Source organism: Pseudomonas sp. S3E12 (assembly GCF_001702295.1).
Taxonomy (GTDB): domain Bacteria; phylum Pseudomonadota; class Gammaproteobacteria; order Pseudomonadales; family Pseudomonadaceae; genus Aquipseudomonas; species Aquipseudomonas marginalis.
This window is the reverse complement of sequence record NZ_MBDT01000022.1, coordinates 1-57,671: the sequence shown is the minus strand read 5'-3', so window position 1 is coordinate 57,671 and position 57,671 is coordinate 1. Positions and strand designations below refer to the sequence as shown.

The 57,671-nt window shown below is 59.0% G+C and carries 51 protein-coding genes, 1 tRNA gene and 1 pseudogene (1 of these 53 running past the window's edge); 26 read left to right on the top strand and 27 right to left on the bottom strand.

Going from position 1 to position 57,671, the window contains the following annotated elements; genetic code table 11:
- The 9 genes from BB029_RS33535 to BB029_RS19680 form a co-directional block, all read left to right on the top strand.
- Nucleotides 1-9,630, top strand: the 3' portion of a protein-coding gene (locus tag BB029_RS33535; protein ID WP_065940477.1) for a hemagglutinin repeat-containing protein. Its footprint begins 5,628 nt before the window's first position; only the last 9,630 of its 15,258 coding nucleotides appear in the window; its start codon lies beyond the left edge, outside the window; the stop codon is at nt 9,628-9,630.
- Nucleotides 9,627-9,917 (top strand): hypothetical protein, encoded by a 291-nt coding sequence (locus BB029_RS19705; protein ID WP_256558405.1) that lies wholly within the window; start codon nt 9,627-9,629, stop codon nt 9,915-9,917. The genes BB029_RS33535 and BB029_RS19705 overlap by 4 nt, the downstream gene beginning before the upstream one ends.
- A 74-nt stretch (nt 9,918-9,991) precedes the next feature.
- The gene (locus BB029_RS19700; RefSeq protein WP_065940476.1) at nt 9,992-10,279 is read left to right on the top strand and encodes a hypothetical protein; all 288 of its coding nucleotides are present in this window, start codon (nt 9,992-9,994) and stop codon (nt 10,277-10,279) included.
- A complete protein-coding gene (locus tag BB029_RS32365; protein WP_083236459.1) occupies nt 10,280-10,738 on the top strand; it encodes a hypothetical protein in 459 nt (152 codons plus the stop codon).
- A 274-nt stretch (nt 10,739-11,012) separates the two neighbouring features.
- The gene (locus BB029_RS19695; RefSeq protein ID WP_065940475.1) at nt 11,013-11,564 is read left to right on the top strand and encodes a hypothetical protein; all 552 of its coding nucleotides are present in this window, start codon (nt 11,013-11,015) and stop codon (nt 11,562-11,564) included.
- Between the two features lie 249 nt (nt 11,565-11,813).
- Nucleotides 11,814-12,026, top strand: coding sequence for a hypothetical protein (locus BB029_RS33850; protein WP_065940474.1), 213 nt, complete (start codon nt 11,814-11,816; stop codon nt 12,024-12,026).
- A gap of 30 nt (nt 12,027-12,056) precedes the next feature.
- On the top strand, nt 12,057-12,194 hold the full coding sequence (locus tag BB029_RS33845; RefSeq protein ID WP_256558404.1) for a hypothetical protein: 138 nt from the start codon (nt 12,057-12,059) through the stop codon (nt 12,192-12,194).
- 332 nt (nt 12,195-12,526) lie between these two features.
- Nucleotides 12,527-12,880, top strand: coding sequence for a hypothetical protein (locus BB029_RS19685; protein ID WP_256558403.1), 354 nt, complete (start codon nt 12,527-12,529; stop codon nt 12,878-12,880).
- 310 nt (nt 12,881-13,190) lie between these two features.
- Nucleotides 13,191-13,284, top strand: a tRNA-Asn gene (locus BB029_RS19680).
- Nucleotides 13,285-13,356: 72 nt separating this feature from the next.
- Here the strand turns inward: BB029_RS19680 and BB029_RS19675 are convergent.
- The gene (locus BB029_RS19675) at nt 13,357-14,292 is read right to left on the bottom strand and encodes an AraC family transcriptional regulator (RefSeq protein WP_065940473.1); all 936 of its coding nucleotides are present in this window, start codon (nt 14,290-14,292) and stop codon (nt 13,357-13,359) included.
- A 124-nt stretch (nt 14,293-14,416) separates the two neighbouring features.
- Between BB029_RS19675 and BB029_RS19670 the strand changes: the two genes are divergently transcribed.
- Nucleotides 14,417-15,379, top strand: coding sequence for an SDR family NAD(P)-dependent oxidoreductase (locus tag BB029_RS19670; RefSeq protein WP_065940472.1), 963 nt, complete (start codon nt 14,417-14,419; stop codon nt 15,377-15,379).
- Nucleotides 15,380-15,617: 238 nt separating this feature from the next.
- Here the strand turns inward: BB029_RS19670 and BB029_RS19665 are convergent.
- Both BB029_RS19665 and BB029_RS19660 read right to left on the bottom strand, forming a co-directional pair.
- Nucleotides 15,618-15,779, bottom strand: a pseudogene (locus BB029_RS19665) (transposase); the annotation flags it as partial.
- A gap of 130 nt (nt 15,780-15,909) precedes the next feature.
- On the bottom strand, nt 15,910-17,160 hold the full coding sequence (locus tag BB029_RS19660) for an MFS transporter (protein ID WP_065940471.1): 1,251 nt from the start codon (nt 17,158-17,160) through the stop codon (nt 15,910-15,912).
- A gap of 70 nt (nt 17,161-17,230) precedes the next feature.
- Here BB029_RS19660 and BB029_RS19655 point away from each other — a divergent pair, with 70 nt between their 5' ends.
- Together BB029_RS19655 and BB029_RS32355 are read left to right on the top strand one after the other, a co-directional pair.
- A complete protein-coding gene (locus BB029_RS19655; protein WP_065940470.1) occupies nt 17,231-17,926 on the top strand; it encodes a helix-turn-helix transcriptional regulator in 696 nt (231 codons plus the stop codon).
- A gap of 211 nt (nt 17,927-18,137) precedes the next feature.
- A complete protein-coding gene (locus BB029_RS32355) occupies nt 18,138-18,413 on the top strand; it encodes a ParA family protein (protein WP_371914627.1) in 276 nt (91 codons plus the stop codon).
- Nucleotides 18,414-18,452: 39 nt separating this feature from the next.
- On the opposite strand, the gene BB029_RS19650 is transcribed toward BB029_RS32355, so the two are convergent.
- The gene (locus tag BB029_RS19650; RefSeq protein WP_065940469.1) at nt 18,453-19,346 is read right to left on the bottom strand and encodes a LysR family transcriptional regulator; all 894 of its coding nucleotides are present in this window, start codon (nt 19,344-19,346) and stop codon (nt 18,453-18,455) included.
- Between the two features lie 94 nt (nt 19,347-19,440).
- Between BB029_RS19650 and BB029_RS19645 the strand changes: the two genes are divergently transcribed.
- Nucleotides 19,441-20,607, top strand: coding sequence for an MFS transporter (locus tag BB029_RS19645; RefSeq protein WP_065940468.1), 1,167 nt, complete (start codon nt 19,441-19,443; stop codon nt 20,605-20,607).
- Between the two features lie 297 nt (nt 20,608-20,904).
- On the opposite strand, the gene BB029_RS19640 is transcribed toward BB029_RS19645, so the two are convergent.
- The gene (locus tag BB029_RS19640) at nt 20,905-21,837 is read right to left on the bottom strand and encodes a LysR family transcriptional regulator (RefSeq protein WP_027603980.1); all 933 of its coding nucleotides are present in this window, start codon (nt 21,835-21,837) and stop codon (nt 20,905-20,907) included.
- A gap of 190 nt (nt 21,838-22,027) precedes the next feature.
- Here BB029_RS19640 and BB029_RS19635 point away from each other — a divergent pair, with 190 nt between their 5' ends.
- The 7 genes from BB029_RS19635 to BB029_RS19605 all read left to right on the top strand — a co-directional run bounded on the left by BB029_RS19635 (nt 22,028) and on the right by BB029_RS19605 (nt 27,923).
- A complete protein-coding gene (locus tag BB029_RS19635; RefSeq protein ID WP_256558402.1) occupies nt 22,028-23,032 on the top strand; it encodes a TauD/TfdA family dioxygenase in 1,005 nt (334 codons plus the stop codon).
- Between the two features lie 4 nt (nt 23,033-23,036).
- Nucleotides 23,037-23,792: a TSUP family transporter gene (locus tag BB029_RS19630; RefSeq protein WP_065940466.1), complete on the top strand. Its 756-nt coding sequence runs from the start codon at nt 23,037-23,039 to the stop codon at nt 23,790-23,792.
- A 16-nt stretch (nt 23,793-23,808) separates the two neighbouring features.
- Entirely contained in the window at nt 23,809-24,288 is a 480-nt protein-coding gene (locus tag BB029_RS19625; RefSeq protein WP_027603983.1) for a YbaK/prolyl-tRNA synthetase associated domain-containing protein, read from the top strand.
- Between the two features lie 409 nt (nt 24,289-24,697).
- Nucleotides 24,698-25,801, top strand: a complete 1,104-nt coding sequence (gene wecB, locus BB029_RS19620; protein WP_256558401.1) for a non-hydrolyzing UDP-N-acetylglucosamine 2-epimerase — start codon at nt 24,698-24,700, stop codon at nt 25,799-25,801.
- Entirely contained in the window at nt 25,798-26,904 is a 1,107-nt protein-coding gene (locus BB029_RS19615; RefSeq protein WP_065940464.1) for a glycosyl transferase, read from the top strand. The genes wecB and BB029_RS19615 overlap by 4 nt, the downstream gene beginning before the upstream one ends.
- Nucleotides 26,882-27,061, top strand: a complete 180-nt coding sequence (locus BB029_RS19610) for a glycosyltransferase (RefSeq protein WP_065940463.1) — start codon at nt 26,882-26,884, stop codon at nt 27,059-27,061. The genes BB029_RS19615 and BB029_RS19610 overlap by 23 nt, the downstream gene beginning before the upstream one ends.
- Complete coding sequence (locus BB029_RS19605) at nt 27,054-27,923, top strand: NAD(P)-dependent oxidoreductase (protein ID WP_065940462.1); 870 nt, start codon at nt 27,054-27,056, stop codon at nt 27,921-27,923. Before BB029_RS19610 ends, BB029_RS19605 begins: the two co-directional genes overlap by 8 nt.
- Here the strand turns inward: BB029_RS19605 and BB029_RS19600 are convergent, their stop codons facing one another.
- From BB029_RS19600 to BB029_RS19570, 7 genes are read right to left on the bottom strand one after another with little or no spacing between them, the layout of a single operon-like run.
- Nucleotides 27,924-29,981, bottom strand: coding sequence for a glycosyltransferase (locus BB029_RS19600; RefSeq protein ID WP_065940461.1), 2,058 nt, complete (start codon nt 29,979-29,981; stop codon nt 27,924-27,926).
- A gap of 13 nt (nt 29,982-29,994) precedes the next feature.
- Nucleotides 29,995-30,972, bottom strand: a complete 978-nt coding sequence (locus tag BB029_RS19595; protein ID WP_256558400.1) for a class I SAM-dependent methyltransferase — start codon at nt 30,970-30,972, stop codon at nt 29,995-29,997.
- 19 nt (nt 30,973-30,991) lie between these two features.
- The gene (locus BB029_RS19590; protein WP_065940459.1) at nt 30,992-33,127 is read right to left on the bottom strand and encodes a glycosyltransferase; all 2,136 of its coding nucleotides are present in this window, start codon (nt 33,125-33,127) and stop codon (nt 30,992-30,994) included.
- Between the two features lie 11 nt (nt 33,128-33,138).
- Nucleotides 33,139-33,843: a 2OG-Fe(II) oxygenase family protein gene (locus BB029_RS19585; protein WP_065940458.1), complete on the bottom strand. Its 705-nt coding sequence runs from the start codon at nt 33,841-33,843 to the stop codon at nt 33,139-33,141.
- Nucleotides 33,836-35,158, bottom strand: coding sequence for a polysaccharide pyruvyl transferase family protein (locus tag BB029_RS19580; RefSeq protein ID WP_065940457.1), 1,323 nt, complete (start codon nt 35,156-35,158; stop codon nt 33,836-33,838). The genes BB029_RS19585 and BB029_RS19580 overlap by 8 nt, the downstream gene beginning before the upstream one ends.
- Nucleotides 35,155-36,423: an ABC transporter ATP-binding protein gene (locus tag BB029_RS19575; protein WP_065940456.1), complete on the bottom strand. Its 1,269-nt coding sequence runs from the start codon at nt 36,421-36,423 to the stop codon at nt 35,155-35,157. Before BB029_RS19575 ends, BB029_RS19580 begins: the two co-directional genes overlap by 4 nt.
- Nucleotides 36,413-37,228 (bottom strand): ABC transporter permease, encoded by an 816-nt coding sequence (locus BB029_RS19570; RefSeq protein WP_065940455.1) that lies wholly within the window; start codon nt 37,226-37,228, stop codon nt 36,413-36,415. Before BB029_RS19570 ends, BB029_RS19575 begins: the two co-directional genes overlap by 11 nt.
- Before the next feature lie 259 nt (nt 37,229-37,487).
- Here BB029_RS19570 and BB029_RS19565 point away from each other — a divergent pair, with 259 nt between their 5' ends.
- On the top strand, nt 37,488-37,946 hold the full coding sequence (locus BB029_RS19565) for an Hsp20 family protein (RefSeq protein WP_027603994.1): 459 nt from the start codon (nt 37,488-37,490) through the stop codon (nt 37,944-37,946).
- Nucleotides 37,947-37,999: 53 nt separating this feature from the next.
- Here the strand turns inward: BB029_RS19565 and BB029_RS19560 are convergent, their stop codons facing one another.
- The 3 genes from BB029_RS19560 to BB029_RS19550 all read right to left on the bottom strand — a co-directional run bounded on the left by BB029_RS19560 (nt 38,000) and on the right by BB029_RS19550 (nt 41,255).
- The gene (locus tag BB029_RS19560) at nt 38,000-39,277 is read right to left on the bottom strand and encodes a cation:dicarboxylate symporter family transporter (RefSeq protein ID WP_065940454.1); all 1,278 of its coding nucleotides are present in this window, start codon (nt 39,275-39,277) and stop codon (nt 38,000-38,002) included.
- A gap of 95 nt (nt 39,278-39,372) precedes the next feature.
- On the bottom strand, nt 39,373-40,581 hold the full coding sequence (locus BB029_RS19555) for a pyridoxal phosphate-dependent aminotransferase (RefSeq protein WP_065940453.1): 1,209 nt from the start codon (nt 40,579-40,581) through the stop codon (nt 39,373-39,375).
- Nucleotides 40,582-40,592: 11 nt separating this feature from the next.
- Nucleotides 40,593-41,255 (bottom strand): RraA family protein, encoded by a 663-nt coding sequence (locus BB029_RS19550; RefSeq protein ID WP_065940452.1) that lies wholly within the window; start codon nt 41,253-41,255, stop codon nt 40,593-40,595.
- 122 nt (nt 41,256-41,377) lie between these two features.
- On the opposite strand from BB029_RS19550, the gene BB029_RS19545 reads away from it, so the two are divergent.
- Entirely contained in the window at nt 41,378-42,274 is an 897-nt protein-coding gene (locus tag BB029_RS19545) for a LysR family transcriptional regulator (protein WP_065940451.1), read from the top strand.
- A gap of 12 nt (nt 42,275-42,286) precedes the next feature.
- Here BB029_RS19545 and BB029_RS19540 read toward each other — a convergent pair whose 3' ends face one another.
- Nucleotides 42,287-42,940, bottom strand: a complete 654-nt coding sequence (locus BB029_RS19540; RefSeq protein WP_065940450.1) for a TetR/AcrR family transcriptional regulator — start codon at nt 42,938-42,940, stop codon at nt 42,287-42,289.
- Nucleotides 42,941-43,061: 121 nt separating this feature from the next.
- Here BB029_RS19540 and BB029_RS19535 point away from each other — a divergent pair, with 121 nt between their 5' ends.
- Together BB029_RS19535 and BB029_RS19530 are read left to right on the top strand one after the other, a co-directional pair.
- Nucleotides 43,062-44,279 (top strand): MFS transporter, encoded by a 1,218-nt coding sequence (locus tag BB029_RS19535; RefSeq protein WP_065940449.1) that lies wholly within the window; start codon nt 43,062-43,064, stop codon nt 44,277-44,279.
- 93 nt (nt 44,280-44,372) lie between these two features.
- Nucleotides 44,373-45,170, top strand: a complete 798-nt coding sequence (locus tag BB029_RS19530) for a DNA/RNA non-specific endonuclease (RefSeq protein ID WP_065940448.1) — start codon at nt 44,373-44,375, stop codon at nt 45,168-45,170.
- A gap of 9 nt (nt 45,171-45,179) precedes the next feature.
- On the opposite strand, the gene BB029_RS19525 is transcribed toward BB029_RS19530, so the two are convergent.
- Genes BB029_RS19525 through BB029_RS19515 form a run of 3 tightly spaced genes read right to left on the bottom strand, consistent with a single transcriptional unit; the run spans nt 45,180 to nt 46,570 of the window.
- Nucleotides 45,180-45,359 carry a DUF1289 domain-containing protein gene (locus BB029_RS19525; RefSeq protein WP_065940447.1) on the bottom strand — a complete coding sequence of 60 codons (180 nt, stop codon included), beginning with the start codon at nt 45,357-45,359 and terminating at the stop codon, nt 45,180-45,182.
- A 33-nt stretch (nt 45,360-45,392) separates the two neighbouring features.
- Complete coding sequence (gene dmeF / locus BB029_RS19520) at nt 45,393-46,298, bottom strand: CDF family Co(II)/Ni(II) efflux transporter DmeF (protein ID WP_065940446.1); 906 nt, start codon at nt 46,296-46,298, stop codon at nt 45,393-45,395.
- Nucleotides 46,295-46,570, bottom strand: coding sequence for a metal/formaldehyde-sensitive transcriptional repressor (locus BB029_RS19515; RefSeq protein ID WP_032885919.1), 276 nt, complete (start codon nt 46,568-46,570; stop codon nt 46,295-46,297). Before BB029_RS19515 ends, dmeF begins: the two co-directional genes overlap by 4 nt.
- Before the next feature lie 506 nt (nt 46,571-47,076).
- On the opposite strand from BB029_RS19515, the gene BB029_RS19510 reads away from it, so the two are divergent.
- The gene (locus BB029_RS19510) at nt 47,077-48,288 is read left to right on the top strand and encodes a YeeE/YedE family protein (protein WP_065940445.1); all 1,212 of its coding nucleotides are present in this window, start codon (nt 47,077-47,079) and stop codon (nt 48,286-48,288) included.
- 1 nt (nt 48,289) lies between these two features.
- Here BB029_RS19510 and BB029_RS19505 read toward each other — a convergent pair whose 3' ends face one another.
- Nucleotides 48,290-48,451 (bottom strand): DUF2986 domain-containing protein, encoded by a 162-nt coding sequence (locus BB029_RS19505; RefSeq protein ID WP_065940444.1) that lies wholly within the window; start codon nt 48,449-48,451, stop codon nt 48,290-48,292.
- Between the two features lie 164 nt (nt 48,452-48,615).
- On the opposite strand from BB029_RS19505, the gene panB reads away from it, so the two are divergent.
- Complete coding sequence (gene panB, locus BB029_RS19500) at nt 48,616-49,431, top strand: 3-methyl-2-oxobutanoate hydroxymethyltransferase (protein WP_065940443.1); 816 nt, start codon at nt 48,616-48,618, stop codon at nt 49,429-49,431.
- Here panB and BB029_RS19495 read toward each other — a convergent pair.
- From BB029_RS19495 to BB029_RS19460, 7 genes are all read right to left on the bottom strand, one after another.
- Nucleotides 49,419-50,807 carry a PLP-dependent aminotransferase family protein gene (locus BB029_RS19495; protein WP_065940442.1) on the bottom strand — a complete coding sequence of 463 codons (1,389 nt, stop codon included), beginning with the start codon at nt 50,805-50,807 and terminating at the stop codon, nt 49,419-49,421. The two genes, panB and BB029_RS19495, sit on opposite strands and share 13 nt — an antisense overlap.
- Nucleotides 50,808-50,818: 11 nt before the next feature.
- Nucleotides 50,819-52,045: an MFS transporter gene (locus BB029_RS19490; RefSeq protein WP_065940441.1), complete on the bottom strand. Its 1,227-nt coding sequence runs from the start codon at nt 52,043-52,045 to the stop codon at nt 50,819-50,821.
- Between the two features lie 206 nt (nt 52,046-52,251).
- A complete protein-coding gene (locus tag BB029_RS19480; protein ID WP_065940439.1) occupies nt 52,252-52,770 on the bottom strand; it encodes a DUF2569 domain-containing protein in 519 nt (172 codons plus the stop codon).
- A gap of 114 nt (nt 52,771-52,884) precedes the next feature.
- Nucleotides 52,885-54,120 (bottom strand): type II toxin-antitoxin system HipA family toxin, encoded by a 1,236-nt coding sequence (locus BB029_RS19475; protein ID WP_065940438.1) that lies wholly within the window; start codon nt 54,118-54,120, stop codon nt 52,885-52,887.
- On the bottom strand, nt 54,113-54,358 hold the full coding sequence (locus BB029_RS19470) for a helix-turn-helix domain-containing protein (RefSeq protein WP_027604011.1): 246 nt from the start codon (nt 54,356-54,358) through the stop codon (nt 54,113-54,115). Before BB029_RS19470 ends, BB029_RS19475 begins: the two co-directional genes overlap by 8 nt.
- Before the next feature lie 87 nt (nt 54,359-54,445).
- On the bottom strand, nt 54,446-55,486 hold the full coding sequence (locus BB029_RS19465; protein ID WP_065940437.1) for an alpha/beta fold hydrolase: 1,041 nt from the start codon (nt 55,484-55,486) through the stop codon (nt 54,446-54,448).
- A 95-nt stretch (nt 55,487-55,581) separates the two neighbouring features.
- Entirely contained in the window at nt 55,582-57,603 is a 2,022-nt protein-coding gene (locus BB029_RS19460) for a methyl-accepting chemotaxis protein (RefSeq protein ID WP_065940436.1), read from the bottom strand.
- Nucleotides 57,604-57,671 lie beyond the last annotated feature (68 nt).

The window sequence follows — 57,671 nt, the reverse complement described above, 5'->3', positions numbered from 1 at the left end:
GTTACTTCTGGCGAGGTAAACAACCAAGGCGGTCGTCTCAACAGCGGCGATACTTTGTCTTTGACCACCGCGCAGTTGAACAACGGTGGCAGCATCGGCAGCACCAGCGCCATGACCGCCAGCGTAACCGGGCTGGAGCAGCAAGGCGGCAAACTGTTCAGCAATGCCGGCCTGTCCTTGGATATGAACAATGGTCAACTTAACAACCAAGGCGGTCTGATTAATGCCGTCGGCCCATTGCTTCTTAATAACCTCACCAACGTCACCAACAACGGTGGCGAAATCTCCAGCGGCCAAGCCTTCAGCCTGACCGCCCAAAACCTCGATAACAGCAACGGCAAGCTGCTGAGCAATCAGGGCCTGACCCTACGCATCGACCAGGCTCTGACCAACATCAAGGGGCTGATCGGCGGGGCGAGTCTCAATGCGCAAGCCACTGCCATGGACAACCGTGGCGGCAGCCTGACCAGTCGCGGCGACCTGCAACTGACCAGCGCCGGTCTGCTGAACAACAGCGACCAGGGCCTTATCAGCGCAGCGCAAGCGGTCACTGTGCACAGCGCTGACTTGAACAATCAGAACGGTACCCTGCTGGGTGCTGCCGTAACGCTCAACGCCATGGCCCTGAACAATACAGCCAGCGGCCTGATCAATAGCCGGAGCACCTTGAACCTCAAGGCCGCCAGCCTCAATTCCGGTAGCGGCGGTGAAGTCTCTGCCAAAGGTGCCATCGCTATTGACCTCGACGGATTGGTGCTGGCGGGGGGGAGGATCGTCGGTGAGCAGGGCGTAACTGTCGACTTCAACAACAGTGACCTGGACAACCGTAACGGCCTGATCCTCGCCAATGGACCGTTGACGCTGAAAAACCTGCGCGAACTCAGTAACCAGGGCGGTGAAATCTCCAGCCAGCGAAGCTTTACCCTAGCGGCGCGCGTGCTGGATAACAGTGCCGGCAAGCTGATCAGCAGTCAGGTACTGACCCTCAACGCGGATAGCCTGAATAACAGCGCGAATGGCTTGATGTCCGGTTGGCAAGGCCTGAACGTCAGCGGTGGAAGCCTCGATAATCGCAACCACGGCACTCTGTCGAGCCGCAATGGTGCGATCGATGTTCGCCTCAGCGGTGCCCTGCAGAACAACAACGAAGGTGCGCTGGTCAGCCAAGGGCGGCTGGACGTCAGCGCTGCCAGCCTGGATAACCGTGGCAAGGCCGTGCTTTCCAGCGGCGCCGGGCAACACCTGTCGGTGACTGGCGCATTGGTTAATGGTGACGGCAGCTTGATCGAGAGCGGCACCACGCTGGATGTACAAGCGGCCACCCTGGCCAACCAGGCCACCATCAACGCGCAACAAGCCTTCACCTTCACCGGTACCGACCTGACCAACAACGGTGGCACCCTGGCGAGCAACGGACAGTTGACCCTCGACTTGCTCGGCAACCTCAACAACAGCGGCGGCAAGCTGGTGAGCGCTGGGCCGTTGCTTCTGCAACGTGCCAGCCAGGTCTACAACGACGCCGACGGCCAGATTGCCAGCCAGGGCCTGTTGACCCTGTTTACCGGAGGCCTGAACAACAGTGAGCGCGGCACCATTGCAGGCAAGGAACGGGTAGCAATCACGGCATCGGACGTCGTACAGAACCACACCAATGGTCTGATCTACAGCCAGGACGCCGATGTGCAACTGAACGCCGCGGGCCTGAACAACGCCAAGGGGGTCGTGCAGGGCCAAACCGGCCTCGGCCTGAACATCCGCGGTGATGTCGATAACCAAGGCGGTACGTTGGCCAGCCTCAAGGGCCTGCTGGATGCCCAGTTGGCCGCAGGCCTGAATAACCAAGGTGGCATTATCCAGGCACAGCGCCTGAACCTGCTCGCCAGCAGCATCAACAACCAGGGTGGACGCATCGCCGCGCAAGCGGGCGATGCTGTGGTCAACGCCAACTATTTTGCCAATACCAATGGTGGCGTGTACGCCAAGGGCTTGGTACGGGTGGGTGGCCAGCAAGTGGATAACAGTGCCGGGCAAATTGCCGGTGGCGCGGTTGAGCTGGCGGCAAATGGGCTACTCACCAACCGTGGTGGGGTGATTGAAAGCGATGGCAGCCTGAATGTGGCGGCCAATAGCGTTGATAATCAGGGTGGGCAAATTCGGGCGCTGGGTAGCGGTGGAAAAACCAACTTCCAGATTGGCGGCGTGTTTGATAACCGCAATGGCCGATTGGAAACCGCCAACGCCGATCTGACCCTGAATGTGGGTGGCTTTCAGAACCAGGGTGGCAGCTTGTTGCATGCAGGTTTTGGCACCTTTGATATCTCCACTGCCAACCTCACTCAGGCCGGTGGTGACGTGGTTACCAGAGGCGGTCTGACCCTCACTGCGGACAATTGGACCAACAGCAGCGTGATCCAGGCCGGGCGCTTGAGGATCAACGTCAACACCTTGAATCAAACCGCCGGTGGGCAGTTGCTGGCGTCCGACAGCCTGATCGGTACGGGGGGCAACTGGAACAATGATGGGGTGATCACCAGTGATGGCTCCGCGGATCTGACCCTGACAGGCAACTACGGTGGTAATGGTCGTTACAGCAGCGTCGGGACATTGGGCTTGAGTGCGGCGCAGTTGAACGTGAGCAGCGCTGCGAGCATTGCAGGAGGCGGCGATACAACCCTCAATATCGCGGGAGCATTCAACAACTACGGTCGGGTTACATCTGCGGCGAAGCTGAGTGTCGGTGCCGGCGCGATTAATAACTATGCAACGTTGGGCAGTACACAGGCGCTGTTGCTGCAGACACCGACGTTGTTGAATGAAGGTGGACTGATTTTTAGCGGTTCGAACATTGACATTAAAGTCGGTGATCTGCTGAACAATAATAATGCGGCCATTTACAGTATAGGTCACTTGAGTATTGGTGGACAGCAGGGGGGTAAGGCTAATAACGTTGTAAATTTCTCATCCTCTATACAGTCGGACGCAGATTTCACGCTTGCTTCTACTGTCTTTGAAAATAAGAGGCTGGGTGTTGCAGGTAAAGAGCGTTTGTTATCGGGTGATATAACTTTTGATTGTGATGGCAATAAGTGTTATTACATGAATTATTTTGTGGAGGAGAGGTATATATCTGAGGCTACTTTCTCCGGGCAATCGGCGACGGTATCAGTGGGAGGTGATTTTAATGCTGATGTGGGGAATTTTAATAACTTTGCATCAACTATCGTCTCAGGTGGAAATATAAGTTTTAAAGCAGATGTCTTTGAGAATACTTCTGTAAGTACAGGCGAATTCACACGTTCGAGAGTTTACAAGTCTACGCCTGGTCGAAGTTTTTCTGCACCAATTTTTGCATATGTAAATGGCGATGGTCCAGTAGACTACTATGTAAATCGTAATTCCAGATATGCGATGGAATATTATGCCGGCGAATCATGTGTCGGTGACGGCGGTGGATGCACCCCCAATCTGGTTACCGGAGCAGGCCAAAGAACTGGTTATCTAAACCCCTATTTTGGGCAGGGCCCTGAGGTTTCTGTTCCAGCCGCTATTTTGGCGCTCAATTTAATGAGTGATGTCAGGAACTATCAGTCCAGTAGCTCGGCGGCTGCCGTTATTCAGGCAGGTAAAACTGTTTCGATAAACGCAACAAAATCTATCCAGAACGGCGATATCAAAAACCTGGCCCCTTTTATAAACCAAGGCCAGCAAAACGGCGTGGCAAAACCCACGGTCATCACCAAAGATATCTCCGTCAATGCCCAATTGCCTCCGGATCTGGCGCAGCGGCAAGTCAATCCGGTAACGCTGCCCAACTTCGCCTTGCCAACGGGCCAGAATGGTTTGTTCCGTCTCAGTGGCAGTGGAGTAAGCGATACCCAGATGGCGCAACGCAGCAATGAGCCAAAAAGTTGGACCCTGAGCGGGGCAAGCATCGACCTGGCTCAACGACAGCAGGCGTTGCCTCAAAATCAAGGTCGGACGATCAAGTTGAACGGCGTCGCCCAGGTTGCGGCGGACTCTCGCCCCGTCTCCGTTGTGGCTCGTGAGGCTGGAGGCATCAATACCAATGCCCGTGTTGTCGATGCGTCCGGTGGGGGTAGCGTGGGAGCGGGGTCCATGCTGCCAGGTCGAACAGATATCACACGAGTTGACGGCATCAACTTCGGAAACACCGGGGGGGCTCCCGCCGTCGGCAGCCTGAATCCTTCAGACCGCGATCCACGTACCGGCATGATCGCCCCAGGAAGCTCGCTGAATGTTCCGGGTATCACTCCACTCGCCACCGCGACACCTGGAAGCGGTCAACCCCTCAGCCGTGTGCAAGGCTTGCCTGACCGTACAGCCGTCTCTCAGCCGCACAAATACCTGATCGAAACCAACCCGGTTCTGACTGACCTCAAACAGTTCATGAGCTCAGATTATCTCCTCGCTGGTCTGGGCTACAACCCGGATGAAAGCGCCAAGCGTTTGGGTGATGGTCTGTATGAACAACGCTTGATCCAGCAAGCGATTGTCGAGCGTACCGGACAGCGCTTTATCGATGGCCAGACCTCGGACGAGGCGGTGTTCCGTCATCTGATGGATAACGCCATTCGCAGCAAGCAGGCCCTCGACCTGTCGGTGGGCGTATCGCTGACCGGTCAGCAAGTGGCCGCACTAACCCACGATATCGTCTGGCTTGAAGAGAATGTGATCAACGGCGAAAGGGTGTTGGTGCCGGTGTTGTACCTGGCCCAAGCGGATAATCGCCTGGCCCCCAACGGCGCCCTGATTGCTGGCCAGGACATCAGCCTTATGGCGGGTGAGAACCTGGAGAACGCAGGAACCCTGCGCGCCACTCATAACCTGTCGGCCAAGGCCGGAAACGACCTGACCAACAGCGGGTTGATTGAAGCCGGCAACCGTCTGGACCTGCTGGCGGGTAACAACATCGTCAACAAGGCTGGCGGGATCATTGCCGGCCGCGATGTAACGCTCACAGCCGTTGGTGGCGATGTGATCAACGAGCGTAGCGTGACCACCACCGGTTACAGCTCCGGTACTTCAATACGCCGCGATTACCTCGATAGCGCAGCCAGGATTGAAGCCGCCAACGACCTTAGCCTCAACGCCGGTCGCGACGTTTCCAACAAAGGCAGTGTCCTGACCAGCGGACGCGACACCACAATCACCGCTGGGCGTGATGTTCACATTGACGCGGTAGAGCAACGCGACTCAGTTGATATGGGTAGCAGGTACCGCACGCAAACCGTGACGCAAACCGGCGCCAGTGTGGAAACGGGACGTGATGTGAAGGTCACGGCAGGCCGCGACTTCACCGCTATTGCCAGTCGAATTGATGCCAAGCGTGATCTGGATATTGCCGCCAATGAAGACCTGAGTATCTCGTCGGCAGCCGATGAACAGCATTCATCCAGCAAGTCCAAAAAAGTCAGCCGCTCGGAAGACCACATCAACCAGGTTTCCAGTGTGCTGACGGCGGGCGGTGACGTGTCACTCAATGCCGGAAAGGATCTTGAACTGACCGCAAGTCGAGTAAGCGGCGGCGGTAACGTGGCCCTGGAGGCGCAGCGTGACCTGAGTATTCTTTCGGCACTGGACGAAGACGCTTCGTTCTATTCGAAGAAGAGCAAAGGCTCGTTCGGACGCAGCAAAAGCGAGCAGCGTGAAAGCTACGACAGTACCAACGTGGCGTCCGTCGTAGAGGCGGGTAAAGACCTGACAGTCAATGCCAGCAAGAAAGTTGACGGAGGCATGAACATCGAAGGTGGTCGTGATGTCACCGTGATCGGCAGCCAGTTGAAAGCCGGTGGCGACATGCTGCTGGGCGCTACGGGCGACATCGCGGTGTTGTCGGGTGTTGAAGAACACGGCTCCTACAGCAAGAAGACCAAGTCCGGGTTCCTGGGGCTTTCCAAGAGTGGCAAGAGTCAGCTGAAAACCACGGCCAGTCAGGTCAGTAGTGAGCTTGAGGCGGGTAATGACGTAGTCGTGGCGGCGGGTAATGACATTCGCTTGCGGGCGAGTGAGATCAATGCCGAGAACGATGCAGAGTTGCGGGCAGGTCTGGTGACGGATACCGGTGACATCAACCTGGTGTCCGCCAATGACACGGCCTATAGCCGTAGTGAGAAGTACGAGAAAAAAACCGGTTCGATCTCAGGCGGGTTCATCGCGATTTCTTCGGCCAAGAAAGCGGGTCAGGAAGCGCAAAGCTCCACCAGTGTGGGGAGCCAGGTATCTGCAGATCGCGATGCGACGTTGCAGGCTGAGCGAGATATCAATTTGGTGGGCAGCGGCATCAGTGCCGGGCGTGACGTCAATCTCAATGCAGGGCGCGACGTCAACGTAGTCGCTGCGCAAAACTCGAAAAGCGAGCGTGATTGGGCCAAGTCCAAACAGACGGGGATTGGTGTATCCAGTGATGCTAACGGCGTCACGTTCTTTGCCGGTACCGATCGTAGTGCCGAGAAGAACCGGCTAGAGCAACAGACTGCGGCCGCGAGCCAAATCAAGGCAGGTGAAAACCTGGCAATCACTGCCAAGCGGGATATCAATCAACGTGGCTCTGATTTGGCGGCTGACAACGATATTGATCTGAAGGCCGGACGCGATATCAATATTGATGCGGCTCGTGAGCGGTTGTTGGTAGAGCAACAACGAGAGAAAGAACGCAATGGATTGAGTGTCGCTATTAATCATAACTTTGGAAGTACAAAGGACGCGGTTAACGGTGCGGGGAAAGGTGAGGATGGCGTCAGCAAGGGTTCAAGCACACTGAAAGCGGTTGATTCAGTAAGCCATTTCTTTGCGGGGGCCACGCCTGACATCAAGTTTGGAAATAGCACACAGAGTGTCACCGAACAAACTGTTGAACTGACAAATCGATCCTCGACCTTGAACGCCGGCAATGACGTCAATCTGTCTGCCGGAAATGACGTTACGGTTATCGGAAGCCAGTTGGGAGCAGGGCGTGACATTAACGTTAAAGGACGTGACGTTACATTTGATGTTGCCAAAGGTGGTGTCTCAAACGACAACCAGGAAAATCAGAGCTGGAGTGGTTTTCATGGCAGTGTCAGCAACGGATTCAGGATCGGCGCGGGGGGGAGTCACGGAGTGGCCGACGAAGACCGTAAAGCAGAATCTTCTACGGCGACTGAGTTGGATGCTGGGCGAGACATAAACCTGAAAGCCACCAATGATCTCAATTTAATCGGGACTCAGGCAAAGGCTGGGCGTGATATCGATCTTAGTGCAGGAAAAGATCTGAATATCGTGGCTGCTCAGAACAACTCTACACGAGAGAGCACCAGAAGCAGTGGCGGCGGCGAGGCAGGGATTGCAGTACAGGATGGTGCGATTGGCTTTTACGCTAGTGTGAACCTTGGTAAAGGGAATCTGGACCGTGAGGGCGTAAGCCAGCAAGAAGCCTATCTTTATGCGGGTGAGCGTTTAGGGTTTGAGAGCGGCAGAGATACGAACGTTGCCGGTGCCCAAATGCGTGGTGACAGTGTGGTAGGGCGCGTGGGAAGAGATTTTAATGTTTCTTCCGTGGCGGATACTGGAAAGGTTACGGGTAAAGAATTTGATATCAGTGCAACACTAACTGTTGGCTTTGGTTTCAGCATGAGTGGCTCCTTGGGCTACGGACAAACCAGTGGGAAGTCGAAATGGATCGAGGACCAGACGCGCATTACCGGCGCGAATGTAGTCGATATCCGTACGGAGAAGCACACCCAGCTTGATGGCGCTCTCGTCGCCTCCGATACCGGAAAGCTGAAGCTCGACACTGGAACGCTTGGCTATTCCGATATTGCTGGAGAAGACAAGGAGCATGGTTACTACCTCAATGTGGGCGGCTCATACAAAGACGGTGGGGGAGCCTCTCAGGACCCAAGTCAGGTCGGCAAAGGCAACGGTGAAGAGAATAGCTGGAGTGTTAACGGTTGGAAGTATGACAAGGAGCGAGAGCAAACCGTTCGTGCAACAGTTGGAGCGGGTGAAATTGTTGTACGAGCAGACGAGAAGAACGGGGCTGACTCATCCGCAGGCCTGAACCGTGATGTCACCAAAGCCTCTGAGATTACTCGTGATAAAGAGTCGCGTACTGATCTCTATGTTACGAGCTCATCAATTGATGACGTCCTGCACCCGATTGATACTGGCAAAGATTGGGCTAATGGTGCTGCTGAGTGGGGCGAGAGAAGCCTAGCTAACTGGAACGCTGCGATGACGGGCATGAACGTCGTCATCAATAAGGTGGAAGCGGCACTGGGACGCCCAATCGATCCTGGGGCGCAGGCAATAACAGGGAAAGAGTTGGCCGAGAGTGTCTTGAACTCGTTGATCGCTGCCGGGAAAAGCCGTTCTCAGGCAATGGCAATGATGAGTGATCCTGCTTTCCAAGAAGGTGTTCTCAAGCAGCTTGCTGGAATTATGCATGTTAATGATTCATACCTTAAAGACGCTCAAAAAAGTATTACGCCGGGGCTTGACCGCTATATCAAGCAGTCTCGTGAACTCGATTTGACAACCGTCGAAGGAAAAAGAACTGCTCTGCAGGAAACGCTGACGTTCGCAACTAACCTGAATGAATATATCAAGGCTAATCCTGAAAAAGCTGAAGCGGTTGGATATGTTCTTGCGCTTTCCCAAGGGCCGAAGGGGGTTTTGACTCTACTGGTAGGTGGTGTCGTCAGTAATACGACGGGAGGCCAGAAATTTTCTGAGATGATGGAGTCGCTTCAAACCAAAGCCGCCACAGAGCTGGCGCAGTTTATGCTGAGCACTAAAGAGGGGACGGTTGAGCTGAATCCGGCCGACAAAGACGATGATTCTCTCATCGGCGGTGGGAGGCTGATCACTAGTATTTTGACTGGAGGCCTGCCTGGGCGAGCGAAGAAAGATAGCCACATCACTGTAGGTGGCAGTTCGGCGAATGATCACCCTCGTGGAGAGAAGGCTGGCAAGGGCGAGAAGGAGAAAGCCGAGAAGGAGAAAGCCGAGAAGGAGAAGGCTGAGAAGGAGAAAGCTGAGAAGGAGAAAGCTGAGAAGGAGAAAGCTGAGAAGGAGAAAGCTGAGAAGGAGAAAGCTGAGAAGGAGAAAGCTGAGAAGGAGAAAGCCGAGAAGGAGAAGGCTGAGAAGGAGAAGGCTGAGAAGGAGAAAGCTGAGAAGGAGAAAGCCGAGGAGGATAAGGCTGAGAACGGTCCTGGGGGGTTGACCCCGTCGGAGCTCGAGGCTTTGGGTCCAAAAGGCACGCTGAACACATCTTTGCTTGATGAATTAACTGCTAATGGTGTGAAATTTACCCCAGAGAATGTCATTGCAACGACTCGCAGTTCTAGCGGGAAAGTTGTATTCCTAGAGACTGGAAACTCAAAAGCCGGGTTGCAGCACATTATTGAGGAGCATGGTAGCCAATTCGCTCAGATGGGCGTGTCTGAGGCTCAGATTCCGGGTGTGGTAATGAAGGCGGTTTCTGAGGGTAAGCTCGTTGGTTATCAAGGCTCTGGAGCTGGGCGTCCAATTTATGAGTTAACTATTAATGGGCAGCAGCAGCGAATTGCTGTGACTGTTGGCGACAACGGCTTTGTCGTCGGTGCAAATCCAAGAGGGAGCGTTAAGTGAAAAATATAAAGTTGATGGCTGATTATCAGTGTCATCCGCTTTGGAATATGTCCCCTGATGAGTATGGGGACATAGCTCCTTGCGAGCTTCCTATCTCTAAAGAGCTTCAGCTGCGTCTATCAAAGTGGGCCGCTATATACGATGAAACACTGGATGCGGATTACCCTCCAAACTCTGGATTCAAGAGTGAGGAATTAGAGCGCGAATTCAAGCAGGAGGGAGAGCGATTAGCTGAAAGCTTGAGGAATGAACTCGGTCCGGATTTTTCTATTTTCCTTAAAATTTAGTTGGTCCAAAAGGCGCAGGTGAGGTTGCCTCTATAGGCGGAAAGACCTGTGTTTATAGCTGCGTTGTTGATGGCGTGACTCGTTATGTTGGAATAACCGACGACATAGTTAAGCGCGGTCAAGCTCACCTCATAGAAAAAGGCATCACGATTGACAGAATAGAGGGTTTACAGAACCTTTCACGTGCTGACGCACGGGCAGTCGAGCAAACACTGATCGATTACCATGGCCTTGGTAAAGATGGCGGCACGTTAATTAATATGATCAGCCCTATATCGTATGTCAAAAAACCGACTAAGTATGAGCAGGGTTTGATTCGCGGCGCTGAGCTGCTGAAAAAAGCTGGATATGAAGGGTTTTAAATGGCTAAGAAGATAAAGCTGGGCGACATTTTGCAGGTGTTAACCTCGCAGGGTGTCGCATATGCGCAAATTACTCATAAGCATCCGGAATTTGGTTTTTTAATTCCTATTTTTCCCGGATTTCATAATGAACACCCAAAAGATTTTTCAGTTGTTGTTGATGGTGAGCCACAATTTTCCGCATTCTTTGTTGTTCAAAGTGCGGTAAATCAAGGGTTTCTATCCGTTGTGGCAAATGTTCCCGTTCCCGAAAGGTTACAAATGTTTCCTACGTTCCGCTCCAGGAATGGCGGGCCGGGAGGCTCTATTTGGCTGTGGAATGGAAGCGAAGCACTTCGGCTGGAGAGAAAGATTAGCTCGGAAGAGCTGAAGCATTCCACAAGAGGAATTATCAGCGCGCCATTGCTTGTTGAGCGTATTGAAAAGAATTACAGAGCCGAGACCCATGAAGTTTGGTGAGTTGTAGAAGTTTCACTTGATCTGACACTTTCTACACCGGCCTTGCGCCGGTGTTTTTGCACCCTATTTGCATTAGGATTATTGAGGTTAAGATAGGGAGTGCGGACATAAGTATTCGTCAGTCCGAGATTTCCCCTCAAATAAAAAATGGGAATTCAATTTCTAGGGGCAAAGTGGCTGAAAGCTTTGGCCTGAAGTCGGGTGTGCTGTTAAAGGAACAAGGGTATCCTAACGGAATTCCCATTGAGATTATGAATTTTCCTGGTGCCAAATAATGAAAGAAAAAGATATTGTTTCCATCTTGAAGGAGCAGGGCTGGGTTTGTAACAAGGATGAAGTTGGTGATTATTTTTGCCTCGCCGCTGTCGGAGAGGCTCAACTTCAGGTTATCCCATCTGTAGGTAAGCGCTCGGACCATTTTCGAGTTTCGCTTATGCCTTCCATTTCGACCAAAGAATTTTCTGAGGCTGTTTCTTTCATAATTGGTGACGGCAGTAGCAATGCTCCAATTATAGTTAGTAATGAAGCTCCGGAGAAATTTTCGAATTTTTCTAGTGATGATATTATTAGGTTGTCTGATAAGGCTATCTCCTGGGCTCGCTCTCAAAATATTGACGAGGGGTTGAGGGTTTATAGAGCGCTGCCAACAGATGTTAAAGGTGCAATGCCAATCCGACATTTGGCTGCACTAGCAATGGCTGGTGATACTGGGCGTTTAGATGAGTATAAGAAGAGTTTTGAGATGGGTGATAGGATGGGATTTGTGCCTTACGTTACTTCCGATATGATTGATCGAGCACTTATGGTCGCTCAGAAAAGTAAATAACCATCCGGTTAAAAACGAGCTATCGAGCCGTGGAGCAATCGGGGTGAGAAATCGGGGGCAGACCACGTTTTTATAAAGCCCAGCAGAGTTACTCATTTAAAAATGAGAGTGTTGGTCTGGCCCCTATTTTCTCCTATTTGCTCATCCAAATCCTCACCATCATGTGCGAGATGTGGACAGGAATCAGAGCGTTAAGGGCACGAGACCTGGCGTGCATCCTTATTACTAAGGAAGAAAATATGCGAGCACTTGAAAAAAGTTTTGAAGGCGTTGAAAACGCTTTTCATTATTTCTGATTTTGATTTTGATTTTTATAATCTAAGTCTTGTGTTGGGACTCAGCGTGCAGCGTGAAAATGGCGGGCAAATAATTGATACTTATAAAGTTGACCTTGAGATGCTTTATGAGTCTGAACAGTCGGCGTTTGAAGTTGTTTTAGGGTTTACGGGGGTTCACTGCTAAAAAAATCCTGAAGTGTGTGGGAACTTTTACTTGAGCGAAATTGAAATGGATGATGTCTCGGCTGATCAACTTAAGGGTGTTAAATATGGTCTGAAAGACTATGGTGGTACGGGGTTTGAGGTGCTTGCTCAAGGTCTATCAGTTATAAAATGCAAGCATCTTCAGTGACATTGGTCAATGGCGGTTGCACGAAGATTTTGTGCGTGGAATATATGATTTTGGGTTTTGGGTTAGTGCTAGCGCTAGCGCTAGTGCAATAAATAATCCTGTCCGCTAGTCAACTAGAGTGGGGGTGTGGTGTTTTTAGTGAGTGGTGGGGGCAGGCAACGTTTTTACTATTTGGCTATCTCGTAGTTAAGTGTGTGCTGGTTCGCTGCCTTCTGTGGTCAAAGTTAAAGAAAATAGTCATGGGTTTTTGAGTTGTAGCCGGTTTTAGTGGAGTCAAGATGAGGTTGGTGAGTCTTAAAGCCGACCTTATATCCATTGATGTAAGGAGTAAGATGAGTATTCAGTTTTTTTTGGAAGAATCAACTGGGGTCGCAATACCTTGGTGTAGCACGGATGGGTTGGGGCCTGATGATGTAGATATTCTTGCTTGCCTATTGATCGACGATGGAGGGGGACCTTTTGTCGAAACTATTCCTTGGCTAGACGAGGGCCTGAATAGATTGAGAGCAGTGAGGCGAGAGGATGAGGTCTCCACTGAATGGGCCCGCGATGCCTGGGCAACCCATATTTCGAAAGGTGGAGTTAAAATTTATTCACTTTATGATGAGGACTTCTCAATAACTATAAGCTTGGATGACTTTGAACGGGCTTTACGCGGTTGGAAGGACTTTCTTCTGTCCTTATAGGTAGGGAAGGCTGCTGGATAGGGCGTCAGCAAACGAGGTCAGCTCACGATTCCATTCTTTGGTGGTTTAGTAATTTTAAATATAGTCTGTCCTTTAGTACTGTAGCTACGAATTGCCACAACTTCGAACTAACGCCATCTGGAGGTCGAACCGCTCAGACACGCATTGTAGGTGATCCGGTAGCTGACTGCGGCCGCCTCCTTTTCCTACAAGTCATTGCTTTGCCACGCTTTGACAAGCTAATCCAACACGACTAACTTTCGTGGCGTGCTGAGCTCATACAGCGCACGCTATGCAGTAACCCTATATATCCACCACGTTCTTCAGTGGCACCGTTGCGACTAACAGCTAGCAAATGACTGTTAATCATTGGATCCCTGGTTCGAGTCCAGGTCGTGGAGCCAGATAGGGAAAAGCCTGCAGCGATGCAGGCTTTTTTTGCCTGACTGACTTATCAAAATATGTACCTCGTCAGCCTACTGAAGATCAGCCCTCCTGCTGGGATAGGGGGCCACTCTCTCTCTGTATTCACGAGGTGAACACGTCATAATGCGCTTGAAAGCGTGGCTAAAAGCACTGTCGGAGTCATAGCCCAGCTTTTGTGCTATGGACGAAATGGTAGTGCGGTTTGTTTTCAACAATCTCGTCGCTAATTGCATGCGCCAGCGCAAGACGTACTCTAAAGGGGCGACACCAGATTTTTGCTTGAATCGCAAAGCGAAGGTCGAGCGAGAAACACCCGCGATTTTGGCAAGGTTCTCTACTGACCAAGAACGCGCCGGATCGGCATGAATGGCTTGAATGGTTGCCCCGATACGTGGATCAGATATAGCAAGCAACCAGCTCGGTGCGGTATTTCCTTCTTGGATCAAATACATTCGTAGAACCTGCACTAGCATGATGTGGCCGAGATGCTGAGCCACAATCGAGTTACCAAGAGCCGGATTGGTAAGTTCATGAGCAATACGCTGCAAGGCCCAATTCAGCACACAAGCTTGATCCGAACCACTTTTGATGATGGCGACGGGAGGCAATCCGTCAAATAGAAGGCGAGCCTCCTCACCGAAGTCAAAACGTCCCCCGATCAGGAAAAACTCATCGGCTGTCCCACAACTGGCGATGCCATTGACGGCATGGCGATAAATCGCATCCGAGTGCATGGCCGGAAATGACAAGTCGCTGCGGAGTGAAAACGCCCGCTTGCGTGGCAAAAGAAAGCAGTCTCCGGCCGTCAATCGGATAGGTTGCTCCACGCCTTCCACCATTAGCCAACAAGTCCCTTCAACGATTGCATTGAACTTGATGCCGTCGGGTGGTGGAAAATCGATGGCCCAATCTCCACCAGCCTTCAGACCTGCAAAAAAGGAGCTATGAGTATTTAGAAGAGAGAGGGTTTCGGAAAGGGGATCCATAAGGTGTGCAGGACGATCTCGACAGATAATTGGACTTTGTTGCATTCACAGTCCCAAGTCTAGTCTAGACAATGGTGGCCATGGGTTTTGCCCCTATTCCATGTCAGATTCACAAGGACACGCCATGACCAGCAAACAGGCTCCTATCCACTCGGGTTACGGAGCGGTAACCACCGCAGCAGAGGTACTTGAAGGGTGCGATCTATCCAACACCACCGCCATTGTCACCGGGGGGCATTCCGGCCTGGGCCTGGAGACGACAAGAGCACTGGCCAATGCGGGCGCGCGTGTCGTTGTTGCAGCACGTGATGTTGAAGCTGCTCGCGCAAAGACTAACGGAATCCCCAATGTGGAAGTCGAGCGACTTGATCTTTCCGACCTGGCCAGCGTGCATGACTTCGCACTGCGTTTCTTGGCAAGCGACCGACACATCGACATCCTGATCGGCAGCGCGGGAATCATGGCTTGCCCGGAAACCCGTGTAGGGGCGGGTTGGGAGGCACAGTTCGCCACCAATCATCTGGGGCACTACGCCCTCGTGAATTTGCTATGGCCTGCGCTCAAGGGTCGAGCAAGGGTGGTAGTAGTGTCATCGGCGGGGCATCACCAATCGGGTATCCGCTGGAACGATGTGCAATTTACGCAGGGCTACGACAAGTGGTTGGCATATGGGCAGTCGAAGACGGCCAATGCATTGTTTGCTGTCCACCTTGATCGGCTTGGTCAACACGAGGGTGTCCGGGCTTTCTCCCTTCACCCCGGCAAGATTCTCACTCCGCTCCAGCGTCATCTGGTGCAGGATGAAATGATTGCCGCCGGCTGGCTGGACGTCAACGGCCACCTTGCCGATCCGACTTTCAAGACGACGCAGCAAGGTGCGGCAACCCAAGTTTGGGCCGCAACAGCTCCACAGTTGAATGGCATGGGAGGCTTATATTGTGAGGACTGTGAGATCGCTTCGCTGGATGCAAGCGAACCACCATCCTTTGTCGGCGTTCGGCCTTATGCCGCCGACCCTGAACAAGCCGAACGCCTTTGGGCACTATCCGCTCAACTTACAGGGATTGACGCTTTTGAAAGGAAATGAGTGATCGGTACAGAACGTCCATACCTATGTTGCTCTCTGTCCGAGGCTGAAGAACTTCTTTGGCCGCGCAACGGAGAAACTGCCCATCGAGTCGCCGCCGCTGTCGCGCACGACGGAAAAACTGGGCAAAGACCCTGGACGGACAGTTGTTCATCCGCACTGGCCGGGATAGGGAAGGCGACTTCGCTGGATGGTTACTTTCGAAGCGCGTAATGATGCGGCGATTTTCCTTCAGTCAAGGGCCGAAACGCTCCGGCATGTCACGCCAGTCTGCGCCCGAGCAAAGCACCCAAAGGACACCGTTGAGCATCAGGCGATCATCCGCTCGCGGGCTTCCGCTGCAGCGGGTTTCAGTGAAGATATCGGCGGCTGCATCAGGGCGTTCATACCGCTTTGCCATCGTGGCCTCCTGGCGTTTATGGCGGCTGATTTTTACCGGAATCGATATTTCAAAGGATTTCATACAGAGCCTAAGTCCAGGGCAGGATAGGGGCAACCAGGCAGCGTAAGTACCTGGCCGAAGGATGGCATCAATAGGCGATTTTACCGAATGGGCGCGCGGTAGAACCGAGATAAAATGACAGGATCGCCAGTATTTGTGCAGCCGCTGCGGCGGTCACAAGGGCGATGATTGCATCGCCCGGATCTGAAAAGTTTGAGCGTATGAGGCCGAAGGACGCCGGAGCAAAAGCATAGGTGGCTTGACTGATCGCCACCATTAACGCGATTACCTTGGCGGTTTGTTCGCGGCTGAACTCGGTCTGTGCGATCAGCGGTGGCAAGGAGGTGGCATTTCCGATGCCTGAACCGATCAGCAGCACCGCCATCCAGGCCACTGCTGGGTGACTGTCCAGGACAAGCAGCATAAGCGTCCCGAGCATCTGGATGGCGTAGCCCAGGCAAGCCAGTTGACGACGGTCGATGCCCTGGGTCATCAGCCGTACGGCGAGGTAACGACCGCCCATTGCGCTGGCGGTGGCAAGGCCCATTGCGAATGAGGCGTTATGGGCGCCCATGCGTCCCACCAGGATCGAATACAGGTGTGCGATCAAACCGATCTGCGCGAACAGCCCCAGCGACATCCCGGCGGCCAGGGTACGGAACTTCGCTGACTTGAGGGTCTGCGCGGCAGTCCAGGGCGCGACGATGGCGCTGGTTGCGATGGGTTCCGGCAGTGCTTCGTTGTCGGGATGCTGGCCCACGCTTTGCGGGGTTTTGTTGAAGACCAGAAAGGCGAAGCTGCCCATCAGCGCCATTGCGGTGATAGTGATCACCAGCGCCGCCGCACCAAAGCCAAAACGCTCAATCAAAAACACCCATAAGGGTGAGAAGATTACCCCGCCCATACTGGCACCGTTGTATGCCTTGCCCAGAGCCCTGGGCCGCTCTTTGACATACCAAGGAGCGATCAACGTATTCACGGCGGTGGCACCCAGCGTGACCCAGCCGATGCCCGAGCAGATTGCGCCGGCGTACAGCACCCACAGCTGGTTGGCCTGAGCCCAGATATTCACCCCGACTCCCAGCACGATGCTGCCCAGCACCGTAATGGCAGGCACTCCGAAGCGGGCATAAATCCGTGGCAGGTTGGCAATGACCAGTGTGCCGCTGAGAAAGTGAAGGGTGACGGCCGCCGATACCTGGGCGATCGGCCAACCGGTGCGTTCCATGACGGCCTGCATGTAAATGGGTGGCCCGTAAAAACCTATGCCCCAGCCGACCACTGCCAGGATGAACGTACACGTCAGTACAGTTTTTCCAAAAAAACGGGTGTTCTTCATCGCCATCTCCTCCATGTTGGCTCGTAGGTTATGCTTGCGATGACGGTTTCACTTCGAGGAGCATCGAACAATGGATGTTGAGCAATCGGAATTGCGCCTGGCCAATGTCGCCTCGGCGATTGCCGATCCTGCCAGGGCGCGCATGTTGTGCTGCTTGCTAGATGGCCGGGCCCGTACAGCCACCGAGTTGGCTGTAGTCGCGCAGAAGAGTCCTTCCACGGCGTCCAGCCATTTTCAGAAACTGCTGGAGCAAGGGCTGGTGACGTTGGTTTCCCAAGGGAAGCATCGGTACTTCCAACTCGCAAGTGCCGATGTCGCCAAGGCATTGGAAGGGCTGTTGTCCATTACCTCATTCGAGGTGCCGGCGTTCAAACCCTCCACGCCCTGCCATCTGCGCCATGCCCGCACCTGCTACGACCATTTGGCCGGGGAGGTGGGTGTCATGTTGCACGATGCCTTGCTGGTGGGCGAGTGGATGTGCCAAGAACAGGGCGACTATGGACTGACCCCCAAGGGCATTGAGCACCTGACCCAAATGGGCATGAATCTCACTTCCGACACCCAGGCGCGGCGCCGGTTTGCCTTTCCCTGTCTCGACTGGAGCCAGCGCTGCGCCCATGTAGGCGGCACCCTCGGCGCGGCGTTGCTGGGCCATATGGTGCGGGACAAGTGGCTCGTACATACCCTGGATTCGCGTGCATTGATAGTCACTGCCAAAGGCCGCAAGCGTCTGGCGAGCGAGTTTGATATCCAGTTGGGGGTGTGATTGGGTTTAGTTTTTGTCACCCGTAGGTTTAACTCAAATCGATTTGGTAGGTGACTTTGCCGGACGGTTACCTCAGTCCCAACGTTACTGGCACAGAATGGTTCACGTTATGTCCGCTTTTGGCCGGATGCCGCCGCTTGCCTTGCCAACGGATTTTCGGACGATTGGATTTTTCCGGGGGGGATCAAAGCGCACAGCCTAACCCACAGGAATGCATCTCAAATCCTACGATTTCGAGGTCAATATCATGAAAGTCACTGCGGTCGTTTCAACCAAAGGCGGGCCGGGTAAAACTACGGTTGGCGTCAATCTGGGCGCGTTCTGCGCCGATGCAGGGATCCGTACCCTGCTCATCGATCTGGATAATCAGCCGTCACTGTCGTCGTTCTATGCGCTATCGCATGAGGCGCCCGGTGGAACCTGGCGAACAACGAGACCCGGGCCGCCGAGGTCATTTCGCACACCAGCATTCCTAATCTCTCACTGATCCATTCCAATGGTCCGTTCAATCAGCTGACGCCACCGCTTACATCCGGTGATGCTCCAGCAAGAAGTCTACGAACAATCGCACCCGCGCCGGCATTGCCGAGCCGCCTACGAACACCGCATGAATCGGTTCCCGGTCGCCGGGGTTCCAGGCTTCCAGCAGCGGTATCAGGTCACCGCGCTGCAGATCCTCGCTCACGCTGAACTCGCCGATACGCGCAATGCCCGCACCTACTCGCGCAAGTTGTGCCAGCGCTTCACCACTGCTGCATTCGATGTTGCCGCAGACCTTCAGGGAGAACTCTCTTGCGTCGCGGATGAACGGCCAGTTGGGTTCGGCACGCCGGAAGTTGAAGCGCAGGCAGTTATGCCGTAGCAGGTCTTCCGGTTCGCGAGGGATGCCGTGGCGTTGCAGATACTCGGGCGATGCCACCACTACCTGGCCGGTGTCGCCGATCCTGCGCGCGGTCAGCGGGCTGTCCGGCAGATGGCCAAAACGTACCGCCACATCGGCCTGGCCGCCGAGAATATCGACCACTTCGTCGCCGAGGGTGAGGTCGACCAAGATGTTCGGATGGCGGGCGCTGAATGCCGCCACCAAGGGGACGATGGCCAGCCGCCCGTGGCCAAGGGCGGCACTGACCCGCAATCGGCCCCTGGGTACGCCCTGGTCGGCGATGGCTCCTTCCACCTCGGCCATATCGGCCAGGATACGCCGGGCGCCGCGCAGGAAAGCCTCGCCCTCGGCAGTGAAGCTGATCGCTCGGGTGGTGCGCAACAGCAGCCGGGTGCCAAGGCGCTGTTCGGTACGCGCGATGATCCGACTGACCGCCGAGGGTGTGAGCCCTAATGCACGCGCGGCAGCCGATAGGCTGCCTTCCTGCGCCACGGTGGCGAACACGAGCATGTCACCGGATCTGCCGTTGAAGTCCATTTGTGCTCCTTACGCATAGGTGATTGCCAGAAATGCTATCTACCGCCTTAAAACGCTGGATCGTAGCATTGGCGGCATAGATAAGGAGCCTTCCATGCGTATCAATCCACCACTTGTCGCACTTGCCATAGGTGCCTTTGGCATCGGTGTTACCGAGTTCGCCCCCATGGGTATGTTGCCGGGCATCGCTGCGGATCTCGGTGTTTCTATTCCCGCCGCGGGCTTGTTGGTCAGTGCTTACGCCCTGGGTGTACTGCTCGGCGCGCCGCTGATGACCCTGACTACCGGCAGGATTCCCCGGCGCTCTCTGCTGATCGGACTCATGGCGATTTTCACCCTGGGTAATCTGATGTCAGCCCTGGCGACCGATTACTACAGCCTCATGATCGCCAGGGTGGTGACCTCACTGAACCACGGTGCGTTCTTTGGCGTTGGCTCCATCGTTGCTGCCAGCGTGGTCGCCCCTGAGAAACGTGCCGGAGCGGTCGCGGCAATGTTTATGGGCCTCACCCTGGCGACCATTGGCGGTGTGCCGCTGGCCGCCTGGTTTGGCGAAATGTTCGGTTGGCGCACTGCATTCTGGGGCATTACCGGCCTCGGCGTGGTCGCCATGGCCGCGTTATGGTTCGCCCTGCCCAACCTGAAGGCGCCGCCAGGCGTTGGTGTAATGGCCGAAATTCGTGTACTGGGCCGTGGCCCGGTGCTGGGCGCGTTGGCCCTCACGGTAGTCGGTTCGGGCGCAATGTTTACCGTCTTCACCTACATCGCGCCGATCCTTAGCAGCGAGACCCACGCGTCCACCGCCTACATAACCGCCATGCTGGTTCTGTTCGGTGTGGGCCTGACACTGGGCAACATGTGGGGCGGCAAGGCCGCCGACCGCTCGATAGATCGCACACTGATCGTTTCGCTGAGCGTACTGATTCTCGTGTTGCTGGCGTTTACGGTACTGATGCGTTGGCCGCTGCCGGCGGCCGTTGCCATTCTGATATGGGGTATCGCCAGTTTCGCCCTCGTGCCGCCGCTACAGATGCGCGTCATGGAAGCTGCCAAGGACGCGCCCAATCTGGCCTCGGCGGTGAACATCGGTGCGTTTAACTTCGGCAATGCGATTGGTGCGGCACTGGGCGGTGCGGTGATCAATGCAGGGCTAGGTTATCCGGCGATTTCCCTGGCTGGAGCGGCAGTGGCGGGGCTAGGGCTGCTGATGGTGCTGGGATTTGCCTGGCGTTCCAGAAAGATTGCAACTGCATGGGTGTGAGCTCGATGGGAGAGCCAGTCACTCAGTTGCTCCGTGACTTACATTGTGATTTTGGCATGACCAAGTTGGATGGCTGAATCGCCGAGTAACACACGCTTTGCTTGCCCGCGGGAGCACTTAGAGTGGAGCCCAATATAGCGTTTGAACAAGGAGTCTAAGGTCAGCGCCTACACCCTTTACCTTCCTCCCATGACGCCTCATTAATGAACGTAGCCTGGCAGGCTGGAGATGTCTATGGTGCCGGGGCGATTCAGAATGCTTGAATGAATCCCCCTCACAGCGACTCGAGGGCCGACTTCATAGAGGTGCTGAGCCGCGTTTACATTCGAGGCTTTCACCTAAGCCACGGATCATCTCCATCAATGCCTTCACCCGCAGTGGCAAGTTTCCGGCCGGGTATACCGCGTGCATCTGTGGGCTCTCACCGCTGCTGGAGGTGAGCTTGTATTCAGGACACACCCGGAGCAGGCGCCCAGTTTCCACTTCGGGTTCCGCCATCCAATCCGCCAGGCGGGCGATCCCGACGCCCGCCAGGGCTGCCTGGAATACCGCCAGGCCGGAGCTGAAGCGAAATTTTGGATGAACCCGAAAGCTGATGGCCTGCTCCTCACTGCGAAAATTCCACTCCTTGAGAATCCGCGGCGCCGTATGCAGGATCAACGAATGCGCCTCCAGTGCCTCGATGGAGTCGGGCATGCCGTTGCGCTCCAGGTAGCCGGGGCTGGCATACAGGTAACGTGAGTAACTCCACAGCGCAAAGCCGATCAAGTCGCTGGATTGTGGAAACGCACCGCGAATCGAGAAGTCCAGCTTGCTCTTGGCCGGGTCGATGATCTCATCGGTGAAAATCACATCGATGTTAACGTCTGGATAACGCTCGCAGTATTGCGCGATCAACCGGGGCAATACCCCGTGTCCGAGCACCTCGGGGGCGGAAAAACGGATCCAGCCGGAGGCCAGGCCGCTGAGACCGGCCAGGTCTTCATCCACCTCACGTTGCAGATCGAGCATTTTGTACGCGTGGGGCAATAAGCATTCGCCCGCTTCGGTCAAGCTCACGGCATTGGACGAGCGATTGAACAACTTGAGCCCCACACTTTCCTCCAGGGCTTGAACGGCACGGGTCAGTGCGCTGGGGGAGCGCCCCAGCGTCCGTGCCGCGGCGACGAAGCTGCGCTTGCGAGCCACGGTCGCGAAGGCTTCAAGTTCCCCCAACATATTCAATGCCACTTTCCACCTCATTGCATTTTTCACAACGCGGCATTGCAACACAAAAAAGGCCCTTCCGTTAACCTTCCCGTTCAACCCACAAGGATGGTGCAAACAGGAGCGCAAGGACGTGTCGAAGCTGGATGAAGTAATCGGGAAAGCCGCAGCGTGTATTGATGAAGTCATTCATGAAAGGCTGGAAAAAAAATCAGTGACTTCGACCCGACGGGAGATACCGCAAATTCATCTGTCGCTGGAAGAGCAACGCACACTTCAGGCCGGGCTGGCGTCGCTGGACGTGACCGATAGCGCCTCGGGTATCCGCCGCATGCCGGTCCTGGGGCGGTTGCTGGAAAGTGTCCTGGGCACCGAGAAAATCCAACAGCTGCGCAATTTTCCACAGGCCCGTGACGTGGCGATGATCGTCAGGGGGCTGCCTCTGGACCCGCAACTGCCCGCCACGCCCTATGACCTGGAGCCGGGTATCGAGAACCTGTCGATTCTGGCCGGGGCTATTTTGTCCGTGCTGCACACTCTGCAAACCCGTCCGCTGGCGTACGAGGGTGAAAGCACCGACTCCGTGTTCCGTCACGTATCGCCCAAGCGCAAGCGGGAGACCGAAAAGAGCTCCTATGGCTCGCGGGCGGATCTGGACATGCATGTCGACAACCCTCACCTGCCTTTGACCTGCGAACCCATCTCGCAGTTGTCGGCCTGTCCGGAGTACCTGTCCCTGACCGGCCTGCGCTGCGAGCTCGACGTGCCGACGCGCATCGTCGCCATTGACGAGGTGCTGGCCATTCTGCCGGCCTACGTCGAAGAAGAACTGTCACGACCGAACTTTACCGTTCGCCGACCGGCCTCCTTCGGCAAACAGGGGAATGTGCTGGAAAACGTCCCCCTGCTCTACAGAAGCGCAACCGATGGCCTGTATTGCCGCTACAACAAAGCGAGTGTCGAAGCGACCTGCGCCCCTGCGCAGTTTGCCCTCCAGCTGTTTGCCGCCGCCGCCAATCATCCCGATGTCGTGCACCACATCATGCTGCAACCGGGGGACATGCTGATCTTCAAGAACCAGCAAACCCTGCATGCCCGGGATGGTTTTACCCCCCGCTACGACGGCCGTGATCGCTGGATGTTGCGTGTCTTCGGGGTCAATGATCCTGCACGCGTGGTGCCGCTGGACCCTCATCAACCCTACATAGTCAGAGCCTGATTTCATGGTCGATATTGTCATCCTTTGCGTGTTCGCCTTCGCCGCCGGCCTGATCGATGCGGCGGTGGGCGGCGGCGGACTGATCCAGATTCCCGCGCTGTTCAACGTGCTACCCACCGCTCAACCGGCGGCGCTGCTGGGGACCAATAAGGTCGCGGCCGCCTGCGGCACCGCATTCGCGGCCCGGTCCTTCGTGCGCAAGGTGGTGATCGACTGGGGTCTTGTGATCCCCGCCGCCTGCGCGGCCTTTGTCATGGCCTTCTTCGGAGCCGCCACCGTGTCGTTCGTGCCCCAGTCGATGATCCGGCCGGCGGTGCTGGTGTTGATTGTGCTGATGGCGATCTACACCTTCTGGAAAAAAGACTTCGGCGCCCTGCACAAACCCATGCGCATCGGTACCAAGGAAAAACTGCTGGCGATCGTCATAGGCGGCGCCATCGGTTTCTACGATGGTCTGTTCGGTCCCGGCACTGGCAGCTTCCTGATCTTCCTGTTTATCCGCTGCTTCGCCTTCGACTTTCTTCATGCCTCGGCATCGGCCAAGCTAGTGAACATCGCGACCAACGTAGCGGCACTGATATTCTTCATTCCGACGGGTAACGTGCTCTACCTGATCGCAATCCCCATGGCGGCATTCAACATCCTGGGCGCGCTCACCGGCACCTGGCTGGCGGTTCACAAAGGCGTGCCCTTTGTCCGGGCTCTATTCCTGGTGTTGCTGGTGATTCTGATCAGCAAGCTGTCCTACGACCTCCTGTAAACCAGAGGAAAACTACATGCATCCCATGTTCGATCGCCTCGTGGCATTACTCGATGCCCGCTCAGCCTCTTACCGGGTGTTGATGCACGATGCCGAGGGCCAGTCGGCGCGCGTCGCCGAAATCCGTGGCACCGAGCCCGGCCAAGGCGCGAAGGCCATGCTTTGCGCCCTCAAGGGCCAGGCCGGCCCCTATGCGCTGGTGATACTGCCGGGCGACCAGAAGCTGGACATGAAGAAAGTCGGAGCGGCCCTGGGCGGGAAAAAAGCCGAGCTGGTGAAGGCCGAAACCGCCATGGAACTGACCGGGTGTCGGATCGGCGCCATCCCTCCGTTTGTTTTCGATGAGCGGATTCAATTGATCGTCGATCCGGCCTTGACCACAGGCTACGCCGAAATAGCCTTCAACGCGGGGCGGCTGGATGCGTCGATGGTGCTCGATACGCAGGACTATCTGGCGATTGCCATGCCTCGATTGCTGGATATCAGCCAGGCCTGAGCAGACGTTTTCACATACGCGGCCAAAAAAACCGATAGCCGCGCTGGCCTGCTATGCACTGTATCTGGCCGGTCTTCAGGCTCGAACGACAGCTCGGTCACGTCATTTCCAGAGCAACCGCATCAGGCATGAACCGGTGCGCTCATTCTCTCGCGTAGATTTGCGGGAATTTCTCAGGACCAGATCGTCCTTTAGTCCATCCGCCGAGCAAGTATTGCAGTCTGTGTCTATGCTGCGGTATCGGTGTTGAAAGCCGGAACGAACCTGTCTCGGCGTGGCACATCTCGATGTCCGGCAGTCCGCATTTAAACCATCACAGCCTCAAAACAGCACAGCGGAATGTGCGTGAGCGTGGGCATTGAACGCCTGAGCGTTTCAGCCATTTATCGGATAGGGAAATAGGCTTGATGTGTCGGTAAAAAAAATTCTTTGCGTGGTCGGGACACGTCCCGAAGCTATCAAAATGGCTCCCGTCATTCTGGCCTTGAAACAACAACGTTGGGCCGATGTGCGTGTCGTCGCCACGGCACAACATCGCGGTATGCTGGATCAGGTCCTGGCGTTTTTCGGCATTGAGCCCGACATCGACCTGGACGTCATGCGACCCAATCAGGCCTTGGCCACTCTCACCGGGCAGTTATTGCTCAAGTTGGATGTTGTCCTCCTCGAAGAACGGCCCGATGCTGTTCTGGTACAAGGCGATACCACGACCGTGATGGCCTGTGCCCTGGCCTGCTTTTACCGGCGCATACCGGTGGGGCATATTGAAGCTGGCCTGCGTACGTGGGATCTGCAGCATCCATTTCCCGAGGAAGCCAACCGGATCATTACCAGTAAATTAGTGCGTTGGCACTTTGCGCCGACGCAAAGCGCCAGGCAAAACCTGCTCAAAGAGGATGTAGCCAGTGCGGATGTTTTCGTCACGGGCAACACGGTGATCGATGCCCTGCTCGCGACAGCCGCCAGTGAGGTGGAGATCGGCCTTGATCTGGATCCGAGCAAGCGCCTGGTGCTGGTGACGGCCCATCGTAGGGAGCATTTTGGCGCGCCGTTTCTCGGCATCTGCCGAGCGTTGCGCACCCTTGCCGAGAACAATCCTGAGGTTCAGTTTCTTTACCCTGTGCACCCGAACCCGAAGATCCAGGACGTCGCCCAGGTGTGTCTGGCAGGCATGCCGAACTTCAGGCTGTGCGCGCCGCTGGGTTACGCGGCGTTCATTGCCGCCATGAAAGCTGCGTATTTCATCCTGACCGACTCAGGAGGTGTCCAGGAAGAGGCACCGGCGCTGGGTAAGCCGGTGCTGGTCATGCGTGATGAAACCGAGCGCCCTGAGGCGGTGGCGCAGGGCAGCGTCAAGCTGGTGGGCGCCAACTATGAACGCATCATCGAGCAGGCACAGCGCCTGCTTGACGATGAATCGGCCTACCGTGGCATGGTGCGAGGTGTTTCGCCCTACGGCGATGGGCAGGCTGCCGGGCGTATCGTGAAGGTTCTGCACGAGCACTTTTCTTGACGCGCCTGGTATTTCTCTCGCCGTTGCCCTGGCACAGCTTCGCCCAGCGGCCGCACAAGTTTGTCGATTGGGTGCACAGCCGCACAGGGGCGTCGGTGCTCTGGGTTGATCCTTATCCCACGCGGCTGCCCAGGTGGAGCGATCTCAAGGCGGCTGCGCCCTGCGCGCAACCCAGTCCATCCAGTGGCACGCCGCCATGGCTCACGCTGATCAAGCCTGGCGGTCTACCGATAGAACCTCTACCTGGCTCGGGCTGGGTGAACCGGTTTTGCTGGCGGCATGCATTGAGGCGGATTGATCAATTCACTCACGCCTCCCCAGCCTTGCTCGTGGTCGGCAAGCCCTCGGTCCTGGCATATCTGTTGTTGCAGCGGCTTCGTCACTGCTCGTCCTTGTATGACGCGATGGACGATTTTCCGGCGTTTTATACCGGCCTCTCGAGGTGGGCCCTGGCGCACCGTGAGCGGCTGATTGCCCAGCGCGTGGACGTCATATGGACATCGAGTTCGACGCTTGATACGCAGTGGCGGCGTTATCGCAATGAGGTATGCCTGGTGCTGAACGGCCTGGACTTGTCGGCGATCTCAGCGGTAAGGTGGGCGCCGACGTCATCAAGTCGAAAGATTTTTGGCTACGTGGGTACCTTGGCCACCTGGTTTGACTGGGCCTGGGTGGCGGCTTTGGCTGAAGCCAGGCCCAACGATGAAATTCGTTTGATGGGGCCGGTCTTCGGCGACGCGCCCGGGCGCTTGCCGAGCAACGTTGTGTTGTTACCCCCCGGTAATCATGGCGCGGCGTTGGCCGCCATGGCCGAGTTCGATGTGGGCTTGATTCCTTTCAAAAAGACCCGGCTCACCGCGTCGGTCGATCCGATCAAGTACTACGAATACCGTGGCCTGGCATTGCCAGTGATCTCGACGGATTTCGGCGAGATGCACGGCCGTTCAGGGCTGCCCGGGGTTTTTATCAGTCACTCGCACAGCGATATTTCCGAGCTGGCCGAGGCCGCCTTGCAGTGTGAGCGCAATGCGAACGAAGCCCGTGCATTTGCATTGCAACACTCATGGGAGGCGCGTTTTGATGCTGCCACGCTTCATCCATAGCTGCGACGTAAGCGTCGTTAACTACAACGTCGGCAAGCTGATCGGCGAGTGCGTGGCGTCGGCCCTCGGGGAAGGCGTTCTACACGTGATTGTGGTGGACAGCGGCTCGTGCGCCGGCAGCCTGGCTTACCAGAATGAGATCCGTGGGTATGTCTGAGGTCACGGTCGGTGTGCTGGGAGCCAGCAGCCTGGTAGGCCACTGTCTGCTTGCGGTGCTTGCGCGCGAACAGTTTAAGGTCGTCGCTTTTTCCCGGCAGCCACAGTACGGGGGTGACAGTGACACGGTCAGTTGGCAACAGCTTCCTGAACCGGGTGTAAGCGAGTATGCCGAGCCCATTCCCTACTGGATCTGTGTGGCACCGATTTGGGCGCTGCAGCAGCATTTTGGGTTGTTGCAGGCCTGTGGCGCGCGTAAAGTCGTGGCCCTGTCTTCCACCAGTCGCTTTAGCAAAAGCCACTCCGTCGACCCCGCAGAGCGGCGTCTCGCCAGCCTGCTGGGCGACGCCGAAGCACGTGTTGAGCAATGGGCGCAGGACCATGGGGTGCACTGGTGCATCCTGCGCCCGACCTTGATCTACGACCCCGGCCGCGACAAAAACATCACCGAGATTGCGCGTTTTATTCGCCGCTTCGGCTTTTTTCCGCTGTTGGGCGGCGCGATGGGACTGCGTCAACCCGTGCATGCCGAGGATGTGGCGAGCGCCTGCGTGCGTGCGTTGCAGGCACCCCAGGTGTGCCGTCATGCCTACAACCTCAGCGGCGCAGAAACGCTGCCCTATCGAGAGATGGTCACCCGCGTATTCACGGCGCAGAACCGCCGCCCGCGTTTACTCACAGTGCCGCTCTGGGGCTTCCGGATGACCCTGTTGCTGTTGCGAATGCTGCCGCGCTACCGCCATTGGTCGGCGGCGATGGCGCAGCGCATGAACCAGGACCTGGTGTTCGAGCATACCGAGGCTGCCCGGGATCTTGGCTTCGCGCCCAGGGGATTTTTATTGTCACAAGACGACCAGCTTTAGTTACTCATGTTCATGGGGCACCCACGGGCCCCACTTGGCTTCATAGATCGCCTTGTTGCGCTCGAACAGTGCTTGGCGTTCATCCCGGTTCATGAGCGCGAACGATGCCGAAAGCTGGTGATGGATAAACACATCGCGGGCGCAAGCGTTCACCAGGACCGCGTGTTCGACCCGTCGGCAGTAGTCGTCATCCTCGAAGAAACCACGGCCGTAGACTTCGTCGAGCGGGCCGATTCGCGTGTAGGTGCTGCGCGGCATCATCACGCAGAAGAACGCCAGGGTCGGCAGCCGGACCACCTCGCCAAGGTGGCGGCAGGTAAAGCGCCGAGCCGCTTGTGGCATGCCTGCGAGGTCGGCGTAGTCGATGTCGATCCTGGCCTGGTTACCGATGTTGTTGGTCACCGGGCCAATCAGGCCAAGCTCGGGATTGCGTTGTAAATGCCGGCGCAAGGTACTCGCCCAGCCGCTGGTGACCTGCGTGTCGTTATTGAGCAGCACCAGGTACTCACCGTTGGCGATCGCCAGGCCCTGGTTGTTCGCGGCGGCGAAACCGCGGTTGTCGGTGTTGAGTACGATCGTCTGGCCGCTGTCGGCCGCCCATTGCGAGAGAAATTCAGCGGTGCCGTCACTGGACGCGTTGTCCACCACGATGATTTCCAGTTCAGGCCCCTCGCTGTCGTGCTCGAGGCTGTCCAGGCACGCCCGCGTCAGCGCCAGGTTGTTGTAGGTCACGACGATCACGCTGATGCGTGCCGCGTGGTCGCGGCGTTCGGCCAGGGTGATGAGCGCATCGGCGCGGTGTGTCCAGGTTTGTCGGGCAGCGAACGCCTGACGCTGGGCAATCTGTTCGGTCGTCGCTGGCAGCAATGCCCGCGTGATCGCGGCAATGAACGCCGGGCCGTCGCGGCCAACCTGCACCAGGGAGCCGAATGGTTGCATCTCTGGCAGGTCGACCGAGACCACCGGTTTTCCGGCACTCAGGTACTCGTAGACCTTGACCGGGTTGGTGGCGAGCGTCAGTGCCGTGATATGAAACGGCACAATGCACACATCGAAGCCATGCAGGTAGTAGGGCAGGGTGGCATAGGGCACTTCGCCGATGAATTCTATGTTCGCATAGCCACGCAATTGCGCCTGCGCGCCCACCGTATCGGCGCCGATCAGCAGCACCACATGCTGTGGAAACGCCTCGGCGATGCGGGCGACGAGCGCCTGGTCGAACCAGTGTGCAATGGCGCCGTAGTAGCCAATCACAACGCGTTGCAAGCGATCCCGGTAGATCGAGGCAGGTGGGGTGCAGAACCGGGTAAAGTCGGCGGCATTGCGCAGGATGGCGCGGGTTTCATTGGCCTGGGCCGGCCATTGCTCGGCCAGCCAGTCGGAGGTGAACAGCCGAACGTCGGCGTTGCGCACCAGCCGTTGCTCCAGGTGCAGGATACCCGGGGCGTTGTCGCCGAAGCCTTGATGATGGTCCATGCAATCGTAGATCAATCGGCTGTTGGGTAATTCACCGGCAATGTCACACCAGAAAGGGTGCTGCACCAGTGAAATCACCCGGGCGGAGCCGGCCCACAGGAGTACCTCGCCAATACTGCGGCACAGCTGCCGAACCTGTGCGGCGTCAGGCGCTGCGGCGTAGATAAGCGGTGCACCCCAGGCAAACAGCTTGACCTGGAACAACCGCTGGGTCTGGTCCAGCGACTCGAGTTCAAAGCCGGCCTGGGGGGCGTGTATCAACGAGGCCGAGACGTAGATGACCCGCCGCCCGGTGGCGCTCAGCGCCTGGGCCAGTTGTTGCGGGCGCTGGTGGCGCAAATCCCAATCGATAGCCCCCCAGATAATGTAATCCGCCAGACCGGCCTGTTGTGGCTGAGGCGCCGACGATGGGCTGGCGAAGGTTTCCATCGGTTGCAGGACGCCGCGCAGTGCGCGCACAGCGGGCAGCAGTGCACGTCGGTAGATGACTGCCAGGAGTTTTTTCGCGCTGGCCGGCAACGGCAACTGGTGATACACCGCGCGCCAGCGCTGCCGGCCAGACGGGCGCCGCTCGATCAGCATGGGCGGGGCGACCTCATCCGGACGTTCTCGGCGATGCGGCGACCACCACAAAGTCGCTTTTCAACGTGCCCGACTCGATCAGCCCGTCTTCGATGTCGAACAACATCTGCAGTACCCTGAGGGACTGCGGGTTGTCGGGGGTGAAGTTGCCGGCGATGCCGTGCAGCAGAAACTGCAGCAGCGAACCGCCGCAGAGGTTCAGCGCACGTACATCAAAGTGCTCCTGTACCACCTGCAGAATATCTGCCGAACGCACGGCTTCCGAGGGATCGACTTTCACCACCTCGGCGGGGTCGGGCAGAGGCACGACCTGTTGAACCTGGCCGTATGAACCCTTCACGAATGAGCGGCGCAAATGCGCGGGAATCAAGCCGAACGCATGGCTGATGGCCGCGCGTTGCTGGGCATCAAAGGCAAAGTGATTGGCCCCGACATATTCATTGAAAAACAGCCAGCCGCCGGGTTTCAGGCTATGGCGAACCCGCTGGCAGACCACTTCCAGCTCGCGGATATGGTGCAGTGAGCCATTGAACCAGACCGCGTCGTAGTGATTGCCCGGCAGGTCAGTGCGTTCGATATCACACAGGGCGTACTGGATCGTCGACGCGCCCATCGCCAGCGCCTCGGCTCTGGCCACCTCGAGGGCGGCAGGCGCTATATCCACTCCGTCACAGTGCTCGAACGCCTTGAGCCTGTAGAGTTCGCGCTCCAGGGTGCCGGTGCCGCAGCCGATGCTCAGCATCCGTGTGCCTGGCGCCGGGTTGCCGAGAAACTCCTTCAGGCAGTACTGCACCCAGCCCGGATGGCCGCTGCCCGCCGTTGCCTTGTGCTGATGACGGCGTTGCACGGTCGGTACCGCCAGCCAATAGACATCCGCAGAAAAGGCGTCGGAGCCGGCCATGTTTTCTGACCAGTGATCCGCCGTGACTTGCTTGTCGGCGCCGATCCCTTCGCGCTTACCGTTGAGTTTGTTCATGATTCGCTTGAGCACGGTGTCTTCCTTTGGTTGGTCAAGGGCTACCCGATTTGCGCTGCGGTTCAGGGCGCGTCCATGTGCCCCATTTGCTTTCAAAGTACGCCTGGTTCTTGTCCCACAGCGCTTGATACTCGCCGCTGGCGATCAGCTTCTTGAAGGACGCCTGCCCGTAGTGGTGGATGAAGGCATCCTCGGCGCACACGGTCCTCAGGCCGGCCGCCTGGATGCGCCGGCTATAGTCATCGTCTTCGAACATGCCGATGCCGAACGCCTCATCCAGCCAACCGATGCGTTCCAGCACCTCGCGGCGCATGGCCACGCAGAACATGGCGAGCATGCTGATATCGAAGCTGCGACCACGATGCCGCGCGACGTGCTGATCGGCGAAGGCTTCCATGTGTTCGAGGCCGACGTAGTCGACGAGCACTTTCGCTTCGTTGCCTACCGAGTTGGTCATCGGGCCGACGAGGCCGATCTGTGGGTCTTGCAGGTGGCGCAGCAACGGATCGACCCAGCCCTTGGGCACCACCGTATCGTTGTTGAGCAGCACCAGGTATTCCCCGGTCGCCAGGCGCAGCCCCTGGTTATTCGCGGCGGCGAAGCCCAGGTTGCGGTCATTGAGCACCAGGGTGACGTTTGCTTGGGTGCGGCCCAGGTAACGCAGGTAATTGCGCGTGTCGTCCGAGGACGCATTGTCGACAATGATCAGCTCGTAGTCGGGGTATGTGGTGTTGCGCAACAGACTTTGGATACAGCCCTGGGTCAGTTCGACGTTGTTGTAGGTAACGATCACGATCGACACTTTCGGGTGCAAGGACTTCAGCGCACTGAGGTTGGCGTCGAAGCGGTGACGCCAGTCATTGGCGCTGGCGAGTGCCACGCGCCGGGTAGCGGCCTGGGTATCGGTTTCGTTCAGGGCGCGCTCGATCTGCTCGATGAAGGCCTGCGGTTCACTGGCGAAATACACGAAATCCGCGTAGATCTGCATTTCTTCCAGTGGCACCGACACTACCGGTTTGCCCGCGCTGATGAATTCGTAGAACTTCACCGGGTCGACCGCATGGGTCACGTTATACAGGCGAAACGGGATCAGGCAGACATTGAAGTGGTAGAGGTACAACGGCATCTGTGCATAGGGCTTCCTGCCGAGTAGATGCACATTGGGCAGGCGGTCCAGCCCGGCCAGGTCCTTGACGAAAATGTCGCCGATCAACACAACGTTCCAGTCCGGCCGCAGCCGGGCGATGCTCGCGATCAAGGGCAGATCGACCCATTCGGCCAGGGCTCCGTAGAAGCCGATCAGCGGCCGCTCGATCTCCGCCATCAAGGGGTTGGGCACACAATTTTGCTCGAAGAACTCGACATCCACGCCATTGCGCAGCAACAGGCAATTGCGGCTCATCGCGGCCCATTTTTCCTGCAGCAGCGCGGCGGTGACCGTCACCAGGTCGGCGTCTCGGACCAGGGTGTGTTCTTCCTCCAGCAACGTCTCGCCGATCCCCGGAAAGCCCACCCAGTCATCCATGCAGTCGTACTGGATTTTCCAGCCGTGGGCGTCGCGCAAGCGATGCGCGAGCGCCGCCCAGAACGCCAGGTGCACCACACTGACTGCGGTTTTTATGCGCCAATCCTTGGCCAGCGCATCAATTGCCTTGGCGTAGGTTTGCAGGTGTTTTTCCGACATGCGCTGGGTGTAGCAGTCCACGAACTCGTCGCGCTGCAATGTCACCTCGAATACCCCGGGCGCCACTTCCAAGGTGCTGTAAGCCAGGCCAGGCTCGGCGCTGCGGGAAGGCACGATGTAGAACACGCGGTAGCCGTGACGGGCGAACTGGCTCATCAACTGCTGGGGGCGCTGGAAGCGGGCGGCCCAGTCGATATTGGCGAAGCAGAGAATGTCGAAGCGCGCCTCTGGTGGCGATAAATCCGCCGATGGCGACAGCGGGTTTTTCAACGCCGTGCGCAACGGCAGATATTGCCCGTGCAGAAAGTCGGGGATGTCGGCGTCGGTGTGGGATGACCGATACCTCAACCAATGCAGCAGCGCCCGTAAGGGCTTGGTGATCCGCCACGAACGGGTATTTTTCAACATGGCGATGTAAGCCAGCGCCGCGTCTCGTTCCCTGATGGCCGCATCGCGCTCCAGCGTGGCCGGATTGTCCTTGTCCATGGTGCGGTCCTTCACGAAAACGTGGTGTTGTGCTGTTCGCCGTAAGTGTGCAGAGGTGTCGGGTCGTTGGGCGGCCACATCGAGCTGGTAGCGCCGGGGCGGTAGAACGTCACTGTCACGCTGCGCCTGGAAGAACGGCAACCCTCGACAACCCGTGAAACCGCATGCCAGGAGTTGTCGGCGCGCACCAGAATCGCCGAGTTTCCGACCTCGGGTGTCACTTGCGCGACGATATCGGTGGGCCTGGCAGAACCGAGGATCTGCAGGCAGCCGCCGTCGGCAGGGTCCCAGGTCTGATTGAAGTACAAAATGTGCGTGACCAGTTTGTCATCCAGGTCCGGGTGCGGCCCGAGGTTGGCCCCCGGGCCGTAGTGGAACAGGTTGGCTTCCATGGGAACCTTAGTCACGTCCACCCCGGTCAGCGCGGAGATGGCCTGGCGGTATTGCGGTGAACAGAGGCTGTGGGCCAGTGCCAGCCATCGTGGGCTCAAGGCTTGTGGGTTGACCACCTCGTGGCTGCCCATGGCGATCAATTGCCGCGCCTCGTATTCGTAGTCCTTGGCCCCGCCGTAGCCGGAGACCGTCTTGAAGTGGTCGTGCGGGTAGGTTTCGGCCAGCGCCTTGGCATCGTCGGGGGTGTAGAGCGCACCGATTTGCGCCCAGGAAAAAGGCACGGTCTGCAGGCGGTGGGCCGTCAGTTTGTTCAGGTCAATCATGTCGAAGGGCTCCCAGCCATTTGTTCAGGGTTCGGCGCAGATGGCGCAACGGCGCCGTCAGCTTGAACGAGTTGGAGCGGTACAGCGTTTCCAGTGCCTGTTGATGTTGCTCGCGTTCGTGTTGGCGCTCGGCGGCCTGGCTTTCGAGGTGTGAGTGCAGGTCTTCGAGAACACCCGGCAAGGCTTGCCAGTAGCGATTGAGCGCGGGCTGCGTGGGCCTGCGACCTGCGCGTATCAACTCGGCCACGCGGTCCCAGTGTGCGTCGATCTGTACCATCGCGTTGGCGGTCACCTGGGACACCGGCTGCTTGCCCAACTGTGCGCGAAACCACTGCGGATCAATCGGCTGGTCCCGGCGTAATTGGAATATTCGCCCGTGGCTCGGCAGCGCGGTGTATTTGCCGGTGCCCAGGTCCGCCGAGCAGAAGATCGGCACACCAAAGGCCAGTGCACTGATCGCCAGGTGGTAGCTGTGCCCGATCACCCCTTCGGCATGGGCGAGCAGTTCTGCCAGCAGCAGGGGCTCTGGCCAGAAGGGCAGGCAACGCGCGCGCGCAAGGCCGTCGCCCAGTACGGATTCATGATCACCCAGTACCGGCCCTATGGGCAGCAGCAGCAGTTGCACGTCCTCGAACTGCCCGGCATGGGTTCGCCACAGCTGCAGGAAGCTGTCCAACCCCCACATTGCATGCACCACCAGATAGGGTTGGCTCAGGCCGGCGCTGCTGCACAGCTCCAGGAACGGGGCAGAAGGCGATTGAGGATCGAGCAGGCGTGGCAGGCCAAAGGCCGTGTCGGGAAGCACCTCGACCTGGGCCGTCGGCGACAGTTGGGCCAGGGCCGCTTGGGACAGCGCATCGCGTACCCTGATGTGCGGGCTGTGTTCGAGGGTCAGTTGCACCAGCGGTGCGGCCCACGACGGGATGTCGTTGCAATGCATGCCCGGCGCATTCCAGATCAACGGGATGCCATGTTGCAGCGCAATCAGCGCGGGCGTCAGCCAGTAGCCGGTAGGGTGGTGAATGGCGGCATCCGGGGGGTAATAACCGCTGGCCACCAGCTTGTCGAAACGCACAATGAAACCACCGCCGATCAACACCCCATCCAACTGACCGGCGATGTCCGGCAAACGGGTCAGCGAGGTGACCTCGTACGGCCATTCGGGCGGCGTTTTCCCGTGATAGGAAAACCGGTGCAGCGTTATCGTGCCCAGGCGCCGGGTCAATTCCGCCTCAGCGAGGATGGGAAACAGCAAGTCGCCATAGTTGGCGACATCGAATGTGCCGAAGATCCCGACCTGCCACTCTCGGCTCATTGCACCCCCCCCGGTTCACTCGTGTGAGGGGCAGGACCGGCCTCTATTCCCAGATCGACGAACCCAAGGAATTCCCGGGTGCCCGGCAAGGTGTCGAACGCCAGCAGCGCGACCTGCTTCTCGATGAGCTGCGCGGTCTCTTCGAGGTGGCCGTTCATCAGTTTCAGCGTGATGTGGTACTTGCCCGCCGCAAGGCTGGCGGGGAATCGGACGTTGAGCGTCGCCTTGCGCCAGCCGTCGTGCGCTGCCTCCAGGTGCAGCGGCAGGTTGGCACCGCCGATCACCAGCAGCCGCGCCTCCTGGATCGTCACGCTGAGGGTCGGCAGCTCGATGCTGTCGCGTACCCGGGTTTCGATGCGCAGTTGGATGGTCTCGCCATACACAAAACTCGAATACAGGCTGTCCGTGTTGGTAAAGCAGGCCGCAACGATATGCCCCTCATCGGTGCCAAAGGCGATGCCAGCCTGTTGGGCAAGGAACGCCTTGGGGGCGACCGCCACCGCGCCGCCGCTGGCCCAGCGACGCTGTTCGTCACGCATCTCCAGCAGGTAGAGTTCGGCCATTTCTTCGGGAGAGCCACTGGCGCGCACCTGGCCTTCGCGCAGGTAAATCACCCGATTGCAAAAGCGTTTGACCATGCCCATGTCATGGGACACGAACAGCAGCGTCGTGCCTTGCTGTGTGAGTGCTTCCAGCCGATTGAGGCACTTGAACTGGAAGGACGCGTCGCCCACTGCCAGGGCTTCATCGACGATCAGGATGTCGGGGTCCACGCACACCGCGACGGCAAAGGCCAGGCGTACCAGCATCCCGCTCGAGTAGGTCTTGGTGGGTTGGTCGATGAAGTCGCCAATATTGGCAAAGTCGGTGATCTGGGCAAAACGAGCGTCGATTTCCGCGTGACTGAGCCCCAATACGGCACCGTTCATATAGACGTTTTCACGCCCGGTGAAATCGTGATTGAACCCCGAGCCCAGCTCCAGCAACGCCGCCACGCGGCCATGGCTGTGAATGCTGCCGGAGGTGGCACTGAGCGTGCCGCAGATCAGTTGCAGCAGCGTAGATTTGCCGCTGCCGTTGCGGCCGATGATCCCTACCGTTTCACCCTTGCACAGTTGCAGCGACACGTCACGCAGTGCCCAGAACTCGCGATAGAACTGCTTTTGCCCGCGAGACAACAGCTGCCACAGGCGATCCCTGGGCGTGTCATAGATGTGATAGCTCTTACTCAGGTGGGCCGTTTGTACGGCGATGTCAGAGCACATCGGCAAATCCTTTGCGGGTTTTCTGGAACCAGGTGAACCCCAGCCAGGCGATACCCCCGGCCACCAGCAGGCCGCAGGCCCAGGTGAAAGGGTCCGGTACCACGCCCCAGAACAGCACGTCCCGGGCCTGTTCGACCACCAGGGTGAGCGGGTTGAGGTGAAGGATGTCCTGGTAGGCTGGCGGAAATGCGCTGGTCGGGTAAAAAATCGCCGAGACAAACATCAATGCCGTGGTCAGCACGCCCACCACCTGGCCGACATCACGCAGGTAAACCCCCAGCGCTGCCAATAGCCAGGTGACTCCCAGTGTGAAGAGCGCCAGCGGTAATAACACCAGGGGCAGCAACACACTGGTCAGGGGCGGCCAGCCGAAAAATACCAGGTGGAAGGCCAGCCAGATCACCAGGCTGGCCAGGGTATGGAACAACACGGCGCCCAGCACCACCCACGGCAGGATCTCCAGGGGGAACACGACTTTCTTGACGTAGTTGGCATTGGCGATGATCAGGCCCGGCGCACGTCCCACGCATTCGGCGAACACGTTGAACACCAGCAGGCCGGCAAACACCAGCAGCGCAAACTCGGTGCGCGAACCGTCGCCCGCGGGCCAGCGCAGCTTGAACATCACGCTGAACACAAAGGTGTAGACCAGCAACATGAATAGCGGGTTAAGGAACGACCACAACAGCCCCATGATGGAGCCTCGATAACGCCCAATCACTTCCCGCTGGACCATGGAAAACAACAACTCTCTATGTCGCCACGGGCTGGAAAACATCCCCGCTCGTGCATTTGTTTCACTCATGCAGCGATTCCCATAGCCAGTGCGGTGCGACCGTAAGTCTAGTCAGCAATTGCCGTTTAGCTATGTGGCATCAAGTGATTACTTGATCGAGGGGGCGTGGGCCCTGTCGCGCCAGCCTGTCTTCAGGTGATCAGCGCACTGGATAAATTTTTTTGTGATGACGCTTGAAATTTTTACCCCTGAACCTACTTAGGTTTTACGCGATGCCGAATGCGGGTCGCGTGTCAAATCACTTGGAGAAAACTCAGGAGATTTTGCAATGGCTACTACTCTTTCGTTGGCCCCACTGTTCCGTCATTCCGTCGGCTTTGACCGCTTCAATGACCTTTTTGAATCGGCGCTTCGCAGCGAGGCCGGTACCACCTACCCACCTCACAACGTCGAAAAGCACGGTGAAGATCACTACCGGATCGTCATCGCGGCGGCAGGCCTGGTGGAGGATGACCTGGAAATCCAGGTGGAAAAAGGCGTGTTGACCGTCGCCGGCGGCAAGCGCGAACACGATGAGGGCATCACCTACCTGCACCAGGGCATCGCCCAGCGCGCGTTCCGTTTGTCGTTCCGCCTGGTCGACCACATTGAAGTGCAGGGCGCACAACTCGCCAACGGGTTGCTGAGCATCGACCTGCTCAGGGTGGTACCGGAGGAAGCCAAGCCTAAGCGCATTGCGATTGGCGGTGCAGCCAAGGCCGAGGTGAAATCCATCAGCGAGCAGTAAGGCTGGAATGAATAAAGGCGCTCTTCGGAGCGCCTTTATTCGTAGCGTTCACATTACAGCGTGGGAAGATTTCTCCCACTCGACTCATGCCCCGCCCGCCTCTCACGCCCCTCCCACTTGGCAATCACCAACGGCGCCAAGGCATTGCCCAGCACATTCAGCGCCGTGGTCGGCATCTCCATCAGGCGATACACCCCGGCGATAAACGCGATGCCTTCCAGCGGCAAACCCGCGCTGGCCAGGGTGGCCGAGAGGATCACGAACATGAATCCCGGTACTCCGGCCGCGCCCTTGGAGGTGAGCACCATGGTCACCACCAGCAAGGCCTGATCGCCCAGGCTCAGGTCGATGCCGTACAACTGCGCGACGAACAGGGTGCCGATGCCGAGGAACAGGGAAGCGCCGTCGAGGTTGAACGAGTAACCCACCGGCACCACAAAGCTCACCAGCGAAGGGGGTACGCCGTAGGTTTCGAGTTTTTTCATCAGTTGCGGCATCACCGCCGCCGAGCTGGCGGTGGAGAAGGCCAGCACCAGTTCATCCTTGATATGGCGTATCAGCGCGAACAAGTTGATCCCGCACACGCGCGCCACCAGGTTGAGCACCACCAGCACAAAGAACGCGATGGCCACATAGCTGACCATGATCAGCTTGGCCAGCGGCAGCAATGAGCTGAAGCCGAAGTTGGCCACGGTCACGGCGATCATGCCGAACACGCCGATGGGCGAGTAGGCCATGATCATCGAGGTGACCTTGAACATCGCGTCGCTGACGCCGCGCAACAGCGCGATGACCGGGTCCTTGCGCTCGGCGGGCAAGCGCGCCACGCCCAGGCCGAACATCACTGCAAAAAACAGCACCGACAACAGGCTGCCCTGGGCCATGGCGTTGACCACGTTGTCGGGGATGATGCCGACAATGATTTGCCCCAGGCTATGACCGGCGCCGTTGCTGGTGGGCAGGGTGATATTCGCCGCGTGCAGGCTGGACAGTTCAGTGCCGGCGCCGGGCTTGAGCAGGTTACCCATGACCAGGCCGATGATGATCGCCAGGGTGGTGATGCAGAAAAAATAGCTAAGGGATTTCACCCCGATACGCCCCAGGGATTTGCCGTCACCGTGCCCGGCAATGCCCACCACCATGCAGGCAAACACGATGGGCACCACGATCATTTTCATCAGCTTGATAAAGATATCGCCCGCCGGTTGCAGGAGATTGTCCACCAGCCACGGCCGGGATTCGGGAAAGCGGTGCAGCAGGGCACCAATGGCGATACCGGCGAGCAAGCCGATCATGATTTGCCAGACCAACGCGATACGGGGCGTGTGCATGGGAATGCCTCATTTGAGATCAATGATTTTTAAGTTGTTGTTCTAGGCAGTCAAAAGGCGGCCGTCCGCTGGTCGCCGGGTGTTGCGGGTGGCCGTCAGCGCAGGTCGTGGCATGCGTCTTTGAGGCGACGGCACCCTTCTTCGATCACGTCCAGGGCGCTTGCGAACGACAGGCGCACATACGGCGACATGCCGTAGGCCGCGCCGCTGACCGTGGCCAGGCCGTAGTCGCGCAGCAGGTAGTCCACCAGTTGGGTGTCGCTGTCGAGGCGATCACCCTGGGGGGTGAGCTTGCCCATCAGGCCGCTGACGTTGGCGAACACATAGAACGCGCCATCGGGCGGGATGAGGCCCAGGCCGGGAATGCCCGCCAGTCGCTCCAGCATCAGGGCGCGACGCTGCCGGTATTCTTCGCGCATCGCGGCAATAGGCGCCTGGTCACCGGCGAATGCAGCCACGGCGGCGGCCTGGCTCACTGAGCTGGGGCAGGTGGTGGTCTGTGACAGCAACTTGGCGATGGCCGCGATCAGCCACGCCGGCCCGGCACCAAAACCCAGGCGCCAACCGGTCATCGCATAGCCCTTGGACGCGCCGTTGACGATCAGCGTGCGCGGCTTGAGGTCGGGCGCCAGGCGTGTCAACGGCACATGCCGGGCGTCGCCGTAGACGAAGTGCTCGTAGATCTCATCGGCCATGACCAGCACGTGGGGATGGCCCCGCAACACCTGCGCCAGGGCCAGCAGCTCGGCTTCGCTGTAGACCGCGCCGCTGGGGTTGTTCGGGCTGTTGAGGATCACCCATTTGGTGCGTGGGGTGATCGCTTCTTCGAGGGCGGCGGGCGACAGCTTGAAACCCAGGCTTTCATCGCCCGGGATGATCACCGGCGTGGCATCGTTGAGCCGTGCGATGTCCGGGTACGACACCCAATAGGGCGTGTGCACGATGACTTCATCGCCGCGATTCAAGGTGGCGGCCAGCGCGTGATAAATGATGTGCTTGCCACCGCAGCCGGCGACGACTTCGTCCAGGCCATACACCAGATCATTGTCGCGCTGTAGTTTCAGGCAGATGGCCTGGCGCAGCGCGAGGGTGCCGGTGGTGGCCGTGTAATGGGTGTCACCGCTGTGCATCGCCAGGCTGGCGGCCTCGAGAATGTGTGCCGGGGTGTCGAAGTCCGGTTCGCCCACGGTGAAGTTGACGATGTCGCAGCCCTGGGCACGCAACTCGGTGACCAGGGCGTTGGCGGCGATGCTGGGGGAGGGGGCGATGCCCAGGACGCGGTCCGACAAAAATGCAGTGCTCATCTCGGACTCCTTCACGCCAGGCCGGCGTTGTTGAGGGCCTTGTCGATCCAGCTCTGGCGCACCGCGCCGCTGGCAATTTCGGCCTTGACCGCTTCTTCGTGCTCGGCATGTTGCGCTGCACGGCGCAGCACTTCGGCGGCGTCGGCCTGGGAGAACGCGACCAGGCCGTCTTCATCACCCACCAGCAGGTCGCCGGGGTTGACCACCATGCCGCCGATGGACACCGGCACGTTCACTTCGCCGGGGCCGGTCTTGTACGGGCCGGTATGCACCACGGCGCGGGCGTAGCACGGGGTGTCCTCGAAGCTGGCGACATCGCGAATCGCGCCGTCGATCACAAACCCCACGCAACCGCGCTGTTGGGCATACAGCTTGATCAGCTCGCCGATCACCGCGTTGTTGGTGTCGCCCTGGCCGTCCACCACCAGCACATGGCCGGGTTGCAGCAGGCTCATGGCCTTGTAGATCAGCAGGTTGTCACCGGGGCGGGTCTTGACCGTGATCGCCGTGCCCACCAGCTTGCCGCTGCGGTTGTAGCGGGTCAGGCCACGGGCGCCGATATGACGGCCAAGGTTGTCGCTGATATGCGGGGTGACGACATGGGCAAACGCCTCGACCAGTTCGGCCGGCGCCATGGGCGCGTTGGGAAGGATGCGTGAACCGGGCAAGGACATGGCAAATCTCCAGAATTGTTGGATAGCGATGGGCTATGGCCGGATCTTAGGAGTGATGACGGGAGAGTTTTAGCGATATTTTATGATGTGATAGCATCGCTTTTTTTCATGATTTGGTCGCCATGATCACCTTCAAGCAAATCGATGCGCTGTACTGGATCGCCGAACTCGGCAGCTTCGAAGCAGCGGCGAACAAGCTGAACATGTCTCAGTCGGCCATCTCCAAGCGCATCCAGGAACTGGAAGACACCTTCGACGTCGAGATTTTCGACCGCAGCAAGCGCAACGCCCGGCTGACGGAGAAGGGCGGTGAGCTGCTCGACTACGCCCGCGACCTGCTCAACAGCCGCGACCAACTGCTCGAACGGGTCAGCGCCCGCGAGGTGCTGGTGCGCCGTTTTCGCCTCGGCGTCACCGAACTCACCGCCTTGACCTGGCTGCCGGCGCTGGTGGAAGCGTTGCGCCAGGCCTACCCCAAGGTGCAGATCGAACCGTCGGTGGAACTGAGCAGCGAACTGTTTCGCAAGCTGGAAAGCGACCAACTCGACCTGGTGATTGTGCCGGACGTCTACAGCGACCCGCGCTTCCACAGCACCGTCCTGCAAAGCGTGGAAAACGCCTGGATCTGCGCGCCTGGCCTGATCCCCCATCCCGACCCCGTCAGCCTGGAAGTGCTGGCCGATTACACCGTGCTGACCCAGGGTTCGCAGTCGGGCACCGGCCTGATCTACGAGCGTTGGCTGGCCGCGCACAATGTGCAGATGCCGCGCACCCTCACCAGCCATAACCTGCTGGTGCAGGTGGGGTTGGCGTTGTCGGGGATCGGCGTGAGTTATTTGCCCAAGGCGTGTTTGTCGCACTTGATCGAGCAGGGGGCGTTGCGTGCGCTGATTACGCAGCCGCAGTTGCCGAGTATCCAGTATGTGGCATTGCACCGGCTGGACCGGCAATTCGGCCTGAACCAGGACGTGGCGCGGATGGCGCAGGCGTGCTGCGATTTTTCGCGGTTGCTGTTCTAGTCGGCTCGTAGGTTATGGTTTTTTTGCTGCAGGGCTGTGAGGACTGGGCGGTGCGATAGACGCGGCAACATCCCAGCTCATCAGCAACTGGCTGATCGCCGCGTCGAGGGTGGCATGGGGCACGTTGTCCCGCGCCAAGATCGATACCCCCTGCAAAAAACTGTCAAACACACTGGCCATCACGGCTGGCTGGGTCTGCTGGGGCAACTGGCCCAAGCGAATCGCGCGCTCCACGCACGCCACAATCCCGGCCCGCGTACGCAGGCGCGATTGGGTCAGTGCATCGGCCACCCGCGCATTCTCCGGGCTGGGCGCACTCATCACGCCCAGCGCCACCATGCAGCCCCTGGGGTGCCCGTCTTCACACTGCATGCGCGCCGATTGGCGCAGCGCGGTTTCGACGGCCTGGCGCGGGGGCAGGCTTTCGTCCCACAGGCATTCGGTGACCTGGGCGTAGGTCGCCAGGTAGCGCTTTACGCACTCGTCGAACAACGCCTCCTTGGAGCCGAACGCCGCGTAGAAACTCGGCGCGGAGATCCCGCCGCCCAAACCCGCCTTGAGCTGGGCCAGGGAGGTGGCGTCGTAGCCATGCTGCCAGAACAGGTGCAGGGCCTGTTCCACGGCGCGTTCGCGGTCGAAGGTGCGGGGGCGGCCCATTTGTGCCATGTCAGGTCTCCGGTGGGAAAGCGAGATAAATACTAGTCGATACATAAGTCATTGACAACGCGCATTGGCTGCCTGCAACATTTATATCGATCAGTATCTAAGTCAGCCCAAGGAGTTTCCCGTGACCCCCTCACTCAGCTTATCGGCCTCATCCGAGCGCCTGCCCATCGGTGCCTTGCTCGCCCTGGCCATGACGGGCTTCCTCTGCATCGTCACCGAAACCCTGCCCGCCGGCCTGTTGCCGTTGATCAGCGATGGTCTGGCGATTTCGCCGTCGATGGCCGGGCAGATGGTCACCGCCTATGCGCTGGGCTCGGTGCTGGCAGTGATCCCCATGACCATTGCCACCCGGAGTTGGCGCCGGCGCAATGTGCTGCTGCTGACCATCGTCGGCTTCCTGCTGTTCAACTCGATCACTGCGTTGTCATCCCACTATGGCGTAACGCTGGTGGCGCGCTTCTTTGCCGGGGTGGCGGCGGGGTTGGCCTGGAGCCTGCTGGCCGGTTACGCGCGGCGCATGGTTGCGCCCCACCAACAGGGCAAGGCACTGGCGTTGGCGATGGTCGGCACGCCGATTGCGCTGTCGTTGGGGGTGCCGCTGGGCACCTGGCTCGGTGGCCTGGTGGGCTGGCGCACCACCTTCGGCCTGATGTCGGCCGTGAGCCTGATACTGATCGCCTGGGTGCTGGTGAAGGTCCCGGACTACGCGCCGCAGCCCGCCCATCAACGCCTGTCGCTGGGCAAGGTGCTGACCACGCCGGGGGTGCGCCCTGTGCTGGCGGTGGTGATAAGTTGGATGCTGGCCCACAACATTCTGTACACCTACATCGCACCGTTCGTGGCGCCTGCGGGGTTGGCGGAGCGCGTGGACCTGGTGCTGCTGGTCTTCGGGATGGCCGCGCTGGTGGGGATTTGGCTCACGGCCAGGTTGGTTGAGCCGTTATTGCGCAACACCGTGCTGGCAAGCCTGGCGAGCTTTGCGCTCATCAGCCTGGTGTTCGGCTTACTGGGAACGATGCCGCAGGTGATTTACCTCGGCGTGGCGGTCTGGGGCCTGAGCTTCGGCGGCGCCGCGACCTTGCTGCAAACCGCCCTGGCGGATGCGGCGGGAGAGGGCGCGGATGTGGCGCTCTCGCTGAACGTGGTGGCGTGGAACAGCGCGATTGCCGGCAGCGGCGTAGTTGGTGGCGTGCTGCTGGACACCTGGGGCGTGGGCGCATTTGCGTGGGCGATGCTGCTGTTGGTGGCCGTGGCGTTTGCCATTGCCTGGGTGGCCAGCGCCCATGGCTTCAAGCCGGGCGCGCGGGATGCGGGAAAACCGGCGTCGCTCGGGCACTAATCTGACATCTGCTAGTCCATAATCCTCGAAATATCATTCACTTGGCTCCGTGCGCGGAGCCTGCCGCTTCACTTTCCTTCGAAGATTCAATCCATGCACCTACGCAACATTGCAGTTGGGCTATCGGCCTTTATCCTGTTTTCGGCCGGGGCGCATGCCCGTGGTGCGATAGACCTTTATTCCACTCAGGAACGGCAGTTGTCGTTCGACAGCTGTGCCGATGTATTCCCTGGCGCGACGCCGATCAAAACCGCAACCATCCCCGCCAGCATGAAACCCCTGGCGCTCTGCTCCGACCATTTCGCCGTGCTGTATTCGCAAACCAGCAAGACGCCGCTGGTGGTGGTCGAGCGCCTCAACGCCCGCCAGCTCAAGGACGCCAAAGGCGAGGAACGGACCAACCATTTCTACGCGGACCCGCGCATTCCCAAGGGCGCGCGGGCCGAGTTGAGCGACTACCATGGCCAGCAACCGGCCATGGATCGCGGCCATCAATCTCCGGCCGCCGATGCCCCCGATGCCAAGGCCATGGCCCAATCCTTTGCGCTGTCGAACATGGTGCCCCAGGACCCCACCAACAACCGCAAGATCTGGAGCAAGGTCGAGGCCGACGTGCGCAAGTTCGCGGTGCGCGCGGGCGGTGACGTGTATGTGTTCACCGGGCCGCTGTTCGACCCCGGCTACAGCACCATCGGCGCCAACCAGGTCTGGGTGCCGACGCGCCTGTTCAAGCTGGTGTACGACGCCTCCAGCCAGCGCGCCTGGGCCTACGTGCTGCCCAACGCCGAAACGCGCATCCAGAAGCCGATGGACTACGACACCTTTGTGAAAAGCACAGGGCTCAAATTGCTGGGCAATCTGCCGGTATCGGGATCGGTAGGGCGCTCCTGATCAAGCGGCTTACTTGGCTTTTTTCAATGTCTTCAAGCGTTGGGTTGCGCGTTGCACGGCGGCCATTTTCTCGGGGCGCTTCATGCGTTTCCACTTGCGGATCTCGTCCTTGCTGCGGCCACAGCTGACGCACAGGTCGCCGCTGAGCTGGCAGGTGGAGACGCAGGGGTTTTCGATGTCTTTAGCCAAGGGGTCACCTGGAAATGGGGTAAAGGGGCGCACTCACGCCGAACGAAACTCAATGGTGAGGTGGCTCACTTCATGTACCGGCTTGAGGCGCTCGCGAATGCTGTCTGCATCCGTCGTCGGCTGGCCGACCACGCTCACAATCGCCGCGTGGGCGTCGGGGCCCACGCGCCATACGTGCAGGTCGGTAATCCTGGCGTCGCCGGGGTGTTCGACCAACTCGCGGATCTCGGCAGCGACGTGCTCATCGGTCTGATCCAGCAGCACGCCGGCGGTCGCGCCCATCAGGCTCCAGGCCCAACGCGCAATCACGATGGCGCCGACGATACCGATCACCGGGTCCAGCCACACCCAGCCCAGGTAACGGCCGGCCAGCAGCGCGGCGATGGCCAGCACGGAGGTCAGCGTATCGGCGAGCACATGCACGTAGGCGGACTTCAGGTTGTTGTCGTTGCCGTGGTGATGATGTTCGTCGTCGTGGTCATGGCTGTGGCCGTGGCCCAGCAACAGCGCACTGACGATGTTCACCACCAGGCCCACGATGGCAATCAGGGTCGCGGTACCGAACTGCACCTCGGTGGGTTCCAGCAGGCGGATCACCGACTCGACGCCAATGCCCAGGGCCACGAGCGCCAGGATCAGCGCAGAGGCGAAGCCACCCAGGTCGCCCACTTTGCCGGTGCCGAAGCTGTAGCGCGGGCTGCGCGCGTGGCGTTTGGCGTAGGCATAGGCTGCGGCGGCAATGCCCAAGGCACCCGCATGGGTGGCCATATGAACACCGTCGGCCAGCAGGGCCATGGAGCCGGTCAAGTAACCGGCGGCAATTTCCGCCACCATCATCACCACCGTCAGCATCACCACCCACAGGGTGCGCCTGGCGTTCTCTTCGTGGGCCGCGCCGAGGAACACATGGTCGTGGGCGTGGTTTGTCATGAGCGTCATTTGGCGTAACGCCGGATGGCTTCGAGCAGTTCTTCGACGCCCTTGTTGCGTTCTTCCTCGCTGAGGGAGGGGTCTGCCACGTGCGCCCTGGCGTGTTCTTCGATGATCTCTTCCATCAAGCCGTTGATGGCGCCGCGCGTAGCGGCCACCAGGTGCAGGGTCTTGGCGCAGTCAGCGTCCGACTCCAGGGCTTTTTCCACTGCCTGAATCTGCCCGGCGATGCGTTTTACCCGTTTTATCAGGCTGTCTTTGTTGGCTGCGATATGGCTCACGGTATACCCCCCCTACCTATAGTGCGGCGGAGTGTTTCATACCCCACCCCCCTATACAAGGTCGCCGGAGCGAGAGGCTGTTGTGTCGCCAACTGGGACCCCTGTGGTGAGCGGGCTTGTCGAATCGTCGCACCGCCCGCGTTGGGCTGCGCAGCAGCCCCAAAACCAGGCGCGGAGGAGTACCTGATACACCGCATTCATCTTCATCAGGGGGCGCTTCGCACCCCAGCGCGGGACAAGCCCGCTCACCACAGGAATTCGGTCAGCCCGAAATTGTTTATGCAAGACTCAAGACTTTTTGGTTAAGTTTTAACCCTTAAAAATCAATTGGTTATGTTGAATTTTAGAGGGGTTATCGAGCCCTGGCGAGGCTGCGATGGCGGTGGCATCGCTTGCATCTACGTTGCCTGACACACCGCTATCGCAGCCTCGCTGAAGATCGACAACGCCCACAGGTTATACTCGCCCCTTCGCAATCACCCCTTCAAATCAAACCGAGATACTCCATGAGCACCTCTCTTTCCCTCACCCCTGCGCGTAAGCCTGTCGCGCCGCTGGTGGCCTTTGTCATCCTGGTGCTGGGCGCCTTGTTCCTGCAAAACAGCGTCGGTTCGCGCCAGGTGCTGTTGCTGGTGGTCGGCGCCGCACTGGGCTTGACCCTTTACCACGCTGCCTTCGGCTTCACCTCCGCCTGGCGCGTGTTTATCAATGATCGCCGTGGCGCTGGCCTGCGGGCGCAGATGGTGATGCTCGCGCTGGCGGTGCTGCTGTTTTTCCCGGCGCTGGGGGCGGGCACGTTGTTCGGGCAACCGGTGGTCGGGCTGGTGGCGCCGGCCGGGGTGTCGGTGGTGTTTGGCGCGTTTATTTTCGGCATCGGCATGCAGTTGGGCGGCGGGTGTGCCTCGGGCACGCTGTTCACGGTGGGCGGCGGTAATGCGCGGATGCTGGTGACCTTGTTGTTCTTTATCTGCGGTTCGCTGATCGCCACCCATCATGTGGACTGGTGGTTTGCGTTGCCGGCATTCCCGGCGGTGTCCATCGTCAAGAGCTTTGGCGTGGTGCCGGCGTTGCTCGCCAGCCTGACCATGTTTGCGCTCATCGCGGCCGTCACCGTGCGCCTGGAAAAGCGCCGCCACGGCCAGCTTGAAGCCGGCGTGACCAGCGAACACCAAGGCCTGCGCCGCTTCCTGCGTGGGCCATGGCCGTTGGTATGGGGCGCGATTGGTTTGGCGCTGCTCAACTACGCCACCCTGGCACTGGCCGGGCGGCCGTGGGGGATTACCTCGGCCTTCGCGCTGTGGGGCGCCAAGGTGGCAAACGGGTTGGGTGTGGACGTGGCCAGCTGGGCGTTCTGGCAAATGCCGGGCAACGCCAAGGCCCTGGCTGCGCCCGTGTGGGAAGACATCACCAGCGTCATGGACATCGGCATCGTCCTCGGTGCGCTGTTGGCCGCCGGCCTGGCCGGACGCTTTGCCCCCAGCCTGAAGATCCCGGCGCGTTCGCTGCTGGCGGCGGTGATCGGCGGCCTGCTGCTCGGCTACGGCTCGCGCCTGGCCTACGGTTGCAACATCGGCGCGTACTTCAGCGGTATCGCCTCGGGCAGCCTGCATGGCTGGGTGTGGCTGGTGGCGGCGTTTATTGGCAACGGCGTGGGCGTGCGCCTGCGTCCGTTCTTTTTCGCGGGTGAGCGCCGGCCCGAAGCGCTGAGCGGTTGCTGATTTAATCCTCGGGGGACATGTCTGGCGCCTGGGCGGCCTCAGCCGCCAGCTTTTCCCGCTCGGCCTTGCTGATGTACTTATCCTTGGATTTCGGTGCCAATTTGGCGCTGGCTTTTTTGGCTTTGGCCTTGAACAGCTGTTGCAGTTTTTTCTGGCGATTCATGGGTTGTTACCTGGCGTGTACGTGCGCGGATGATACCAGCTTAAAAAACCGCGACGGCTGCCTGGGTCGCTTTTTAGCGCCGATCTGTGCATTGAATAGCCGCGCCTTTCGCCAATACTCGGGCCCCGCATTCCCCGAGTATTGAACGCGATAAGGAACACACCATGAGCCTGCACACCCGCACCAAACGCATGACCGTGCCCCAACTGGTCGCCATGAAAGGCCAGCAGAAAATCGTCTCCCTCACGGCCTACACCAGCGCCATCGCCAGGCTGATCGATCCGCTGGTGGACTTCATTCTGGTCGGTGACTCCACGGCCATGGTCGGCTATGGCCGGCCGTCGACCTTGAGCATGCAGCTCGAAGAAATCATCGGCCACACCCGCGCCGTGGTCGACAGCACGCGCCTGGCCTGTGTGATTGCCGACATGCCGTTTGGCAGCTATCAGGAATCCCATGAACAGGCGTTCCGCAATTGCGCCCAGGTGTTGGCGCGCACCGGCTGCGACGCGGTCAAGCTGGAAGCCAACCAGGCGCTGGCGGGCACCGTGGCGTTCCTGGTGGCGCGTGGTATTCCGGTGATGGCGCACGTGGGGCTGATGCCGCAGTTCGTCAACGTGATGGGTGGGTTCAAGGCCCAGGGCCTCACGGCTGAAACCGGCGCAGTGATTGCCGAAGACGCCCGCGCCAATCTGGAGGCGGGCGCCTTCAGCCTGCTGCTCGAGGGTGTGGCCGAAGGCGTGGCGCGGCAGATTACCCAGGACTCGGACAGGCCCACCATCGGCATCGGCGCCTCACCGGCCTGCGACGGCCAGGTGCTGGTCACCGAAGACCTGTTGGGCCTGGGCGGCGAGCATCTGCCGCGCTTCGTCAAGCAGTACGCCGATGTCGGCGCGGTGATCCGCGAAGCGTGCGGGCAGTTCGCCGAAGACGTGCGTCACGGCCGCTTCCCCGAAGCGCGGCACTGCTACGGGCTTTGACGGATCGCCTGGGCCAACAGCTGCACGGCCTGGGCGATATCCTTGCTCCAGTCGAGGGTGTAGCTCAGGCGCAGGTGATGCGGCCAGTTGCCGTGCAGGCTGAACAACTGCCCCGGAGCGATCACGACACGCTGGGCCAGCAGGCGCTCGAACACCTGCCCCATGTCGACCGGGCGCCTGGCCTCCAGCCAGAAACTCGCGCCGCCATGGGGTTCGACCACGTGCCACTCGCCGTGCGTTTCCAGCAAGGCTTTCATGCGCGTCATCCGTTCCCGCAAGGCCGCGCGCAGCATCAGCAGGTGCTGGTCGATGCGCCCGGAGGTGAGCAGCTTGGCAATCGCTTTCTGACGGGTCGGCGACAGGCGAAACCCCCGCTCCAGGAACACCCGCTGCAACTGCGGCCCTTGCCCGCGACACAGCACATAAGCGTAGGGCGCCTCCGCGCCGATCACCTTGTCGAAGGTCGAGAACACCAGCAGTTTCTGTGGGTCGGCAAAGTCGCGATAGCGGGCGGCGGGCGCCTCGAAATACAGCTCGCCGTAGGTGTCGTTTTCGAACAGCCAGATGTCCCGCTCTGCCAGCCAGCGGCAGATCTGCTGTTTATCCTGCGCTGGCATCACGCCGCCCTGGGGCACGTTCACGCTGGATGACAGCACCGCCAGGCGGATCGGCTCCCGCTCGAGCAGTGCCTGGAAGGCGGGCAGGTCGAAGCGCCCGTCCGCGCCGAGGGGCATTTCAATCACGCGGATATTCGCCGCCTGCAACTGACGCAGCACCGCCCACGAACACGGCGACTCCACCAGCGCCAGCGTGCCACGCAACGCCAGGGCGCTGAGCGACAGGTCCAGCACGCTGTGCAGGTCCGAGCCGATATACACCTGTTCGGCCTGCCAATAGCGCTGGGTGGATTGGGTGTAGCGCGCGGCCAGCGCCGCACGCAACTCGGGCTCGCCGAACGGCAGGTACAGTGGCGTGAGGGCACGCGGGTACTGGCGGGCCAGTTCGCGCTCCATCATCAACAGCGGGTTTTCCAATGACAGCAGCATCGCCGGGGCGTCGCTGCTCAGGGCCAGCATGCCCGGCTGGCGGGCGTTGGCGAACACCTGGTCGAGCAAATCAGGCGAACCTTCGCTCAACAGCGGCGCCGGCACGGCCCGGGTGAAATAGCCACGCTTGGGCCTGGCCTGGACACGCCCCTCATCCTCCAGCAGCGCATAGGCGTACTTGGTGGTTGATACCGACACGCCCAGGCGCCGGGCCAACTGGCGCAGGGACGGCAGTTGGCGTTCGCCTGCCGAAGGGCTCGCCTCGATCAACTCGACAAGGTAGCGGTACACCGCCTGATAGGCGAAAGAAGCGTCGTTGGCGGTATCCATGGACCCTCGGTTTAGCCAGGCTGGGCCGCCAGGCTATTACTGATGTTGCGCCCCAGCACCAGCACTGTAACAAAACCGCAGCCCACCAGTGCCGTGGCCAGGCTCAACAGCACCGAGCTGCCCAGTTGGTCGACGATGCGCCCGCCGAAGAACGAACCCAAGGCAATGATCACCTGGAACAAGGCCACGAACAGCGGCATGCCGCGTTCGACATCCTTGGGCGCCACCACAAACATCCAGATACTGGCACAGGCCGGGAAGGCGCCGAAGGCGAAGCCCCACAGCCCGATCAGCATCGCTGCGCCGGTCATGCCGGTGGCGAAGTGGGGGAACAGCGCGGTGCTGGTGCCGATCATCAGCGCCACCAGCAACAGGGTGTGACGCACGCTGCGGTTGGCGGCGAAACCGGCAAAGATATTACCGAACACCCCGGCCACGCCGAAGAGCAGCAACAGCGAACCAATCGTCGGCCCGTCGAAGCCGGAACTGTATTTGAAGAACGGCGCCACATAGGTGTAGGCCGCAAAGTGCGCCAGGCCGATCAACAGCACCGCGATCAACCCGATCCGCGCCTGTGGGTTGATAAACAACGCCGGCAGGTCACTGATGCGAATGGCCTTCTCCGGGGTGAGCCGCGGCAGCAGGAACACCTGCGCCAGCAGCACCGGCACGCCCAGCAGCGCGGTGACCAGGAACGTCATGCGCCAGCCCATCAGGCCGCTGAGCCAGGTGCCCACGGGCACGCCGAGCACGGTGGCCAGGGTCACGCCCATCATGATGATCGAGGTGGCCTTCGCCACGTCCACACCCCTGGGCGCCAGGCGCCCACTTAGGGCAATGGCCGTGGCCCAGAACCCGCCGATACTGATGCCCAGCAAGACACGGCCGAACAGCAGCAGGCTGAAGTCACTGGCAAAGGCCACCACCGAGTTGGCGATGATCATGATCAACGTCAGGCCGATCAGTAGGTAGCGCCGGTCCATCGCGCCAATGCTCACCGACAGGAACGGCGCAGCGAGGGCGGCCATGATGCCGGGCAACGTCACCATCAGCCCGGCGTGGCCGGCACTGATACCGAGGTCGCTGGCGACGTCGTTGAGCACACCCACCGGCAGGAACTCACTGGTCACCAGGGCGAAAGCGCCCACCGCGACCGAGAGGATTGCCAGCCACTGCTGTTTGACGCTTTGCTGATTATGTTCGGGACGGCCGCTGGGGGCCTGGAGGGCACTTGGCATGATGCTGGGTTCCAAGGGGGATGTCGCCTGTGGCCAGGCGAAGGGGAGGAATTGGGAGGCGATTATAGGAATCGGGCCTGACCACCCTATAGGCGAGCGGTTCGATAGTAATCATCAGTGCTATCGATGTGAGGGAGGCTGCGTAGTTCAGCGGCATCGCTTTGGCAGCCTGCCGGCCATCCGGCAGGCGCTCGATGCTCACCGCGTCAAGGGCTGACGATGCCCGGCGCTTGCGCCGCAACCGGCCGGCGTTGGACAAACGTTGCCTTGACCCTTTTGGAGAACAGTATGTAGGGGACCCAGATCGAGGTGGACACTAAGCCGCGGACGGTTTCCTTGGTCGTGTTGTAGTCGAATATGGGTTCATCCACCAGAACAAGCGAGCTGAGCCATGCATCAAGTGGAACGTAAACAGCCGAGGCGATGAGCGTGACGATATAAACCTTGGGGAATAAATAATGTTCGCAGAAGAACAGGTAAACCAAATAACCAAAGGCCGCGATAAAGACTGCATTGACGAGGGTTTCTGAAATCAGGATCGCGCCCCACAGGGCGTTAGTCATCGTCGTGCCGGATGAGGTGAGGAGACTGAACGAGCCATCTGCGAATATCGGGTAATACACCGCGATAAGGGCATAACCCAGGCGCGCCAAGGCTATAAACAGGCCCAATCCCACCACGATCAACCAACCGCCCAGTCCTTTCGGGTGTTTACTTTCTTGCATGTTCGCTCCGCAGTTCAATAGCGTTAAAACGATAAATAGTCAGCCGTGCTGCTGAATCACCGGCCTCGGCCATGCCCCCCGGCTTGAAGAACGACATATACCAGGCAAGCAAAATCACGGCAGCTCAATACTCCTCGCCAGCCCTGTCGCCCATGCAGCGGTCATCTTTTCCCCAACAACATCAAATTCCGGGTGGGTGCTTCGATAGTCCGAAAGCTCCACCATCGCACGGCTCATGCCGCTGTGGACTCTGGCGAGCAATTCATTGCAACGAGCCTCTGTCAAATTGCACGAACTGCGCCCGAACTGGACCAGCATCTTACGTTTTGGCCAAGCCTTTGAGCCGCCGAGCAACAGACCCATAATATCGTTGACTTGGTACACCGTGGTCGTCACAAGGTCGTAAGCCGGCGCGAGCCAAATATCGGCATCTTCTGCACAGTTCTCATAGAGCAGGCCAAAGTTTTTCAAGTGCCCGTCTCCATTTTGTATGCCTGCGCAGAGCGCCACCATCATAAAGAAGTCCTCAAGTGCCTTAGTCACAAGAGAAGGAGAGACGTAAGTCTTGATCAACTTCGCGCAGCCCTGGTAGCTGCCGTCGTACTTTTTATCTGTCCCCCATCCGGATAAGACGCACATATCCTCAAAACCAAGGTAGGCGCTGTCACCGATATCGAACCGTTTGACCACCAGAAACTTACCCTGCTGACTCAACTGGCATTCAGGCACTTCAAGGCCTGTATGAAGTGCCGCACGCATGCAGAAAAACTCATTGGCCGCCAGTTGCGCGAAGTCTGAATCATTGAAGGCCTTCACCAAGTGCGTAGCGCCACGATGGGTGAGACGCGCAACGTCAGGATTCGTATCGTCAGCGTCGCGCACCAGTACCTTCGGCTGAACGCCAGAAACGCCTGAGTAGGCTGCGTAGGTTTTCATCAGGTCGTCGAACAGATCTTTCGCCCCGTCATACACGAGCAACTCGGAGAGTTTTATTTCAGGTAGTAACTCATCCGCAGTGGCTCGGGCGACGCTGATTCGGCCCAACTGATGGGGGCCGACGATACCCAGCAATGCGAAGTCATCAAAACCTCGCACGGACTTGCTGAAACGTCTCACAAGCTCCGCTTTCAGGTGGCCTTCGGGGAGATGCATCTCAAACAGGGGATGGATGCCATACGCCCAGATGTAGCTCTCCAGGCGCACGGGCATGGTAAGGGAAACCGCGTTCTTTTCGGTGACTGCCTGGTTATATGAAAACACCGAATCGCGCTGATTTTCTTCGCTGCGCCCGAGTATTCCGGCATACACGCCGCTGGCGCCGATGTGCAGCCGATCGCTTTGTCTAGTCATGGACGTTTTCTGCTTTCAGTTCATCCAGTGTTTTGCGTCGACGCTTAGGTGTCGCGGTTAACTCGTACCCTAACCCTTCAAGGATCGCAGCCACCTTGCGAATTCCCACTTCGGGGATGGTGTTGTTCTCGATTCCGGAGATGGTTGCACGACTCATACCGTGCCGAAGTGCGAGCTGGCTTTGGGAAAGGCCAGCCGCCTTTCGCAGGTTTTTGATCAGGAAACCTAAATCGTCCATAGTGTTTGCATCCTATACAATGCATCCGTGAGGGTTAATGCACTTATGCATCGTATTTGATTCGTTTTTTCTTGAATAGCCTTTTCTTTAGTTAGGCGCTTTGAGCCCCAAAAACTCACTGATCAGCCCCACCACCTGCTGCTGAATCACCGCCCTCGGCCGAGCCCCCTCACCATCGCGGCAAATCATGCCGTCGCCCGGCGAACTCTCCTCAATCAGCGCCATGCCCCCCGGCTTGCAGATCGACATAAAGCTGAAGTGGGTGGCATCGGCGATCTCCACGTACTTCGTCGTTGCTTCAGGCAGCCGCTTGATCATGTCGGCGGACTCCAACTGCGGGTCCATATCCTCCGATGGCACGCCCCCCGCAATCACCAGCGCCGGTACCGGCAATGCAGCCAGGCTGGCGTCGGTGAAGCCGCGGGACAGGCCCAGGTCCAGGGACACGATGGCGGTGACGCGCTTGTCGCTCAAATCAGCGGCCAAGCGCGCTTTACCTTCTGGCGTGCCGGCGGGGTTCATCTCCTGGTAGCCGATGCAACCGCCGAGCTTGGGGTGGGCGCTGCAGTCGCGGCTGAACAGCTCGGGGTCGAAGCGCGCCCCGGCGATTTCCAGCACGGTCCAGCCGCCAAGGGAATGGCCCACGGCGGCAATCTGGCCATTCGCGACCGCGCCAAATGGCTTCGGCCGGGCCAATACCGCATCGATCGCGCGGCTCAGGTCGGCCGGGCGCAGCCATAACTGCGCGGCGGTTTGCGGGTTGCGATCCTGGGTGGTGGTGCCGGGGTGGTTGACCGCCGCCACGATGTAGCCCTGATGCGCCAGCGCACTGGCCAGCCACACCTGCTTGCCCCAGTTACCGCCGTAGCCGTGGGAGAGCACCACCAGCGGATGCTCGCCGGCAGCCGGCGGCGCGTCGGGTACGGCGAGGGCACCGATGAACACCGCGTTGTCGGCGATCAGGGTAGGTTTGTCGGTGGTGGTGGCGGGGTACCAGACGACCAGCTCAAGTGGACGCTTGTCTTGCGCATCGGGCAGGGTGACGGTCTTGAAGCCGACGGGGTTTTCGGCGGCGAAGGCTGGAGCGGTCAGGCACAGCAACAGCAGGGCGGCGAGGGCGTTTTTCACTGTTGTTATCGTCCTTGATATGAGCGACGCATCATGCACTGAATCCCCCGTTCAGAGCCATGAGCCCCGCGCCATTTTTTACCTGCCGTTAACGCCTACCCATGGGTCAACCCCGTCAACGTATCCGCAATGGTCTTGGTCCGTTGCGCCGTGCCTTCGGTGGCGCGGCTCGACGCCTCCAGCACATCCAGCATCTCCCGCAGCGCACCCACCCCGGTGGACTGGTCTTCAATCTGCTGGGCCACCCGCTGGATTTCACTCGACAACAAGTCGATATCCACACCAATTTCCGCCGCATTCTTGCGCGTGATTTCCGCCAGCTTGCGCACCTCGTCCGCCACCACCGCAAAGCCCCGGCCCAGGTCGCCGGCGCGCGCCGCTTCAATGGCGGCGTTGAGCGCCAGCAAGTTGGTCTGCCCGGCGATCTGCTGGATCACCTGCACAATCGACTGGATACGCAAACTCGACCCCGCCAGCGTGCGCGCCCCCTGCACCGCGACATCCGCCTGGCTGGACAGCCCTTCCACCGTCGATCCGGCCTGGGCCGACACGGCGTTCTGCTGGTCGATGGTCCCCACCAGTTCATCCATCGAGGCGTGCAACTCGCCGGAGTAATGCTTGAGCTGCGAAGCGATGTCCTCCTGCTGACGCTCGGCCTGGGCCAACACCAGGCCCAAGTCGGCCAGGCCCTCGAAGACTGGCAGGATATTGCGGTCCAGACCTCGGGTATTCAGGGTGTCGGTGAAGTCATTGTTCTTGAACGCGGTAATCTGCTTGACCACCACATGGTTCAACCCCGCCAGCTTCTTCACCTGACGCCGTAGGAAAAACGCCTTGAACTCGCCGTAATGGGCGATGAAATTGTCCACGTACTCATCACTGAAACTCGCACCCTTGGCCACACGAAAGAAGAAAATCGCCGTCAGCGTCTGGTTCAGGTTCAGGCCCAGAATCTCCCCGAAGGTCGAAAACCCCGCCAACGGCACATCCCCAAACGTGCCGGCCATGCTGCCCAGCTCGGCGCCGTTATTCAGCCGGCGCAGAATGCAGTCATTCAAAATCCCCGCCACCGGCTGGCCACCCTTGCCGCGCAGGAACTGCTCATAGTCCAGGCGCGTCGCCTCCCGCAATGGGGTACGCCGCACCATCACCAACTCCTCGCCCGGCGCCACGTCGCAAAACAACTGCACGATCTGCTGCTCATAATCGATGCGCGCGATAGACCGCACAAACAACTCACTGCCCACCCGAATCGCAAACGAATAATCCGCCAGCTTCGACTCCAACGCCTGGGGCGCGCAACTGAACGCATCACACAGCGCCTGCACCATGCTCTTGATATTGCCGCTGCTGTCGATCACCTGGTCAATCGTACGGTCCTCCACCGACGCGGTCAGCACACTGAAGGTCAAATCCGCCGCCTTGAAATTCTGGCTCTTGAACACCCCAAACCGCACATGGGCTGCCGTCTTCAGGAACACAATCTGCGCATGGTTCTGATAACTGCGCTGGCCGTCATGAATCAGCGTCTTCTGGAAATCCGACTTACCCCCGGCCGATCCCCCCACAAACAAACACGGAAACCGCCCCGACTCATACAGCGCTTCCATGAAAAACGACTCCGACGCCGACAACCCATCGAACACCACATACGCCAAGGTATCGCGATGATCGATCGACGTACGCACCTGCACCCGCTTGATATTCGCCACCAACTTGGCAATCCGCTCCTGCATCCCCAGGCGAGTGCCGCCACCGCGAATGTCCTCACACTCCAACGGCACCATCACCACCTCGGCCGAGGCGATCAGACTGTCGTCGAACAACTGCAACACCACCCGGTCCCAGCGCTCGCCGGTGGCGCAATACAGCGAACCGGGCGCATTGCAGAGCTCGCCGGAGGTGGTGCACAGGCTGAGGGTGGACTGGGGGAAACGACGCTTGAGCTTGGCGGCGATGGCGTCGATGTCCAGGTGGGGGGAGATGAAACCGGTGATCAGGGTGGGGGTGATACGCAGGGCCGTGAGTGCGGCGTCCAGGTTGTTGGCGGTGCTGGTGAGGGTGGTGGTGCCTTGGCGAGCGGGCCGGGATTTTTTCAGGAGGGAGAGTGGATTCATGGGGTGGGCTCGGTCGAGTGGGGATGCGGGGGTAGGCATGTGATTAGTAGGGTTATCGGCAGGTTGGG

Coding starts and splice junctions, on each gene's coding strand:
- BB029_RS32365 (WP_083236459.1), top strand. CDS start 10,280: ATGGCTAAGAAGATAAAGCTGGGCGACATTTTGCAGGTGTTAACCTCG.
- BB029_RS19695 (WP_065940475.1), top strand. CDS start 11,013: ATGAAAGAAAAAGATATTGTTTCCATCTTGAAGGAGCAGGGCTGGGTT.
- BB029_RS19685 (WP_256558403.1), top strand. CDS start 12,527: ATGAGTATTCAGTTTTTTTTGGAAGAATCAACTGGGGTCGCAATACCT.
- BB029_RS19675 (WP_065940473.1), bottom strand. CDS start 14,292: ATGGATCCCCTTTCCGAAACCCTCTCTCTTCTAAATACTCATAGCTCC.
- BB029_RS19670 (WP_065940472.1), top strand. CDS start 14,417: ATGACCAGCAAACAGGCTCCTATCCACTCGGGTTACGGAGCGGTAACC.
- BB029_RS19660 (WP_065940471.1), bottom strand. CDS start 17,160: ATGAAGAACACCCGTTTTTTTGGAAAAACTGTACTGACGTGTACGTTC.
- BB029_RS19655 (WP_065940470.1), top strand. CDS start 17,231: ATGGATGTTGAGCAATCGGAATTGCGCCTGGCCAATGTCGCCTCGGCG.
- BB029_RS32355 (WP_371914627.1), top strand. CDS start 18,138: ATGCATCTCAAATCCTACGATTTCGAGGTCAATATCATGAAAGTCACT.
- BB029_RS19650 (WP_065940469.1), bottom strand. CDS start 19,346: ATGGACTTCAACGGCAGATCCGGTGACATGCTCGTGTTCGCCACCGTG.
- BB029_RS19645 (WP_065940468.1), top strand. CDS start 19,441: ATGCGTATCAATCCACCACTTGTCGCACTTGCCATAGGTGCCTTTGGC.
- BB029_RS19630 (WP_065940466.1), top strand. CDS start 23,037: ATGGTCGATATTGTCATCCTTTGCGTGTTCGCCTTCGCCGCCGGCCTG.
- BB029_RS19625 (WP_027603983.1), top strand. CDS start 23,809: ATGCATCCCATGTTCGATCGCCTCGTGGCATTACTCGATGCCCGCTCA.
- BB029_RS19610 (WP_065940463.1), top strand. CDS start 26,882: ATGCTGCCACGCTTCATCCATAGCTGCGACGTAAGCGTCGTTAACTAC.
- BB029_RS19605 (WP_065940462.1), top strand. CDS start 27,054: ATGTCTGAGGTCACGGTCGGTGTGCTGGGAGCCAGCAGCCTGGTAGGC.
- BB029_RS19600 (WP_065940461.1), bottom strand. CDS start 29,981: ATGCTGATCGAGCGGCGCCCGTCTGGCCGGCAGCGCTGGCGCGCGGTG.
- BB029_RS19590 (WP_065940459.1), bottom strand. CDS start 33,127: ATGGACAAGGACAATCCGGCCACGCTGGAGCGCGATGCGGCCATCAGG.
- BB029_RS19585 (WP_065940458.1), bottom strand. CDS start 33,843: ATGATTGACCTGAACAAACTGACGGCCCACCGCCTGCAGACCGTGCCT.
- BB029_RS19580 (WP_065940457.1), bottom strand. CDS start 35,158: ATGAGCCGAGAGTGGCAGGTCGGGATCTTCGGCACATTCGATGTCGCC.
- BB029_RS19575 (WP_065940456.1), bottom strand. CDS start 36,423: ATGTGCTCTGACATCGCCGTACAAACGGCCCACCTGAGTAAGAGCTAT.
- BB029_RS19570 (WP_065940455.1), bottom strand. CDS start 37,228: ATGAGTGAAACAAATGCACGAGCGGGGATGTTTTCCAGCCCGTGGCGA.
- BB029_RS19565 (WP_027603994.1), top strand. CDS start 37,488: ATGGCTACTACTCTTTCGTTGGCCCCACTGTTCCGTCATTCCGTCGGC.
- BB029_RS19560 (WP_065940454.1), bottom strand. CDS start 39,277: ATGCACACGCCCCGTATCGCGTTGGTCTGGCAAATCATGATCGGCTTG.
- BB029_RS19555 (WP_065940453.1), bottom strand. CDS start 40,581: ATGAGCACTGCATTTTTGTCGGACCGCGTCCTGGGCATCGCCCCCTCC.
- BB029_RS19550 (WP_065940452.1), bottom strand. CDS start 41,255: ATGTCCTTGCCCGGTTCACGCATCCTTCCCAACGCGCCCATGGCGCCG.
- BB029_RS19545 (WP_065940451.1), top strand. CDS start 41,378: ATGATCACCTTCAAGCAAATCGATGCGCTGTACTGGATCGCCGAACTC.
- BB029_RS19540 (WP_065940450.1), bottom strand. CDS start 42,940: ATGGCACAAATGGGCCGCCCCCGCACCTTCGACCGCGAACGCGCCGTG.
- BB029_RS19530 (WP_065940448.1), top strand. CDS start 44,373: ATGCACCTACGCAACATTGCAGTTGGGCTATCGGCCTTTATCCTGTTT.
- dmeF (WP_065940446.1), bottom strand. CDS start 46,298: ATGACGCTCATGACAAACCACGCCCACGACCATGTGTTCCTCGGCGCG.
- BB029_RS19510 (WP_065940445.1), top strand. CDS start 47,077: ATGAGCACCTCTCTTTCCCTCACCCCTGCGCGTAAGCCTGTCGCGCCG.
- BB029_RS19505 (WP_065940444.1), bottom strand. CDS start 48,451: ATGAATCGCCAGAAAAAACTGCAACAGCTGTTCAAGGCCAAAGCCAAA.
- panB (WP_065940443.1), top strand. CDS start 48,616: ATGAGCCTGCACACCCGCACCAAACGCATGACCGTGCCCCAACTGGTC.
- BB029_RS19495 (WP_065940442.1), bottom strand. CDS start 50,807: ATGGATACCGCCAACGACGCTTCTTTCGCCTATCAGGCGGTGTACCGC.
- BB029_RS19490 (WP_065940441.1), bottom strand. CDS start 52,045: ATGCCAAGTGCCCTCCAGGCCCCCAGCGGCCGTCCCGAACATAATCAG.
- BB029_RS19480 (WP_065940439.1), bottom strand. CDS start 52,770: ATGCAAGAAAGTAAACACCCGAAAGGACTGGGCGGTTGGTTGATCGTG.
- BB029_RS19475 (WP_065940438.1), bottom strand. CDS start 54,120: ATGACTAGACAAAGCGATCGGCTGCACATCGGCGCCAGCGGCGTGTAT.
- BB029_RS19470 (WP_027604011.1), bottom strand. CDS start 54,358: ATGGACGATTTAGGTTTCCTGATCAAAAACCTGCGAAAGGCGGCTGGC.
- BB029_RS19460 (WP_065940436.1), bottom strand. CDS start 57,603: ATGAATCCACTCTCCCTCCTGAAAAAATCCCGGCCCGCTCGCCAAGGC.